General features: G+C 61.1%; 53 protein-coding genes and 3 pseudogenes (1 of these 56 cut by a window edge). 32 read left to right on the top strand and 24 right to left on the bottom strand.

What is annotated here, in order from left to right; all coding sequences use genetic code 11:
- The 8 genes in view from J5M72_RS07270 to J5M72_RS07235 are tightly spaced (at most 57 nt apart) and all read left to right on the top strand, a layout consistent with a single transcriptional unit that may run on beyond the window.
- Positions 1-2,505, top strand: partial view of a phage tail protein gene (locus J5M72_RS07270; protein ID WP_207864878.1) — the 3' portion only. It extends 1,059 nt beyond the left edge of the window; 2,505 of the gene's 3,564 nt are visible here — the last part of the coding sequence; its start codon lies off the left edge, out of view; its stop codon occupies positions 2,503-2,505.
- A 15-nt stretch (positions 2,506-2,520) separates the two neighbouring features.
- Positions 2,521-2,832, top strand: a complete 312-nt coding sequence (locus J5M72_RS07265) for a hypothetical protein (protein WP_207865125.1) — start codon at positions 2,521-2,523, stop codon at positions 2,830-2,832.
- Positions 2,832-3,512, top strand: coding sequence for a hypothetical protein (locus tag J5M72_RS07260; RefSeq protein WP_207864876.1), 681 nt, complete (start codon positions 2,832-2,834; stop codon positions 3,510-3,512). The genes J5M72_RS07265 and J5M72_RS07260 overlap by 1 nt, the downstream gene beginning before the upstream one ends.
- A 23-nt stretch (positions 3,513-3,535) precedes the next feature.
- Entirely contained in the window at positions 3,536-4,537 is a 1,002-nt protein-coding gene (locus J5M72_RS07255; RefSeq protein WP_207864874.1) for a phage tail protein, read from the top strand.
- A 13-nt stretch (positions 4,538-4,550) separates the two neighbouring features.
- Positions 4,551-4,841, top strand: coding sequence for a hypothetical protein (locus tag J5M72_RS07250; protein ID WP_207864872.1), 291 nt, complete (start codon positions 4,551-4,553; stop codon positions 4,839-4,841).
- The gene (locus J5M72_RS07245) at positions 4,838-5,080 is read left to right on the top strand and encodes a hypothetical protein (RefSeq protein WP_207864869.1); all 243 of its coding nucleotides are present in this window, start codon (positions 4,838-4,840) and stop codon (positions 5,078-5,080) included. The genes J5M72_RS07250 and J5M72_RS07245 overlap by 4 nt, the downstream gene beginning before the upstream one ends.
- Before the next feature lie 57 nt (positions 5,081-5,137).
- Entirely contained in the window at positions 5,138-5,563 is a 426-nt protein-coding gene (locus J5M72_RS07240; RefSeq protein ID WP_207864867.1) for a cell wall hydrolase, read from the top strand.
- Positions 5,563-6,084, top strand: coding sequence for a lysis system i-spanin subunit Rz (locus J5M72_RS07235; RefSeq protein ID WP_207864865.1), 522 nt, complete (start codon positions 5,563-5,565; stop codon positions 6,082-6,084). The genes J5M72_RS07240 and J5M72_RS07235 overlap by 1 nt, the downstream gene beginning before the upstream one ends.
- On the opposite strand, the gene J5M72_RS07230 is transcribed toward J5M72_RS07235, so the two are convergent.
- The 6 genes from J5M72_RS07230 to J5M72_RS07205 all read right to left on the bottom strand — a co-directional run bounded on the left by J5M72_RS07230 (position 6,056) and on the right by J5M72_RS07205 (position 11,722).
- The gene (locus tag J5M72_RS07230) at positions 6,056-6,412 is read right to left on the bottom strand and encodes a hypothetical protein (RefSeq protein WP_207864863.1); all 357 of its coding nucleotides are present in this window, start codon (positions 6,410-6,412) and stop codon (positions 6,056-6,058) included. The genes J5M72_RS07235 and J5M72_RS07230 overlap by 29 nt on opposite strands.
- 491 nt (positions 6,413-6,903) lie before the next feature.
- On the bottom strand, positions 6,904-7,605 hold the full coding sequence (locus J5M72_RS07225) for a VIT family protein (protein ID WP_084317898.1): 702 nt from the start codon (positions 7,603-7,605) through the stop codon (positions 6,904-6,906).
- 69 nt (positions 7,606-7,674) lie between these two features.
- Positions 7,675-8,646 (bottom strand): FAD:protein FMN transferase, encoded by a 972-nt coding sequence (locus tag J5M72_RS07220; RefSeq protein WP_347709516.1) that lies wholly within the window; start codon positions 8,644-8,646, stop codon positions 7,675-7,677.
- Complete coding sequence (locus J5M72_RS07215) at positions 8,630-10,810, bottom strand: PepSY domain-containing protein (protein WP_207864861.1); 2,181 nt, start codon at positions 10,808-10,810, stop codon at positions 8,630-8,632. The genes J5M72_RS07220 and J5M72_RS07215 overlap by 17 nt, the downstream gene beginning before the upstream one ends.
- A 25-nt stretch (positions 10,811-10,835) precedes the next feature.
- Positions 10,836-11,306, bottom strand: coding sequence for a DUF2271 domain-containing protein (locus J5M72_RS07210; protein WP_169429685.1), 471 nt, complete (start codon positions 11,304-11,306; stop codon positions 10,836-10,838).
- A 92-nt stretch (positions 11,307-11,398) separates the two neighbouring features.
- Positions 11,399-11,722 (bottom strand): PepSY domain-containing protein, encoded by a 324-nt coding sequence (locus J5M72_RS07205; protein WP_207864859.1) that lies wholly within the window; start codon positions 11,720-11,722, stop codon positions 11,399-11,401.
- A 132-nt stretch (positions 11,723-11,854) separates the two neighbouring features.
- Between J5M72_RS07205 and J5M72_RS07200 the strand changes: the two genes are divergently transcribed.
- On the top strand, positions 11,855-12,514 hold the full coding sequence (locus tag J5M72_RS07200; protein ID WP_207864857.1) for a response regulator transcription factor: 660 nt from the start codon (positions 11,855-11,857) through the stop codon (positions 12,512-12,514).
- Positions 12,511-13,839 (top strand): HAMP domain-containing sensor histidine kinase, encoded by a 1,329-nt coding sequence (locus J5M72_RS07195; RefSeq protein ID WP_207864855.1) that lies wholly within the window; start codon positions 12,511-12,513, stop codon positions 13,837-13,839. Before J5M72_RS07200 ends, J5M72_RS07195 begins: the two co-directional genes overlap by 4 nt.
- A gap of 125 nt (positions 13,840-13,964) precedes the next feature.
- On the opposite strand, the gene J5M72_RS07190 is transcribed toward J5M72_RS07195, so the two are convergent.
- The 7 genes and pseudogenes from J5M72_RS07190 to J5M72_RS07170 all read right to left on the bottom strand — a co-directional run bounded on the left by J5M72_RS07190 (position 13,965) and on the right by J5M72_RS07170 (position 18,582).
- Entirely contained in the window at positions 13,965-15,044 is a 1,080-nt protein-coding gene (locus J5M72_RS07190; RefSeq protein ID WP_207864853.1) for an ArsO family NAD(P)H-dependent flavin-containing monooxygenase, read from the bottom strand.
- A gap of 125 nt (positions 15,045-15,169) precedes the next feature.
- A pseudogene (locus J5M72_RS28910) lies at positions 15,170-15,297 on the bottom strand (YgaP-like transmembrane domain); the annotation flags it as partial.
- 14 nt (positions 15,298-15,311) lie between these two features.
- The gene (locus J5M72_RS07185) at positions 15,312-15,731 is read right to left on the bottom strand and encodes a DUF6691 family protein (RefSeq protein WP_207864851.1); all 420 of its coding nucleotides are present in this window, start codon (positions 15,729-15,731) and stop codon (positions 15,312-15,314) included.
- Between the two features lie 2 nt (positions 15,732-15,733).
- Positions 15,734-16,168 carry a YeeE/YedE family protein gene (locus tag J5M72_RS07180; protein ID WP_207864849.1) on the bottom strand — a complete coding sequence of 145 codons (435 nt, stop codon included), beginning with the start codon at positions 16,166-16,168 and terminating at the stop codon, positions 15,734-15,736.
- A pseudogene (locus J5M72_RS28905) lies at positions 16,165-16,269 on the bottom strand (transcriptional regulator); the annotation flags it as partial. The pseudogene J5M72_RS28905 and the gene J5M72_RS07180, both read right to left, overlap by 4 nt.
- Before the next feature lie 150 nt (positions 16,270-16,419).
- Positions 16,420-17,541 carry a Gfo/Idh/MocA family oxidoreductase gene (locus tag J5M72_RS07175; protein WP_207864847.1) on the bottom strand — a complete coding sequence of 374 codons (1,122 nt, stop codon included), beginning with the start codon at positions 17,539-17,541 and terminating at the stop codon, positions 16,420-16,422.
- 120 nt (positions 17,542-17,661) lie between these two features.
- Positions 17,662-18,582 carry a MurR/RpiR family transcriptional regulator gene (locus J5M72_RS07170; RefSeq protein WP_102621554.1) on the bottom strand — a complete coding sequence of 307 codons (921 nt, stop codon included), beginning with the start codon at positions 18,580-18,582 and terminating at the stop codon, positions 17,662-17,664.
- A gap of 310 nt (positions 18,583-18,892) precedes the next feature.
- Here J5M72_RS07170 and iolC point away from each other — a divergent pair, with 310 nt between their 5' ends.
- The 11 genes from iolC to J5M72_RS07115 all read left to right on the top strand — a co-directional run bounded on the left by iolC (position 18,893) and on the right by J5M72_RS07115 (position 32,910).
- Positions 18,893-20,830 (top strand): 5-dehydro-2-deoxygluconokinase, encoded by a 1,938-nt coding sequence (gene iolC, locus J5M72_RS07165; RefSeq protein WP_207864845.1) that lies wholly within the window; start codon positions 18,893-18,895, stop codon positions 20,828-20,830.
- Positions 20,831-20,873: 43 nt separating this feature from the next.
- Positions 20,874-21,767, top strand: coding sequence for a myo-inosose-2 dehydratase (iolE, locus tag J5M72_RS07160; RefSeq protein WP_007956043.1), 894 nt, complete (start codon positions 20,874-20,876; stop codon positions 21,765-21,767).
- Positions 21,764-22,573 (top strand): 5-deoxy-glucuronate isomerase, encoded by an 810-nt coding sequence (gene iolB / locus J5M72_RS07155; RefSeq protein WP_169429694.1) that lies wholly within the window; start codon positions 21,764-21,766, stop codon positions 22,571-22,573. The genes iolE and iolB overlap by 4 nt, the downstream gene beginning before the upstream one ends.
- A gap of 30 nt (positions 22,574-22,603) precedes the next feature.
- Complete coding sequence (locus tag J5M72_RS07150) at positions 22,604-24,106, top strand: CoA-acylating methylmalonate-semialdehyde dehydrogenase (RefSeq protein WP_207864843.1); 1,503 nt, start codon at positions 22,604-22,606, stop codon at positions 24,104-24,106.
- A 25-nt stretch (positions 24,107-24,131) separates the two neighbouring features.
- Positions 24,132-24,953: a TIM barrel protein gene (locus J5M72_RS07145; protein ID WP_207864841.1), complete on the top strand. Its 822-nt coding sequence runs from the start codon at positions 24,132-24,134 to the stop codon at positions 24,951-24,953.
- A gap of 45 nt (positions 24,954-24,998) precedes the next feature.
- Positions 24,999-26,930, top strand: a complete 1,932-nt coding sequence (gene iolD, locus J5M72_RS07140) for a 3D-(3,5/4)-trihydroxycyclohexane-1,2-dione acylhydrolase (decyclizing) (RefSeq protein ID WP_207864840.1) — start codon at positions 24,999-25,001, stop codon at positions 26,928-26,930.
- Between the two features lie 35 nt (positions 26,931-26,965).
- Entirely contained in the window at positions 26,966-27,991 is a 1,026-nt protein-coding gene (locus J5M72_RS07135) for a Gfo/Idh/MocA family oxidoreductase (protein WP_207864838.1), read from the top strand.
- A gap of 66 nt (positions 27,992-28,057) precedes the next feature.
- Positions 28,058-29,110, top strand: a complete 1,053-nt coding sequence (locus J5M72_RS07130) for a Gfo/Idh/MocA family oxidoreductase (protein ID WP_207864836.1) — start codon at positions 28,058-28,060, stop codon at positions 29,108-29,110.
- Positions 29,111-29,267: 157 nt separating this feature from the next.
- The gene (locus J5M72_RS07125; RefSeq protein ID WP_207864834.1) at positions 29,268-30,194 is read left to right on the top strand and encodes a sugar ABC transporter substrate-binding protein; all 927 of its coding nucleotides are present in this window, start codon (positions 29,268-29,270) and stop codon (positions 30,192-30,194) included.
- A gap of 70 nt (positions 30,195-30,264) precedes the next feature.
- Complete coding sequence (locus tag J5M72_RS07120) at positions 30,265-31,830, top strand: sugar ABC transporter ATP-binding protein (RefSeq protein WP_207864832.1); 1,566 nt, start codon at positions 30,265-30,267, stop codon at positions 31,828-31,830.
- Positions 31,831-31,887: 57 nt separating this feature from the next.
- Complete coding sequence (locus tag J5M72_RS07115) at positions 31,888-32,910, top strand: ABC transporter permease (RefSeq protein ID WP_007956055.1); 1,023 nt, start codon at positions 31,888-31,890, stop codon at positions 32,908-32,910.
- Positions 32,911-33,019: 109 nt separating this feature from the next.
- On the opposite strand, the gene J5M72_RS07110 is transcribed toward J5M72_RS07115, so the two are convergent.
- Positions 33,020-33,277, bottom strand: a complete 258-nt coding sequence (locus J5M72_RS07110; RefSeq protein ID WP_207864830.1) for a hypothetical protein — start codon at positions 33,275-33,277, stop codon at positions 33,020-33,022.
- Positions 33,278-33,502: 225 nt separating this feature from the next.
- Between J5M72_RS07110 and J5M72_RS07105 the strand changes: the two genes are divergently transcribed.
- A complete protein-coding gene (locus tag J5M72_RS07105; protein WP_169429703.1) occupies positions 33,503-33,832 on the top strand; it encodes a hypothetical protein in 330 nt (109 codons plus the stop codon).
- 56 nt (positions 33,833-33,888) lie between these two features.
- Here the strand turns inward: J5M72_RS07105 and J5M72_RS07100 are convergent, their stop codons facing one another.
- The 4 genes from J5M72_RS07100 to J5M72_RS07085 all read right to left on the bottom strand — a co-directional run bounded on the left by J5M72_RS07100 (position 33,889) and on the right by J5M72_RS07085 (position 37,801).
- Complete coding sequence (locus tag J5M72_RS07100; RefSeq protein WP_169429704.1) at positions 33,889-34,302, bottom strand: VOC family protein; 414 nt, start codon at positions 34,300-34,302, stop codon at positions 33,889-33,891.
- A 159-nt stretch (positions 34,303-34,461) separates the two neighbouring features.
- Entirely contained in the window at positions 34,462-35,406 is a 945-nt protein-coding gene (locus tag J5M72_RS07095) for an alpha/beta fold hydrolase (RefSeq protein WP_169429705.1), read from the bottom strand.
- Positions 35,407-35,518: 112 nt separating this feature from the next.
- Positions 35,519-36,517, bottom strand: a complete 999-nt coding sequence (locus J5M72_RS07090; RefSeq protein WP_207864828.1) for an NAD(P)H-quinone oxidoreductase — start codon at positions 36,515-36,517, stop codon at positions 35,519-35,521.
- A gap of 63 nt (positions 36,518-36,580) precedes the next feature.
- Entirely contained in the window at positions 36,581-37,801 is a 1,221-nt protein-coding gene (locus J5M72_RS07085; protein WP_207864826.1) for a YbfB/YjiJ family MFS transporter, read from the bottom strand.
- Between the two features lie 112 nt (positions 37,802-37,913).
- On the opposite strand from J5M72_RS07085, the gene J5M72_RS07080 reads away from it, so the two are divergent.
- On the top strand, positions 37,914-38,789 hold the full coding sequence (locus J5M72_RS07080; RefSeq protein WP_207864824.1) for a LysR family transcriptional regulator: 876 nt from the start codon (positions 37,914-37,916) through the stop codon (positions 38,787-38,789).
- Positions 38,790-38,856: 67 nt separating this feature from the next.
- On the opposite strand, the gene J5M72_RS07075 is transcribed toward J5M72_RS07080, so the two are convergent.
- On the bottom strand, positions 38,857-39,579 hold the full coding sequence (locus J5M72_RS07075; RefSeq protein WP_169429709.1) for a pirin family protein: 723 nt from the start codon (positions 39,577-39,579) through the stop codon (positions 38,857-38,859).
- Between the two features lie 213 nt (positions 39,580-39,792).
- Between J5M72_RS07075 and J5M72_RS07070 the strand changes: the two genes are divergently transcribed.
- The gene (locus J5M72_RS07070; RefSeq protein WP_169429710.1) at positions 39,793-40,743 is read left to right on the top strand and encodes a GlxA family transcriptional regulator; all 951 of its coding nucleotides are present in this window, start codon (positions 39,793-39,795) and stop codon (positions 40,741-40,743) included.
- A 90-nt stretch (positions 40,744-40,833) separates the two neighbouring features.
- Positions 40,834-42,306 (top strand): winged helix-turn-helix domain-containing protein, encoded by a 1,473-nt coding sequence (locus J5M72_RS07065; protein ID WP_169429711.1) that lies wholly within the window; start codon positions 40,834-40,836, stop codon positions 42,304-42,306.
- On the opposite strand, the gene J5M72_RS07060 is transcribed toward J5M72_RS07065, so the two are convergent.
- On the bottom strand, positions 42,268-45,054 hold the full coding sequence (locus J5M72_RS07060; protein ID WP_207864822.1) for a winged helix-turn-helix domain-containing protein: 2,787 nt from the start codon (positions 45,052-45,054) through the stop codon (positions 42,268-42,270). The genes J5M72_RS07065 and J5M72_RS07060 overlap by 39 nt on opposite strands.
- 333 nt (positions 45,055-45,387) lie before the next feature.
- On the opposite strand from J5M72_RS07060, the gene J5M72_RS07055 reads away from it, so the two are divergent.
- Positions 45,388-45,957 carry a flavodoxin family protein gene (locus tag J5M72_RS07055; protein WP_169429713.1) on the top strand — a complete coding sequence of 190 codons (570 nt, stop codon included), beginning with the start codon at positions 45,388-45,390 and terminating at the stop codon, positions 45,955-45,957.
- Between the two features lie 7 nt (positions 45,958-45,964).
- On the opposite strand, the gene J5M72_RS07050 is transcribed toward J5M72_RS07055, so the two are convergent.
- A complete protein-coding gene (locus J5M72_RS07050; RefSeq protein WP_169429714.1) occupies positions 45,965-46,366 on the bottom strand; it encodes an AraC family transcriptional regulator in 402 nt (133 codons plus the stop codon).
- Between the two features lie 210 nt (positions 46,367-46,576).
- Between J5M72_RS07050 and J5M72_RS07045 the strand changes: the two genes are divergently transcribed.
- From J5M72_RS07045 to ycaC, 5 genes are all read left to right on the top strand, one after another.
- Positions 46,577-47,497, top strand: a complete 921-nt coding sequence (locus tag J5M72_RS07045; RefSeq protein ID WP_169429715.1) for a LysR family transcriptional regulator — start codon at positions 46,577-46,579, stop codon at positions 47,495-47,497.
- 183 nt (positions 47,498-47,680) lie between these two features.
- A complete protein-coding gene (locus J5M72_RS07040) occupies positions 47,681-48,097 on the top strand; it encodes a DoxX family protein (protein WP_207864820.1) in 417 nt (138 codons plus the stop codon).
- On the top strand, positions 48,090-48,716 hold the full coding sequence (locus tag J5M72_RS07035; RefSeq protein WP_207864818.1) for an antibiotic biosynthesis monooxygenase: 627 nt from the start codon (positions 48,090-48,092) through the stop codon (positions 48,714-48,716). The genes J5M72_RS07040 and J5M72_RS07035 overlap by 8 nt, the downstream gene beginning before the upstream one ends.
- A gap of 45 nt (positions 48,717-48,761) precedes the next feature.
- On the top strand, positions 48,762-50,600 hold the full coding sequence (locus J5M72_RS07030; protein WP_169429718.1) for an amidohydrolase: 1,839 nt from the start codon (positions 48,762-48,764) through the stop codon (positions 50,598-50,600).
- Positions 50,601-50,669: 69 nt separating this feature from the next.
- Entirely contained in the window at positions 50,670-51,296 is a 627-nt protein-coding gene (gene ycaC / locus J5M72_RS07025; RefSeq protein WP_011333417.1) for an isochorismate family cysteine hydrolase YcaC, read from the top strand.
- 271 nt (positions 51,297-51,567) lie between these two features.
- Here ycaC and J5M72_RS07020 read toward each other — a convergent pair whose 3' ends face one another.
- Both J5M72_RS07020 and J5M72_RS07015 read right to left on the bottom strand, forming a co-directional pair.
- Positions 51,568-52,995, bottom strand: a complete 1,428-nt coding sequence (locus J5M72_RS07020) for a mechanosensitive ion channel family protein (RefSeq protein WP_169429719.1) — start codon at positions 52,993-52,995, stop codon at positions 51,568-51,570.
- Positions 52,996-53,058: 63 nt separating this feature from the next.
- Positions 53,059-54,075: an alpha/beta hydrolase gene (locus tag J5M72_RS07015; RefSeq protein ID WP_207864816.1), complete on the bottom strand. Its 1,017-nt coding sequence runs from the start codon at positions 54,073-54,075 to the stop codon at positions 53,059-53,061.
- A 162-nt stretch (positions 54,076-54,237) separates the two neighbouring features.
- Here J5M72_RS07015 and J5M72_RS07010 point away from each other — a divergent pair, with 162 nt between their 5' ends.
- On the top strand, positions 54,238-55,137 hold the full coding sequence (locus J5M72_RS07010; RefSeq protein WP_207864814.1) for a LysR family transcriptional regulator: 900 nt from the start codon (positions 54,238-54,240) through the stop codon (positions 55,135-55,137).
- Positions 55,138-55,264: 127 nt separating this feature from the next.
- Here the strand turns inward: J5M72_RS07010 and J5M72_RS07005 are convergent.
- Positions 55,265-55,582 (bottom strand): annotated as a pseudogene (locus tag J5M72_RS07005) (hypothetical protein); the annotation flags it as partial.

The raw sequence follows: 55,582 nt of genomic DNA, 5'->3' as shown, positions 1-55,582 counted from the left end.
TCGGCGATTTACCGAGGCATGACCTACTGGGCTCAGGGCCAGCTGGTGATGCAGGCCGACATGCCGCGCGCGCAGGACTTCGACTATGTGTTCACCCGGGCCAACGTGATCGACGGCAAATTCTCGTACGGCAGTGCCTCGGCGAAGACCAGGTACACCCGCGCCCTGGTCAGCTACGACAATCCGGCCAACAACTACGACACCGATGTCATTCCGTTCGCCGACTTGGATCTGCAGCGCCGGTACGGCGACCGGCCGACCGAGCTCAGCGCCATTGGCTGCACCCGTGCATCCGAGGCCCAGCGCCGTGGCAAGTGGGCGATACTCAGCAACAACCAGGACCGCACCGTGTCGTTCAAGACTGGCATGGAGGGCGTTATCCCGCTGCCGGGCCACATCATCCCGGTGGCGGATTCGCTGCTGGCGGGGCGGGAGGTCGGCGGGCGGATCTCATCGGCGGCCGGCCGTGTGGTGACGCTCGACCGTGACACCCAGGCCAAGGCCGGTGACCGGTTGATCATCAACCTGCCGGGTGGCCGCGCCGAAGGTCGTACCGTGCAGAGCGTCAACGGCCGCGCCGTTACGGTGACTGTCGCCTACAGCGAACCACCGGTCGCGCAGCTGCAATGGGCGCTCGACGCGGATGATCTGGCGATCCCGCTATACCGGGTGCTGCGCACCAAGCGCACGACCGAGGGCGACTTCGAGATCAGTGCCCTGCAGTTCGAACCAAGCAAGTTCGCGCACATCGACACCGGTGCGCGCCTGGAAGAGCGGCCGATCAGCGTGATTCCGATCACGGTGGTTCCGGCGCCGTCCAGCGTGACCGTCGCGTCGACGTCCTCGATTGTTCAGGGGCTGGCCGTGGCCACCATGACCATCAGCTGGCCCGCCGTGGATGGCGCAGTCGGCTATGACGTGGAATGGCGCAAGGACAGCGGCAACTGGATCAAGGTACAGCGCACCGGGATGACCAACGTTGATGTGGTCGGCATTTATGCCGGCGCCTATGTGGCCCGGGTGCGAGCGGTGAGCGCCTTCGACATCACGTCGCCGTGGCGTGCGTCGATCCTGACCAACCTGAAAGGGAAGGAAGGGTTGCCGCCAGCGCTCAGCTACCTGACAGCTACGCCGCTGTTGTTTGGCATCTATCTGAAATGGGGTTTCCCTGCTGGCGCCGAGGACAGCCAGCGGACGGAGATCTGGTACGGTCCGACGACCAGCCTGGAAGCTGCAACCAAGCTGACCGACCTGGCCTACCCGCAGAGCGATTTCTCAATGCTCGGGCTTGCGGCGGGCGTGACGTTCTACTTCTGGGGACGGATCGTCGACAAGATCGGCAACATCGGTCCGTGGTACCCGATCGGCTTGGGCGTGCAGGGGCAATCCAGTTCGAACGCCGCTGACATTCTCAAAATGATCGCCGGCCAAATCACCGAGACGGAGCTCGGCGAGGATCTGCTGAAAGAAATCGAAAAGATCCCCGGCTTGCAGGCGCAGATCGATGCGCTGGATGGGCTGGAAGGGTATGACCCGGACACCACTTACGTGGAGTACGACCTGGTAGTGCAAGGCAAAAGGATCTACCAGGCCACCGGCCCGGTACCGAAAGATACGCCGCCGCCGAATCCTGCCTACTGGCTCGATGTCGGACAGACCGTGGAAACGGCGAATGGCCTTGCTCAGCAGGTCGCAACGAACACCGCCGAGATCACTGAGCTCGACGGCGTGGTGACGGCACAGGCGACAGCGTTCCAGGCGCTGCGCGCTTCGTATCGGGGCGACGATGGCAGAGGCGATCTTGCGGATGCGGTGGAGGGATTCACCAGCGTGGCCGCGATGGCTACCGAAACCAAGGTTAGAGCCTCGGAAAACGAAGCAACAGCCGGCCGTCTTACCACCTTTGACGCAAAAATTTCCGCAAACGAAGCGAACATCACCGAGCTGGAGCAGGTGGTGGCGACTAACGCTTCAGCAACGGCGACCAAGATCGACCAACTCAACGTCGCGGTTGGCCAGAACTCGGCAGCTATTCAGCAGACGTCCTCGGCCTACGCGGACACGGCTGGCAAGCTGACGACGATGTGGTCGGTGAAGATGCAGGTTACGGCAGGGGGGCAGTACGTCGCTGCTGGTATTGGGCTGGGCATTGAGAACACCGGAGCCGGGTTGCAGAGCCAGTTCCTGGTTGCTGCTGACCGGTTCGCGATCGTCAACACCATCGCGGGCGGAGCCATCTCCGTGCCGTTTGCGGTGCAGGGCGGGCAGGTGTTCATGAACTCGGCGTTTATTGCTGACGGAACGATCACCAATGCCAAGATCGGCAGTTACATCAGCTCGACCAACTACATCGCCGGCCAACAAGGCTGGATTCTCAACAAGGACGGCACACTCGAAATCAACGGCATCGTGCCAGGTCAGGGGCGGCTAGTGATCAACTCGCTGAACGTCTCGGTCTACGACGCCAACAACGTGTTGCGTGTCCGGCTTGGCTATTTGGGGTGATAAATGGCACATGGAATGCGGATCTGGGGCGCTGATGGTGCGCTCCAGATCGATGAGAATTCATTCACCATTCGGGTGGTGCTTTCTACGCTGGTGACGTTTGCGACTGGTGCGCCAAAGGGGAATCAGGATTTTTCAGTGCCTGATGTTGGACCTAGTAATGGAGTGGCAATCGTCGTTCCTATCGGGCCGTACACTCAGTTTCAGACGCAATTCGAAACCGAACTCGTCAACAATGTTGCGCGGGTCTACAACCACACACGCGGATATGCTTCGAGCGGAACCGGCTACGGAACGATGCGCCTCATCGTCATGAGGTTTAACTGATGAGTTATGGACTTCAGTTCACAAATAACAACAACACCGTCGTACTTGATTCCGAGTACGCCCGATTAATGGTGATTTCTAGCGGTAGGTTCGCTCCGACCGAGGAGGGTGGGCTCGGTTCTACCACCTACTTTGCGCGGCCGGTTACTTCGCAGGAACCTCCATTGGTGTTTGTTCGTCCGGATACAGTGGGGGCGATAGCCGGCCTCTGCCAAATGAGGTTGATTGGATCAGCTGGTAATTGGACTGGTTTTTATGTTCGCGCTTACAACGCACTGACAGCGCAGCCCAACGGACGCTATTTCGTTTCAGCATTCGGCGCGCAGTATGTGGCTCAATATGGCCTTCGAATCTGGGATGGCGCGAACAATCTGTTGTTTGATTCAGGCACGACAAACGCAAATTTCACTCGATCGTTCCAGAACTGGACGTTTGTGAAGTACGAGACGGGTGATCAAGGATTAGTTACCAACTACTACACCGTCCCATTCAATTTTCCGGAAAACGAGTACATGTTGATCAACTCGTTCGGCATGCCGATGAACTCTGGCAGCGGTATCCCCCGGCAGCTCGCCTGTCTGTGGGATTTTCCTCATAACACGCTGTACGCCATCACCGCGGCGACATCTAACCCTATCGCTTTCTATCTTCCTGCTGTTTTCGCAAAGCAAGCCGTTTAATAACACTCAAATAGGATGTAACTATGCCCTGGCACAGATTGGGTACGGTGTCTGTTACGCAAAATTCAAGCACCGTGACCGGCGTAAATACGTCGTTCGCGGCCAACACCCGTATCGGTGACGCATTCATCGGCCCTGACGGTCGCCAGTACGAACTGGCCAACGTCGCGAGCGACACGGTGATCTCGATCATCCCACCGTATCTGGGGCCAACGGCATCTGGAGCGAGCTATGCGGTCGCACCAATTCAGGGTTACCAGAAGGGTCTGGCTGACCAGGTCCGGGACTGGGTGAGCAACTACGGCCCGAAGATGTCCGCGCTCGGTACGACCGGGAACTACGACATTCTCCCATTTAGCAAGGGCGGTACCGGCGTCGCTGTGAATAACGCCAACGAGCTTCTGGCCGCATTGGGTGCCATGCCGTCTGCTGGCGGGTCATACGCGCCGGTCTTCAACTCACTACGAGTGATCACAGGTGCTGTACCTTCTGCCGGCGGTGGGTTCTTCGGTTGGAATGAAGCCGGCAACGGCAGCGGCATGTCCGGTGCGGTGTCATTCACCTGCAACCAGGGCGGCGGCACAGGTGGATTCAGTTGGCGCACCGTGAACCAGGCCAACACCGCCGGTGGCCCCTTCATGACCTTGTCGTATGCTGGCGTGTTGAACGTACCTGTGGGACTTCAACTGGCGGGTCGGAATGTTGTCGAAAGCGGTTCTAACGCCAACGGAACCTGGGTTCGCTTCGCCGATGGTACGCAGTTTTGCTGGTTCACCACTGGGTCGATCGGCGCAAGCACCGTTCAAGGTAACTGCTGGATCAGCACGCCTGCCACCTGGACCTATCCGGCAGCATTTGTCACCGGTTCAGAGCCTGTGGTTACAGGTGTGACGAACTCGGGCAACGGCGTTATTTCACTCAATGGGGCCCCGACAACTACAAGCGTCTCATGGTCGCGCGTGGCCTTTTACAACGACGCCACCGCCCGCGCCTCGCGCATGATGGCCGTTGGCCGATGGTTCTGACTGGAGGACATCAATGATTATCAAGCTTTCGCCCATCCGCATGGAGGGCACCATGACGCTATCCAAGGCCGGTGACGCTCTCACCATCGATGGGGAAACGTTCGACTTCACCGCGCTGCCAGAAGGGGCGGTGCTGCCCGCCGAAGCCGTCGGTTCTCCGCGTGTTGTCCAGCCGGTTGAGCGTGTCGGTGGGCAGTTGATTATCACGCTGGCGCTGCCAATCGCAGTCGATGCCGGTGAAGCCGCGTGCTTCCCGGCTGATATTGCCAACCCGCCGGATGGCGAAGTGAGTTTGCCGCGATGAATATCGATTTCAGCAAGATGGTCACCGCCGAGCAGCGAAAGGCTGAGCAGTTCGAGGCTGATCTCGAAGCGGCCCGCGCACAACGCCGCGCAGCCTATCAGGCCGAGTCCGATCCACTGCGACTGGAAATCGCCTATGACGCTCTGAGCCAGGGCCTTGAGCCAGACTTCTCGCCATGGGTTGAATCGGTCGCCGCAATCAAGGCGAGGTATCCGCTGCCCGAGGCTATTCCGGCCTGATGCACCAAAGAACAACCAGCCGCCCGTGAGGCGGTTTTTTTTCGCCTGGAGAAAATGATGACTGTGACCGAACAAGACCGAGACATTCTCGCCCGGACGATCTGGGGCGAGGCGCGCGGCGAGACATCCGCCGGCAAGGTGGCCGTGGCCTGGAGCATCCGCAATCGCGTACTGGATGGGAAGCCCAAGTCCTGGTGGGGGGAGGGCTATGCCGGGGTCTGCCAGAAACCCTACCAGTTCAGCTGCTGGAACAAAGGTGACCCGAACTATCCTTTCGTCAGTGGCGCCCGGGAGATCCCGTTCCGGGAACTGGCACAGTGCCGGATTGCTGCTGACCAGGTAATCGACGGCAAGGTGCCGGATCCTACCGGTGGTGCCACGCACTACTACGCGCTCAGCATGAAGACGGCGCCAGGCTGGGCGGCGAAAGCCAAGCAGACTCTGCAACTGGGCGGCCACGTCTTTTTCAAGGATGTGCCGTGATGGCGGTGCCGTGGAGGTTGGTGGGCGCCGTGACGCTGGCGCTCATCGCCTGGGCCGGCGCCTGGCAGGTTCAGGACTGGCGCTACGGGAAGCAGTTGGCCGAGCAGGATCGTCTGCACACCGACACCCTCAATCAGTTGACCATGGCGGCGGCCACCGCGCAGCAGGCCGAGCAGGACAAGCGGCTGGCGCTCGAACAGCGGCTGGCGGCCAGTGACAAAACCCACTCCGAGAAAATGACCAATGCTCAAAAAGCCCAGGCTCTGCTGCGCGATCGCCTTGCCACTTCTGATCTGCGGCTGTCAGTCCTCATCGATGCGGGTTCAACCGGTGGCTGTTCAGTGCCTGCCACCGCCGGCGCCGGCGGCGTGGTTCATGGCCCCGTACGAGCCGAACTTGACCCGGCGCATGCTCAACGAATTGTCGCCATCACCGATGAAGGCGACCGGGGATTGATCGCGCTGCAGGCATGCCAGGCATACGCGAAGGCGGTCAGCACTCGCGCTCCTGCGCCTCCCTGAGTAGGCGCTGGTTTTCCTGGAACAGGTAAACGTTCTGATGCTTGATGTCATTCAGGACGCGAAGATCGCTCGTAAGTACGGTTGTTTGAGCCTGAAGGCGATGCACGTCAGCTTGGGTCGACAGTAGCTGTTTTCGGAGCGCGTCGCGCTCTTTGCCGGTTTCTGTATTGATCTCGACCAGCTTGAATATCCGTTCCCGCTCTTCGCGAAGCTGTCGGTTCAGTTCCTCGAATTCATTTTCGTAGAGCCTGAGCTGTTGCCGGCAGGTTTCGAGTGGCGTCGGGCAGCCGAGCCAGTCATCGGTGTTTTCGATATCGAAGTTATCCACGCTCACGCCTTGCTTTGTACTGTTTGGATATACAGTAATTGAGGTGTGCCGAGCGGGCGAGGGTGAGGCGACGAGCTGTAGGATTTTGGATTGGTGTTCGGTCGGCAGGACGCCGGAGGTTGGTGCGCAAAACCTCCTCTGGAGGCCGCGTGTTTCCGTTTGCATAAGCACAAAAAAGTGGATACTTTGCAACCGGCTGAACAGGTTATATTTCTTTTAAATCAATAGGTTATGATTCTTCAGTCCCCAGCATGGGGTGCTAGGGGTCGAGTGTTCGAATCACTCCGTCCCGACCATATAATTCAAAGGGTCGCGAGATTTTATCTCGCGACCCTTTTTTATTTTTGTTCTTTTTACCCTCACAAAACGGCTGGCTCTGGGTGGAATCTTAGGTCGCGCGTTGTTTCTGGAAAGGCTGTACAAGGGGGGGCTGATCGGCAAGAACCAACAACCTCCGCCTCCCCCTTTGCATTTCGAGAGCGTACGCCTTACTAAACCACCGCTCCGAAAAGCGATCCCACCATTGCCGTAATGCCCATAGCCAGCGCACCCCAGAATGTCACCCGCCAGGCCCCGGTGATGACCTTGGCTCCGCCGGCCTTGGCGGCGATGGCGCCTAGTGTCCCGAGAAACACCAAGGACATGCCTGATATCCAGGGCACCACGCTGTGCTCCGGCGCGACAAACGTCACCGCCAGCGGCAAGGCGGCGCCCACCACGAAACTGGCGGCGGAGGCCAAAGCTGCCTGCAAGGGTTTGGCGGTGAGGGTGGCGCTGATGCCCAACTCGTCCCGGGCGTGGGAGCCCAATGCGTCATGGGCCATCAATTGATCGGCCACTTGATGGGCCAGTTCGGGTGATACGCCGCGATGCATGTAGATGTTGGCGAGCTCGATGTGCTCGGCTTTCGGGTCGCTCGACAGTTCTGCCCGTTCGCGGGACAGATCGGCCCGCTCGGTATCGGCCTGGGAATGTACGGAGATGTACTCGCCAGCGGCCATGGACATGGCTCCGGCCATCAGGCCCGCCATTCCGGTGACCAGCAATGTGGCGTGGCTGGCATTGGCGGCCGCGACGCCCATCAACAGGCTGGCGGTAGAGACAATCCCGTCGTTGGCGCCCAGGACGGCGGCGCGCAGCCAGCCGATACGATCGCTTCGGTGTGCCTCGGTGTGCCTGTGCATGAACTTCATTGTAGAACGGGGCTCCCTGTCATTAGGCGGTTCACGTCGGACGGGTTCCGAGCGGGCCGGCAATCGGTGTCAGCGGGTTTCAATTTGCGCCTGCAACTGGCCGCCGACAATGGATATTTCTTTGAATTGTTCACCCTCGCGCAGCACGAACAACGCGTCCATCCCGCGTTCCTGAGCCAGACGTGGGCCCTCGGTTTCGCCCAGGACCATCAACGCCGTGGCCCAGGCATCGGCGAGCATGCACGAGGCCGCCACCACGGTGACGGCGGCGAGCGGGTTGCACAGCGGCGCGCCGGTGGCCGGGTTCATGGTATGAGCATAGGACTGACCGCCCACGTCTACCCAATGTCGATAGTCCCCGGAGGTCGCGATAGCGGCATCGCCAAGTTCCATCACGCCCATGACTTCACGCACGCCCCGGTTGGGCTTTTCCAGGGCCACGACCCAGCATTGGCCGTCAGGTTTGACGCCCCGGGCGCGCATTTCGCCATCGATGCCGACCAGGTAGCGGGTGATGCCCAAACCCTCCAGGCAGCGGGCCAGTTCATCCACGCCAAAACCTTTGGCGATGCCACTCAAGTCAAGGTTCAGCGGTAGGCGCTTGCGTGCCTGATTGTGTTGCGGGTCAACCACTAATGCGGCGCTGGCCAACAGCCGGGCGCGCAGCGGCATCGTGCCGATCGTCTGCTCTGTGACTGTCTGTTCCCCGGGGCCGAACCCCCAGGCGTTCACCAGGTCACCGACAGCGATGTCGAAGGCGCCGCCCGATTGCTGACTGACGCGCAGCGCAGCCGACAGCACCGTGGCCAGTTCCTTGGGCACGGACACCCATTCCTGCTCGGGGGCAGCGTTGAGGCGGTTGATGTCCGAGTCGGGTTTCCAGGTGGACATTTGCTGGTCCACTCGGGCCACGGCGCGCGCCAGGCGACGGCCAACGTCGTCGGCATCGATCCCGGCCCCGGCATAAAACAGGGCGGTGTAACGAGTGCCCATGGTTTCGCCGTTCAGGCTATAGCGCTGCAACTCAGTAGACGTCTTCACGGTAGCGTCCTTGTGCCTTGAGGGTCAGCACACTTAGGTTGAGGGGCGCCAACACTTCATCGAGGGCCTGTATCACGCCTTTGGCCATTTCGCGGCTGCCACACACCAGCACTTGGGCACCTTTTTCAATCAGTCGGCGCAAGGTCAAGGCATCGCCGATCAGCCGGTCTTGAACGTAGCAGCGGTCCTGAACCTGAGAGAAGGCCGCGCGCAGTGCCGTGAGGCGACGGTCTGACAAGTATTGGTTGAGCTCCGGCTCATAGAGAAAGTCCGAGGTCGGGTTGCGCCCGCCCCAATACAAGTGCATCGGGTGCCTGGCCTTATTGTTTCGGATAAAACCGGCCAGAGGACCGATGCCGGTACCGGCGCCGATCAGGATCACCGGGTGCGCGCCCGACGCCGGACGAAATTGCGGGTTGGGCTGGATAAAGGCTTCGATCTGCGCGCCGATGTTCAGGCCATGAAGGAATTGCGAGCACATGCCACCGTTGTGTTTACGCACACAGATCTCCAGCACGCCGTCCCGGGAGCCGCTGGCCAGCGAGTAGAAACGCGGGATCGGGCTGCCGGGGGGCACAACCCCGACCAGGTCACCGGCCAGAAAACCCGGCAGCTCGCCGCAGGCTTTGAAGCGCAGGATGTGGGTCGGCGCATTCACCTGTTCGCCATAGGCAATCCGCTCTGTCAGCTGCAATTGATGGGTACGCGGCTGCTGCGGGGTGTGAACCAGCACCAGATCCTGCCCCAACACTTCGCCCAACGCATGACCCCAGCGGGCAAACTCCTGAGAGGACTGGCGGTTGACGGTTTCCAACCCCAGCAATGGCGAGCCACCGGCCTGCAGCATCGCGTCCTGCACCTGATGGGCGTACTGACAGAACTGTGCAAACTGACGGTCGCCCAGGCCCAGCACCGCAAAAGGCAGACCGGGCTTGAGGCCGGTTTTGGCCAGCCGCGCCAGGAACTGCGAAGCCGAGGCCGGCGCATCGCCGTCACCGTGGGTCGCGGTGAGGATGAACACCCGTTGGGCTTTGCGGTAATCACCCACCCAATCATTCATCGCCGCGCTGTGCACCTGATGACCACTCTGGTGCAAGGCGTCGTGCAAGGTTTTGGCAAAGCCCCAGGTGCTGTTATTTTCACTGCCCACCAGAATTACGCTGTCGGCGGAGTGGGCAGGGCTGTTGTGGCGGATATTCGGGCCAGCCTTGCGGCGGCGCCACCACAACAGGATGCCGGTCACGCTCATCAACGGCACGCAGAGGGCGCAGAGTCCAAGCGGCAGGCCCAGCCACCAGAGGCCTTCGCCGGTGTGCAACTGATAGATCCATTCGTAGAGGTTGTGCATCGAGTCATGGGCTTGATAGGACAACAAGGCGCCGCTGGCCTGGTCCACGTAGCCGTCGCCCTGGGCCGTGCGCAGGGAAAACACATCGTGCGGGTTGCCAGGGCTCGGGTAAACCAGCTCGCGCAGGTCGTTGAGGTCGGTGGCCTGCAAGGCTTGCAGTGTCGCCACCGGCAAGGTCGGACCGGTACTGACGTGGGCGGGGAAGGCGGGTTCACTCTGACTGCCGTCGGCGATAAAACCGAACGTGGTGGCGGACATGTAGAGCCCGCTCAATGTCGACAGCAGCAGCCCGAGCAACGCCAGTCGCCCAACTTCAGCATGCCAGCGCTGGCTGAAGGTGCCCCGCAGTGGCCGCAGCAAGTTGCGCCAGCCACCCAGGCGCCGGGCCAGCAATAGCGCGCCGGACACCGACAACATCAGCATGAACAGCGCGCCGACACCCGACGCTCCGTGGCCTGGCGTGCCAAGGAACATCGAGCGGTGCAGCTCTTTCACCCAACGCGTAAACGCGGAGGGTGCATAAGGCGCCAGGCCTTCGCCGGTCAGTGGATCGACCGTTTCAGCCCCGGCCTGACCGTTCTTGTTGTAGTAGACGATGACCGTCCCGGACGCCGTGCGCTGGATCTGCTCCACGCCCGGGAAGTGATTGGCCACACGTCCGGCCAGTTGGCCGACGTTGAGTTGCCCGGCGGCGGTGGCGGTGTTGTGCAAGCGTTCCAGCGCCGGGTCGACCGACAGGATCGCACCGCTTATGGCCAACAGCATGACCAACAGGGCCGCGATCAGGCCGGGCAGGGAATGGGACTGGCGAAGCATGTTCAGCCTCCAGAAAGGGCAGGTGCTACAGATCGTAAGTAAAGGACTCGACATAGGTGCTGCCGGTCGCCGGCTGGCCCGCGCCCTTGGACGTGAGCGGCGCGCTGACATCGGCGCGAGCGTCGCGTTTGTCCTCGACGGCACTGTCGATGCGGATCTGATACCCGGCATCAATCAGGGTGTCTGCCAGTTCGACGCTGACTTTTAGCGTGCGCCCACTGCCGACACTGGCGCCGCTGACCCCGTCAAACTCGCTCGGGTTCATCCCGCTGCCACGGGCCCAGTCGCTCAGGTGCTTGTAGTACTTGGCTTTCTTGCCGGCCACCCAAAGGGTTTTCTGATATTGGCCGTTGGCGTCGGTGACATAGATCGCCAGGTAGGCATCATTGCCGCTGTAGTCCTTGAGCTGTGTGGTCAAGGTCACTTCACGAGCCTGAGCCAGACCCGGCAGGGCAATGGCGCCGGCAAGGCAGGTGGTTGCGATGATCTTTTTCATGAGGGTGTCCTTTTGATCGTTAGGTCGAGAGCCTGGACCTGCTTGCTGACAGCAACCTGAAGCGCAGGGAAAACTCATCGACAGGTGAGGCGTCATTCGGTGAGCGGGCTGCCGAGGTAATCCCTGGCATCGCCGTCGTCGCGGAAATGGATCTCGAGTGTGCGCAAACGCAGCGAGGCCGGTGAGTAGCTGGCTTCGATGGCGTTGCCTTTTCGATCCAGCCCCTTGAGCTCGTAACAACCGTCGTCGATCTTGATGCGTTGCACGCTCCAGCCGTATTGCCGCTCGACCTGCTGACGCAAGGTTTCGCGCGGTTGCCAGTCGCTCACCGGGTCGCTGCAATCGTCATCGGCCAGGGCGTAACCACTGAGCAGCAGGCTCAACAGCGTGGCATTGGCAATAGAACCTGTTTTCATGATCTGTCTCCTGCCGAGGTCGGTGTCTGTGGCATACCCTAAGGTGCATTCCTGACAACCAGCTGAATCTTCAGATTCACGTCAGGTAAGGCGATTAAGGTGCTGCATGACAACCATCACAGGAGGTGCCAGATGCGGGTTCTATTGGTCGAGGACGCTCCAGGCCTGGGGGAAGCGGTGCGCGAGCAGATTGCCGATGACGGCCACGCCGTCGATTGGGTGCAGCGCCTGGACCACGCGCGCAACAGCGCACGCACCACGCCTTACGACCTGATCCTGCTGGACCTGATGCTCCCGGACGGTCGCGGGCTGGATTTTTTGCGTCAGCAACGTTCGGCAGGGGACGAGACCCCGGTGATTATCCTGACCGCCCAGGATCAGATTTCCGATCGTATCGCTGGCCTCAACGCGGGCGCCGACGACTACCTGGTCAAACCGTTCGACCTGTTCGAGCTGTCGGCCCGTGTGGCGGCGGTGGCCCGGCGCTGTAGCGGCAACCCCAATCCACAGATCAGACTCGGCGACTTGCAGGTCGACATGAGTGCCCGCACGGTGTTGCGGGCCGGTGCGACGGTGGACCTGACCGCGCGGGAGTGGGCGCTGTTCGAAGCGTTTGTGCAGCGCCCCAGCGCGCTGCTGTCCAAGTCGCAGCTAGAAGAGCGGTTGTATGCCTTCGGCGCCGAAATCGAGAGCAACACCATCGAGGTCTACATCAGTCGGCTGCGTAAAAAACTCGGGCGCGATCTGATTGAAACCGTGCGGGGCATGGGCTACCGGTTGATGTCCGCATGAAGCCGTCGTCAAACCTTCAAAAACGCCTCGGCCTGGGGCTGACGTTGGGCACGACCTTACTGTGGCTGGCGGCGACCGTTGGCGCCTGGCTGGTGGTGCAGCATGAATTGAACGAGGCGTTCGACAGTGCACTGGAAGAGACTGCGCAGCGCATTCTGCCTCTAGCCGTGCTGGAAATCAGCAACCGGGAAAACCCCAGTGAGGCACAACATATCGCCACCCTGAAAATGCACAAGGAATACCTGACGTACCTGGTGCGCGATGCCAAGGGCGAGATCCTGATGCAGTCCCACGACGCCAACCCGAAGATCTTCAACCAACAACCGGCCGAAGGCTTTTCAACCACAAAAAAATACCGTCTGTACGGCGCCAGTGCGCTACGTGAAACAGTGTTTATCGAGATTGCCGAACCTCTGGAACACCGCCGTGAAGCGGCACGTGAAGCGTTGCTTGCCCTGTTGTTGCCATTATTGGCGCTGATTCCCATCAGTCTGTTGGGGACGTGGTTGTTTGTGCGCATCAGCTTGCGCAGTGTATTGGCCTATCGTCGTGCCGTGGAGACTCGTGGGGTGGGTGATCTGTCGCCGATCAGCGGAGCGCGATTGCCGGCGGAAATCGCACCACTGGCGGAGGCGGTCAATCATCTGCTGGAGCGCTTGCGCAAGGCTTTGGAGAGCGAACGCAGCTTTACTGCCAACAGCGCCCATGAACTGCGTACGCCACTGGCGGCAACCCTGGCGCAAATCCAGCGACTCCACCAAGAGGCGCCCGAGGGCCCGTTGCGAGTACGTGCGGCGAAAATCGAAAACGCGTTACGCGAGCTGGCGCGGCTTTCGGAAAAACTCATGCAACTGGCCAAGGCCGAAGGCGGTGGCCTGTTGTCCGAAACGCCTCAGGACCTCATTCCGTTGCTCGCCCATGTGGTTGATGAGTGGAACAACCGCAGTGGGCACCGGATCAGGTTGCAGCTGCCAAACCAGACCTGCGTGTACTCGACCATTGATCCGGACGCCTTTGGCATCCTGTTGCGCAACCTGATCGAAAATGCGCTGAAGTACGGGGCAGCGGATCAACCGATCGATGTCAGTCTCACCGAACAGGCACAGCTACGGGTGGTCAATAGCGGCCCGGCGGTGCCGCAGTCGGTATTGCAGCACCTGACAGAGCGCTTTGTGCGCGGTCACAGTGAAATCAGTGGTTCAGGGCTGGGGTTGGCGATTACTAAAACCATCGTGCAGGGGGTCAACGCGAGAATGAAATTGTTTTCCCCTGCAACAGGTCGACAGGAGGGGTTCGAAGTGTGCGTCTGGTTACCGCTTGCCTAGTTCCAATCAGGTCGTCAGGCGCCACTTGGCTTTTTCTCAGCGTCGAGAATAACGAGCGAAAGTTGAGTTCGGCGCGTCCACAGGCTCATTTCATTCATGTCCTCTACTCCTGGGATGCAGGCGCACTAGTGCACGGACGGATCGCCAAGACAGGCCGCGATCTCATTCACTGTGCTGCGTGCTGTGCGTGTTACACCGATCAGCGTGGCGGAAGCCGAACCTGTCCACTCGCCATAGCCCACCAGCCATAGTCTTGGTTCCTGGATCGAGTGAGTGCCGTCGACCTTAACGCGACCTTCAGTGTCGATCACCCCCAACGTATCCAGATGCTGAAGTGCGGGCCTGAACCCGGTACACCAAATGACCGCGTCCACTGCAGATTCAGATCCATCGGCCCACATCACGCCATCGCGAGTGAAACGTTCAAATGGGCGTACAGACTTGAGAGCATCACGCTCACGGGCTTCTACAACGGGTGGCACCATGACGATGTCTCCCAACCCGCCGACCGGCTGGTCAATGACACGCCCCTCTTGCTGGGCCTTCAAGCGCTGAGTGGCGCGCTCGAACAGCACCCGTCCATCCACATCGTCAGGCAAAAAGACCGGTTCAGTAACGGTTACCCAAGTGGTCTCGGCGACCTTGGATATTTCTGCCAGAATCTGCGCTCCTGAATTGCCACCACCCACCACCAAAACCTTCTTGCCAGCAAACGCTTGTGCATCGACATAGTTCGCGGAATGCAATTGCCGACCGGCGAATAATTCGGCATCAGGGTAGTGGGGGATATACGGATTGCTCCAGGTGCCGGTAGCGCTGATTACAACCTTGGCATCCCAATACTTGCCGTCAGAACGTACTCGTAAGCCAGACTCTAAGCGTTCCACGGAAACGACCCGAACCGGGCGTTCCACCGGAAATTGGTAGCGCTGCTCATATTGGTTGAGATAGTCGATTACATGATTTCGTGTGGGATAGCCTTCTTGCGCGGGCGGCATCATCCAGCCGGGTATTGAACTCCAGGTGGCCGGAGAGAATAAGCGCAGCGAGTTCCAGCCATGCCGCCAGGCACCACCGGGCTCTTCCTCTGCGTCGAGGATGACGAACGAAAGTTGAGTTCGGCGCAGGAAATACGCTACCGCCAAGGCTGACTGACCTCCACCGATAATCACTACATCTCGTTGGTTGCTGGGCGAAGGAGTCATGGTGGAAACCTAAAGTCGATGCCGGTGGCCAGTATAGCGACCCACGTTTGAATCCAACTGATCTGGCTCATAGTTTGAGGATGCAAAGAACACGCGTGGATCGTTCAGGAAATGGAGTGCTCACTACCAGTGGCCAGCGGCACTAAACTGATCCAACCCCCGCGCCGATCACACCGGACAGACTGAGGCCAATGAGAAGCAGGCCAGCGACAATGCGCAGGCGACGGTCAATGGTTCGAATGTCCGCTTTCATGGCGGATCTCCCGATCAATGGCTGCGCCGGCGCTCCAGTGCAGTAAACAACAACATGCCGGCCAGCATGGCCAACATGAACACGATCACTTGCCAATGCCCTGTCAGTAGAATGGCCACTGCGGGGCCAGGACAGATGCCCGCTATTCCCCAGCCGATGCCGAACAACAGGCTCCCGCCAATCAAGCGCGGGTCCAACTCACGTTTGATCGGTAGCTGCATTGGCCTTCCCAACAGCGAACTGGATTGTCGGCGGGCCCAGGTAAGCGGGCCAATGGCCACGCCAATGGCCCCGACCATGACCAACCCCAGGGAAGGGTCCCAGGCACCGGTTAAATCCAGGAAAGCGAGTACTTTGCTCGGGTTGGCCATGCCTGCCAGAAGCAGGCCCAGGCCGAAAAGCAGGCCAGCAATGAACGCAGTCAGTTTGGTCATGTTCAACCCCCCAGCAGATGACGCAAGACAAACACCGTGACGAAACCGCTGAACATGAAGCACACAGTGGCGACCATCGATCGCGGCGAAAGGCGCGATATGCCGCAGACCCCATGGCCACTGGTACAACCTGATCCGTATCGGGTGCCGATGCCGACCAATACACCGGCGACGATCAGTCCGCCCCCGCCACTTTTGAACTCAATCTGCGGCAGCGCGGCGAACAAACCCCATAGAAGCGGCGCGATGAGCAGGCCCAGGAGAAAAAGTGCTTTCTCACTCACGCCCTCGCTCCCACGCTGTAAAAGACTGCCGATCAAGCCGCTGATCCCGGCGATGCGCCCGTTGGCGACGACGAATAGACTGGTCGCCAGGCCAATCAATGCGCCACCGGCAAGGGATGACCAGGGAGTGAAGTTGAGCCAGTCGACATTCACGAGCTTTCTCCTACGCAAAAGTGTTGATACAGGGTTTGGATGACTGCCAATGCTGCGGGACTGCTGATGCAATAGACCACCTGCTTTGCGTCACGGCGAGTGCTTGGGTACATGGCAACCTCCAAGATAGCGATTTAAGTATCGCTTCTTGGCGTCCGTTGTCACGGGACAGGTCCACCAGTTTCCCTCCTCGTCAAAGTCCGACACTCAAGCCGATCACCTGGATCGGCTTTTTTTGTGCCCCCACAAAACTAGCCAGTGATTTCACTGACAGACACCCAGCGCCGCTCCTCAGCCGCGATCCGAATCGCCGTCGCCAGTCGTTCCACTTCAAACGCCTCCGCGAAATCAGTCCCGGTTTGTCCATTCCCGGCCAGAGCCATGATCAGCTCATGCACTTCCAGCGTCTTCAGCTCGTTGTAGCCCAGCTGATGCCCAGGCGCCGGGCTGAATGCGGCGTAGCCGGGCAAGTCCGGTCCGGCCAGTAAACGCTGGAAGCCGCCTTGGCCGGCGCGACACAGGCGTAGCTCGTTCAGGCGCTCCTGATCGAACGCCAGGGTGCCTAGGGTGCCGCTGACTTCGAAGCTCAGATGATTCTTGTAGCCATGCTTGAGCCAGCTGCTGCTGAAGGTGCCGCGCGCGCCGCTGGCAAAGCGCAGCAACGCATGGGCCTGATCGTCGACCGCAATGCGGCGTTGTTCCTGGCTGCCGGTTGTGGTTGGGCGTTGGCGATGGACGGTGTGGGAGTCGGCGCACACCGCTTCGACATCGCCCAGCAGGTAGCGCGCCATGGCGAGCAGGTGGCTGCCCAGATCCGCCAGTGCCCCACCGGCATGTTCGGGTTCGCAACGCCACGACCAGGGCGAAGCTGGATCGGCCATGAAATCTTCGCTGAATTCACCTTGAAAACTGATGATCTCGCCGAGTTCGCCACTCAGGATCAGCTCGCGTGCCAGGCCAATAATCGGGTTGTGTTGATAGTTGTAGCCGACCCGGGTGACGACGCCGGCATGCTTCGCTGCCACGTGCATCGCATGAGCTTGCTCAAGATTCACCGCCAGCGGCTTTTCGCAGTACACCGGCTTGCCAGCGGCAAGGGCGGCCATGGCCATCGGATAGTGCAGGTGATTGGGTGTGGTGATGGCGATCAGGTTGACCTTGGGGTCGTCGATCAATCGTAGCCAATCGCCATGGGCCTGCTCGAAGCCCCAGGCGGTGGCGCAGGCTTTTGCGCGTGCGGGATCGGCGTCAGCCAAGGCTGCCAGGCGAAGGGTGAAGGGCAGTTCGAATGCCCCGCTGACATTGCGAAAGGCCAGGGCGTGGGCGCGCCCCATGAAGCCCGTGCCGATCAGGCCGATTCCGAGTTCACGCATGACAGGATCCTTTGAGTTCTTGTTTTCAGAGGTCCTGTTTATAGAATAAATATTCCCTATACTCAAATAATGGAATAAATATTTTAAGTCGGCGTGTCAGCTGGGATGACGGAGCTCCGGTCAGTCCTCGAATCCGACCTGCTCGTGAATCTCGTCCACCTTCAACTCCAGTCGATAGGCCACCGCGATAAACAGCGCCTGGCACAGGCACAAAGTCGCACTCAAGGAGCGGAACGCGAACGAACTGCCTTCATTGACCAGCAGCAAAGTGTTGGCGCGCTTGGCCAATGGCGAGAGATTGCTGTCAGTGATGATCAAGGTTTTCGCCTGATGGTGCTGGGCGATGCGCAGGCAGTGCTGGGTTTCCTTGCCGTACGGCGTGAAGCTGATGGCGATCACCAGGTCATTGGCACGCACGCTGCGCATTTGCTCGCGGTAGCTGCCGCCGAGGCCCGAGACCAGGTGGATGCGCTTGTTGGTGTGTTGCAGGTTGTAGACCAGATAGTCGGCCACGGCGAACGAGCGGCGCACGCCGACCACGTAGATATTGTCGGCATTGACCACCAGGTCCACAGCCTTTTCGAAGGCCTGGTCATCGAGCTCCTGCCCCAGGCGTTCGATGCCCGAGAGGGTGGCGTCGATGCACTCGCGGGCAAGGTCGCCGCCGCTGGCTTTCTGCGACTTGTTGGCGATCATGCTGCGAATGCGTTGCTGGTAGTTCTGCACCGGCGTGGCTTTGTGGGTATACGCCTCGCGGAACAGCGCCTGCATTTCGCTGAAACCGCTGAAACCGAAACGCTGGGAGAACCGCACGATGGCCGACGGATGCACTTCGCATTCGCGGGCGATGTCGCTGATGCGGTCGACCATGATCCGGTCGCTTTGCTGGCTCATGTAACTGGCGATGCGTTTGAGCTGGCGCGGCAGGCTTTCGTATTCACGGGTAATGAGCTGCAGCAGACGCTCGGCATTGATCGGGGGGCTGGCAAGATCGCTCTCGGGCGTGCTCTCGGCGGTAGCCGGCTGATCGGTGCGGGACATAAATAATCCTTCTGGCTTGTTCTTATAGGGACGGTTGTACGTCTCATCCCCTGACAATAGGTTGGCTGTGCGCAGTCTACAGGCTCGGCCCGGACAAAATCTTGAGCTTGCGCCAGCAGGATGCCTGCTGAAACGATGCACTGTGTCTGGAGCGCCTGCACTGAAGTTTATTGGAAAAAATATTCCACGTGAAAAATAATTGGAATATTTATTGATTGTTCGATCCGGCTCGTTTTAGTCTGCATCCACCAAGAGTGCCCGGCGCGGTCACCGCGTCGGGCACAGGCTGATAAAAATAATAGGAGCCAGCATGGGCCAGACTCGTTTTGCCAGTGGACGTCAATTGGATCTGATTTGCCTCGGGCGCCTCGGCGTCGACCTCTATGCGCAGCAAGTCGGGGCACGGCTGGAGGATGTGAGCAGCTTCGCCAAATACCTTGGAGGCTCCTCCGCCAACATCGCGTTCGGCACCGCCCGGTTGGGGCTCAGATCGGCGATGCTGAGCCGCACCGGCGACGATCACATGGGGCGTTTCCTGATCGAATCCCTGGCCCGTGAAGGTTGCGATGTCAGCGGCATCAAGGTCGATCCGGAGCGACTGACCGCCATGGTGCTGCTCGGTCTCAAAGATCGGGAAACCTTTCCCCTGGTCTTCTACCGTGAGAATTGCGCCGACATGGCGCTGCGGGCCGAAGACATCAGCGAAGCCTTTATCGCCTCCAGCAAAGCCTTGCTGATCACCGGCACCCATTTCTCCACCGACGGCGTCTACAAGGCGAGCACCCAGGCGCTGGACTACGCCGAAAAGCACAACGTCAAACGGGTGCTGGACATCGACTACCGCCCGGTCCTGTGGGGGCTCGCCGGCAAGGCGGACGGCGAAACCCGGTTCGTTGCCGATCAGAATGTCACTCAGCATGTGCAGAGCATCCTCCCGCGCTTCGACCTTGTGGTCGGGACCGAAGAAGAGTTTCTGATGGCCGGCGGTTCCGAGGATTTGCTCACCGCCCTGCGCAATGTCCGGCGATTGAGCGCAGCGACCCTGGTGGTCAAGCTCGGCCCGCAAGGTTGCACGGTGATTCACGGAGAGATTCCGGCGCGTCTTGAAGACGGCGCGATTTATCCCGGGGTGCGGGTCGAAGTGCTGAACGTACTGGGCGCCGGCGATGCGTTCATGTCGGGTTTCCTCAGCGGTTGGCTGGAAGAGGCCAGCGACGAGCGTTGCTGCCAGTTGGCCAATGCCTGCGGGGGTCTGGTGGTATCGCGCCATGCCTGCGCACCGGCGATGCCAACCCGTGCCGAGCTCGATTACCTGTTCAGCAGCCCGGTGCCGATTACCCGGCCGGATCAGGACGCCATCCTGCAACGTCTGCATCAGGTCAGTGTGCCGCGCAAACAGTGGAAGCAACTGTTCATCTTTGCCTTCGACCATCGCGGGCAATTGGTTGAACTGGCCCAGAAGGGCGGGCGCGACCTCGGCGCCATCGGCGAACTCAAGCAACTGTTCATCAAGGCCGTAGAGCGTGTCGAAAACGATCTGCGCGAGCAGGGCATCGAAGCCGATGTCGGGCTGCTGGCGGATCAGCGTTTCGGCCAGGACTCGTTGAACGCCGCCACCGGTCGAGGCTGGTGGGTGGCGCGGCCGGTCGAGGTGCAGGGCTCGCGGCCGCTGGCTTTCGAGCACGGGCGCTCGATCGGCAGCAACCTGATCGTCTGGCCGCAAGAGCAAATCATCAAATGCCTGGTGCAATTTCACCCGGACGACGAACCGATGCTGCGCCTGGAGCAGGAGGCGCAGATCAAGGCGCTGTATCAGGCGTCACAAGTCAGCGGTCATGAACTGCTGCTGGAAATCATCCCGCCCAAGGATCACCCCTCACCTCATCCCGATGTGTTGTATCGCGCGCTCAAACGCCTCTACAACCTGGGCATCTACCCGGCGTGGTGGAAGATAGAAGCGCAAAGCGCCGAGGAATGGCGACAGCTCGACGAACTGATCCAGGCGCGCGATCCCTATTGCCGAGGCGTAGTGCTGCTGGGCCTGAATGCCCCTGCATCAGCGTTGGCCGAAGGCTTTCAACAGGCCAGTCATAGCCAGACCTGCCGTGGGTTCGCCGTGGGCCGGACGATTTTCCAGGCGCCGAGCCGCGCCTGGCTGGCCGGGGAAATCGACGACGAAACGCTGATCCGCCAGGTACAGGGCACCTTCGTCGAGCTGATCGATGCCTGGCGCACGGCCCGGGCCTGAGCCGCGGTTGAACATTCTAGAAATAACAATAAAAGGTGCAGCCATGCCCGCTATCCGAATTGGCATCAACCCGATTTCCTGGAGCAACGACGACCTGCCGTCCCTCGGCGGTGAAACACCGCTGAGCACCGCCCTCAGCGAAGGCAAGGCCATCGGTTATGAAGGCTTCGAACTCAACGGCAAGTTTCCCAAGGACGCCAAAGGCGTTGGCGACGTGCTGCGCCCGTATGACCTGGCGCTGGTGTCCGGCTGGTATTCCAGTCGCCTCGCACGTCGTTCGGTGGCCGAGGAAATCGACGCGATTGCCAGCCATGTCGAGCTGCTGGCGAAGAACGGCGCGAACGTGCTGGTTTACGGTGAGGTGGCCGACTCGATTCAGGGCCAGCGAATTCCCTTGGTCGAGCGCCCGCGTTTTCACACCGAACAGGCGTGGCAACAATACGCCGACAAGCTGACCGAACTGGCGCGCTTCACCCTGTCACAAGGCGTGCGTCTGGCGTATCACCACCATATGGGCGCCTACGTCGAATCCCCGTCGGACATCGATACCCTGATGGCGCTGACCGGCAATGAAGTCGGGCTGCTGTTCGATTCGGGCCATTGCTACATGGGCGGCGGTGAACCCTTGCAGGTGCTGCGCAAGCACCTGTCGCGCATCTGCCACGTGCACTTCAAGGATGTGCGCAAACCGGTGGTGCAACTGGCGCGTAACAACCTGTGGAGCTTCCCCGACTGCATCATCAACGGCACCTTCACCGTGCCGGGGGATGGTGACATCGACTTCGCCGAACTGCTGGACGTGCTGCTGGCGGCCGATTACCACGGCTGGCTGGTGGTCGAGGCCGAGCAGGATCCGGCAGTGGCGCCGAGTTATGTCTACGCAAAAAAAGGCTTCGACACCTTGCGCGCGTTGCTCGACGAGAGGACTGCACGATGAGCCTGCTGGTCAAAAGCAATGCCCGTGGCCGGACCATGGTCGAGCTGGCTGAAGGTGAACTGCAATACGTCGGTTTTGCCGCCTATCGGTTGAGCCTGGGTGAAACCTTGCCTGTTGCCGCAGGCGACAAGGAGCTGTGCCTGGTGCTGCTCAGCGGCCGGATCGGCATCCACGGCGAAGCACCGGGGCAGGGCGCCTTCAACTGGGACAACCTCGGTGATCGCCAGTCGGTGTTCGAAGATAAATCCCCGTTCGCCGCGTACCTGCCACCCGGCAGTCAGGCGCAGGTGGTGGCATTGAGTGATGCGCAAGTGGCGGTTTGTGCCGCTCCCGGCTCGACCACTACGGACCTCGGGCCGCGCCTGATCAGGCCTGAAGCCATGAAGCGCAGCGTGCGCGGCAAGGGCGCCAACACCCGCTATGTCTGCGACATTCTGCCGGACAGCGAACCGGCCCATTCGCTGCTGGTGGTGGAAGTGCGCACGCCGTCGGGGCACTCCTCGAGCTACCCGCCGCACAAGCACGACACCGACGACCTGCCGCACCAGAGCTTTCTCGAAGAAACCTACTACCACCAGATCAACCCGCCCCAGGGCTTCGTGTTCCAGCGGGTCTACACCGACGACCGCAGCATCGATCAGGCCATGGCCGTGGAAAACAGCGACCTCGTCGTCGTGCCCAAGGGCTATCACCCGGTCAGCGTGCCGTATGGCTACGAGTCTTATTACCTGAACGTGATGGCCGGGCCGAAACGCGTCTGGCAGTTCCATAACGACCCGCAGCACAGCTGGCTGCTGGATCTCTGAATTCCAACTTTCGCACGGAGAACAAGAACAATGAGCGACGCCCCGGTCATAGGCCACTACATCGACGGTCAGGTGCAGGACAGCGGTAGCGAACGATTCAGCGATGTCTTCAATCCGGCCACCGGCGGCGTTCAGGCGCGGGTCGGGCTGGCCAGCCAGAAGACCGTGGACGCTGCCGTCGCTTCGGCGCTGAAGGCCTTTCCGGCCTGGTCCGAGCAATCGTCCCTGCGCCGTTCGCGGGTGATGTTCAAGTTCAAGGAATTGCTCGATCGTCACCACGACGAACTGGCCGAAATCATCAGCCGGGAACACGGCAAGGTGTTTTCCGACGCCAAGGGCGAAGTCACCCGAGGCATTGAAATCGTCGAGTACGCCTGCGGTGCACCGAACCTGTTGAAGACCGAGTTCAGCGACAACATCGGCGGCGGTATCGACAACTGGAACCTGCGTCAGCCGCTCGGCGTCTGCGCCGGGGTCACGCCGTTCAACTTCCCGGTGATGGTGCCGCTGTGGATGATTCCGCTGGCGCTGGTCACCGGCAACTGCTTCATCCTCAAACCGTCCGAGCGCGACCCGTCCGCCAGTTTGCTGATGGCTCGCCTGTTGACAGAAGCCGGTTTGCCGGACGGAGTGTTCAACGTGGTCCAGGGCGACAAAACAGCGGTCGACGCATTGCTGCAGCACCCGGACATCGAGGCGATTTCGTTTGTCGGTTCGACGCCGATTGCCGAGTACATCCACCAACAGGCCACCGCGCGCGGCAAGCGGGTGCAGGCGCTGGGCGGCGCGAAGAATCACATGATCGTCATGCCCGACGCGGATCTGGATCAGGCGGCGGATGCCTTGATCGGCGCCGCTTACGGATCGGCCGGTGAGCGCTGCATGGCGATTTCGATTGCGGTCGCGGTGGGCGAAGTCGGCGATCAACTGATCGCCAAACTGCTGCCGCGCATCGATCAATTGAAAGTCGGCAATGGTCTGCAAGGCGACAACGACATGGGCCCGCTGGTCACCGCCGAACACAAGGCCAGGGTGGAAGGCTTTATCGATCAGGGCGTGGCCCAGGGCGCGCAGCTGATTGTCGACGGCCGTCACTTCAAGGTGCCGGGGGCCGAGGCGGGCTTTTTCGTCGGCGCGACGCTGTTCGATCACGTCACCACCGATATGAGCATCTATCAGCAGGAAATCTTCGGCCCGGTGCTGGGCATCGTTCGCGTGCCGGATTTCGCCAGTGCCGTGGCGCTGATCAACGCCCACGAATTCGGCAATGGCGTGTCCTGCTTCACCAGCGATGGCGGGATTGCCCGCGCCTTCGCCCGCAGCATCAAGGTCGGGATGGTCGGCATCAACGTGCCGATTCCGGTGCCCATGGCCTGGCATTCGTTCGGTGGCTGGAAGCGCTCGCTGTTCGGCGATCACCATGCCTACGGAGAAGAAGGCATTCGTTTTTACAGCCGTTACAAAAGCGTGATGCAGCGCTGGCCCGACAGCATTGCCAAGGGGCCGGAATTCAGCATGCCGACGGCCAAATAATTCCTCTGCGCGGAGAACAACAAGAATGAGTACTCCCCTGCGTTTTGCCCTCAACCGAATGGTCGCTCCACGTTTGTCCCTGCTGGCGTTCATCGAGTTGGCGGTGACCCTCAAGGCCGACGCCATCGAGATCCGCAACGACCTCAAAGGCGTCGAGATCGAGGACGGCACCGCACCCGAACACGTGCGTGAGTTGTGCTCGGCCCATGGCATCAGCGTGCTGTCGATCAACGCGTTATATCCGTTTGATGTGTGGAATGACGAGCGCCGCGCGCAGTCCTTGAAGCTGGCTGCCTATGCCCGCGATTGTGGTGCGCGGGGGCTGGTGATGTGCCCGTTGAACGACCGCGCCGATCCGCGCAGCGTCGCCGAACGTGCGTCGGGCCTGCGCACCGCGTTGAGTGAGCTGGCGCCGATCCTGCGCGATCACGGCCTGCTGGGTTTCATCGAGCCGCTGGGTTTCAAAGCCTGCTCGCTGCGTCGCAAACGCACGGCGGTGGAGGCGATCAAGGCGGTCGGCGGGCTGGACGTGTTCCGTCTGGTGCATGACACCTTTCATCACCATCTGGCAGGTGAGCAAGAGTTTTTCCCTGAGCTGACCGGGCTGGTGCACATCTCCGGTGTCGAGGAGACCGAGGCGCCGCTGGCGACCCTTGGCGATGGTCACCGGGTGCTGGTGGGCGCGGACGACATTCTCGGCAACGCGGCACAAATCAACAGCCTGCTCGCTGGCGGCTACAGCGGCTACCTGTCGTTTGAGCCGTTTGCCGACAGCGTCCATGGCCTGGCGGATATTCGGACGGCGATCGGCGCGAGCATGGACCACCTGAGCCAATCCCTGAGTTGACAGTGCCCCTCGCAGGGATCGGATCTGAATTTGAAAGGTGCGGTTATGACCACAACAAGACTGACCATGGCCCAGGCCCTGGTGAAATTCCTCGATAACCAGTACATCGAGATCGATGGCGTTCAGAGCAAGTTCGTCGCCGGGATCTTTACCATTTTCGGCCACGGCAATGTGCTGGGTCTGGGGCAGGCGCTGGAGCAGGACAGCGGTGACCTGATCGTCCATCAGGGCCGCAACGAACAAGGCATGGCCCATGCGGCGATCGGTTTCGCCAAGCAGCATCTGCGACGCAAGATCTACGCCTGCACCTCGTCCGTGGGGCCGGGCGCGGCGAACATGCTGACCGCTGCCGCCACCGCGACCGCCAACCGGATTCCCTTGCTGTTGTTGCCGGGGGACGTCTACGCCTGCCGTCAACCGGATCCGGTGTTGCAACAGATCGAGCAGTTCCACGACCTGAGCATCAGTACCAACGATGCGTTCAAGGCCGTGAGCAAATACTGGGATCGCATCAACCGCCCCGAGCAATTGATGACTGCGGCGATCCACGCCATGCGCGTGCTCACGGATCCCGCCGAAACCGGCGCCGTGACCCTGGCCCTGCCGCAGGACGTGCAGGCCGAAGCCTACGACTATCCCGATTACTTCCTGCAAAAACGCGTGCACCGGATCGAGCGTCGTCCGGCCACTGAAGCGATGCTCGGCGATGCCTTGGCGTTGTTCAAAGGCAAACGCAAACCGCTGATCATCTGTGGTGGCGGCGTCAAATACTCGGGTGCCAACGCGGCGTTGCAGGCGTTTGCCGAGCGCTTCGATATTCCCTTCGCCGAAACCCAGGCCGGCAAAAGCGCGGTGGTGTCCAGCCATCCGCTGAACGTCGGTGGCATTGGCGAAACCGGTTGCCTGGCGGCGAACCTGCTGGCGAAAGAGGCGGATCTGATCATTGGGGTTGGCACCCGCTACAGCGATTTCACCACCGCGTCGAAATCCTTGTTCCAGCACCCTGACGTGCAATTTCTCAACCTCAATATCAGCCCCTGCGATGCCCTGAAACTCGACGGCGTGCAACTGTTGGCGGACGCCCGAACAGGTTTGTCGGCGCTGGCCGGAGCGTTGGGGGACTACCGTTCCGGCTGGGGCGAACAGCCCCGTCAGGCCCGGGCGCAACTGGACGAGGAAGTGGATCGCCTTTATCAGATCGACTACCAGGCTCGGGACTTCGTCCCGGAAATCAACGACCATCTCGATCCGGCGGTGTTGCGCGAATTCATCGAGCTGACCGGTTCCTGCCTGACCCAGAGCCGTGTGCTCGGCGTGCTCAATGAAACCCTTGCCGATGACGCGGTCATCGTCGCCGCTGCCGGCAGCCTGCCCGGTGACTTGCAGCGCAGCTGGCGTAGCAAGGGGGTGAACACTTATCACGTCGAATACGGATATTCGTGCATGGGCTATGAGGTGAACGCCGCGCTGGGCGTGAAGCTTGCCGAGCCCGAGCACGAGGTTTATGCGCTGGTGGGCGACGGCTCTTACATGATGCTGCACTCGGAGCTTGCCACCTCGATCCAGGAGCGGCGCAAGATCAACGTGGTGCTGTTCGACAACATGACCTTCGGTTGCATCAACAATCTGCAGATGGGCAACGGCATGGACAGCTTTGCCACCGAGTTCCGTTTCCGCAACCCGCAGAGCGGCAAGCTCGATGGTGCTTTCGTGCCGGTGGATTTCGCCATGAGCGCGGCGGCCTACGGCTGCAAGACCTACAAGGTGAACACCGTTGAAGAGCTGCAGGCGGCGCTGGCCGATGCGCGCTTGCAGACGGTCTCGACCCTGATCGACATCAAGGTTCTGCCCAAGACCATGATTCACGGTTACCTGTCGTGGTGGCGGGTCGGCGTGGCGCAAGTCTCCACCAGCGCCCGCACCGATGCGGTGGCCAAAACCCTGAACGAACGACTGGCCAAGGCCCGTCAGTACTGATTGCTCTGAATCGAACAACTACAAGGAATCCTTTTATGTCATTGCTTTCCCAAGCGTTGCGGCTAGGCGTCATCGGCACCGGGGCTATCGGTCAGGATCACATCCGTCGTTGCAGCCAGACCTTGCTCAACAGTCAGGTCGTCGCGGTTACCGACATCAATTTGCAGCAGGCGGCCACGGTCGTGGCTGACCTGAGTCTGACCGCCGAGGTCTATCCCGACGGCCACGCGCTGATCCAGGCGCCGGACGTCGAGGCGATCCTCGTCACCTCCTGGGGCCCTAGCCACGAAGAGTTTGTGCTGGCCGCGATTGCGGCGGGCAAACCGGTGTTCTGCGAGAAACCGTTGGCGGTGACCGCCGAAGGCTGCCGCAAGATCGTCGAGGCCGAAGTGGCCCACGGCAAACGGCTGGTGCAGGTCGGTTTCATGCGTCCGTACGATGAAGGTTATCGCGCGCTGAAGTCGGTGATCGACAGTGGCCAGATCGGCGAGCCTTTGATGCTGCATTGCGCGCACCGCAACCCGAGCGTGGGCGAAAACTACAAGACCGACATGGCAATCACCGACACGTTGATCCATGAACTGGACGTGCTGCGCTGGTTGCTTGACGACGATTACGTCTCGGTGCAGGTGGTGTTCCCGCGCAAGAGCAGCAAAGCCCTTGCGCATTTGAAAGATCCGCAAATCGTGCTGCTGGAAACCGCAAAGGGCACACGGATCGACGTGGAGGTTTTCGTCAATTGCCAGTACGGCTATGACATCCAGTGCGAAGTGGTGGGGGAGACCGGCATCGCCAAATTGCCGGAGCCGTCTCAGGTGCAATTGCGCAGCGGGGCCAAGCTGTCCAACGCGATTCTGATGGACTGGAAGGATCGCTTTATCGCGGCCTATGACGTCGAGTTGCAGGCGTTCATCGATGGCGTGCGGGCAGGGCAGGTCGGTGGGCCGTCGGCGTGGGACGGCTTCGCCGCCGCTGTTGCCGCCGATGCGTGCATCGAAGCGCAGAACAGCGGGGCGATCGTCAACGTCGCACTGCCTGATCGCCCGAGGTTCTACGGCTAACCCTGCTCCCACAACCACGGCGATTTCCCGTAACGCGGTGACATAACAATAAGAAGGAGCTCAGACATGCGCATCGGACTTGTCGGTTACGGCCACGGCAGCCGGTTTTTTCATGCTCCGCTGATCAGCAGCCTGCCGGCGGCGACGTTTGTCGGCGTGGTCACTCGTTCAGCGGAGCGCCGACAGTTGCTGGCGGCGGAGCATCCGGGTGTGCCGGCCTTCGACAGCATCGGCCACTTGGTGGAAGCCGGGATCGATGTGCTGGTGGTATCGACGCCCCTCAAGGGACGGCCGGCACTGGTGCTCGACGGCATCGAACACGGCGTGGCGGTAGTCAGCGACAAGCCGTTCGCCGCCGACTGGCAGCAGGCGCAAACCCTGATCACCATGGCTGAGCGCCAGAATGTTCCGCTCAGCGTCTATCAGAACCGGCGCTGGGACTCAGACTTTCTAACCGTGCGCAAACTCATCGAATCCGGCGCGCTGGGCCAGGTCAGCCGGTTCGAGTCGCGGATCGAGCGTTACTCGCCGTCATCGGTTCACAACGGCAGCGGCGGTGGTTTCCTGCGCGATCTGGGCAGTCATCTGGTCGATCAGGCGTTGTTGCTGTTCGGCCCGGTGACACGGGTCTACGCCGAACTGGACTACCTGGAAAAAGACCAGACTTTCGATCACGGCTTCTTCATGTCCCTGACCCACGTTAACGGCGTGACCTCGCACCTGGGCGGCAGTTGCCTGCAGAACAGCCCCGGCCCGCGCTTTCGGGTGAGCGGTACGCTGGGTTGTTACAGCGTCGAGGGGCTGGACGGGCAGGAGGCCCAGGCGTTGGCCGGGCTTTCGCCGAAGACTGAAGGCGAGCGCTGGGGCGTCGAGGAGCACCGACGTTGGGGCTGGTTCGAACACGGAGAAGAGCGCGAACGGGTTCCGTCCGAGCGCGGTTGCTGGAGTCAGTTCTATTTGCAGCTACAAATCGCGTTGCAAAACGGTGGCCCACTGCCCGTGGATGCCCGCGATGCACTGGCGACAACCCGTGTGCTAGACGCTGCGCGACTGAGTTCCAAACGTCATCAGGTAGTGGAGCTGAGCGAGTTCGCAAGCCATGGAATAAAATCACAATAAAATTCTAAAACAGGTTGATATAGAAAATAATTTCCAATAGAGTCGATTTCAGATTCTCTGTCTCGCCATACGTTCCAACGCCTCGACTGCTTGTCCGCTTACTGAAATCGTCACGCCTCATCCATAAAACCAACAAGAATGTGGAGAAAGACTTTTCATGAAGACCAAGACCCGTTTTGCCTCACTGGCCTTGTCCCTGATGTTTGCCAGCGGCGCTGTGCTGGCCGATATGAAGATCGGCGTCAGCATGTCCCAGTTCGATGACACCTGGCTGACCTACCTGCGTGAATCCATGGACAAGAAAGCCAAGTCCTATCCCGACGGCGTCAAGCTGCAGTTCGAAGACGCCCGCAGCGACGTGGTCAAGCAACTGAGCCAGGTCGAAAGCTTCATCAGCCAGAAGGTCGACGCCATCGTGGTCAATCCGGTGGATACCGCCGCCACCAAGAAGATTACTGAAGCGGCAGTGAAGGCCGGCATTCCGCTGGTCTATGTCAACCGCCGCCCCGATGACCTGAACCTGCCTAAAGGCGTCGTGACCGTCGCCTCCAACGACCTGGAGGCCGGCGAGATGCAGATGCAGTACCTGGCCGACAAGATGGGCGGCAAGGGCAACATCGTGATCTTGCTGGGTGACCTCGCGAACAACTCCACCACCAACCGCACCAAGGGCGTCAAAGAGGTGCTGGCCAAATACCCGGACATCAAGGTCGAGCAGGAGCAGAGCGGCGTCTGGCTGCGGGACAAGGGCATGACCCTGGTCAACGACTGGCTGACACAGGGCCGCAAATTCGACGCGGTCGTCTCCAACAACGACGAAATGGCCATCGGTGCCGCGATGGCGCTGCAACAGGCCGGCGTCGCCAAAGGCAGCGTGCTGATTGCGGGTGTCGACGGCACGCCGGACGGCTTGAACGCCGTGAAGAAGGGCTCGCTGGCCGCTTCCGTGTTCCAGGACGCCAAGGGCCAGGCCGACGGCTCCATTGATACCGCGGTGAGAATGGCGAAGAACGAGCCGGTCGAGCCGGCCGTCTGGGTACCGTTCCGCCTGATCACACCGCAAAACGTTGACCAGTTCAAATAGTCCGTCCGTTCAATAACAACAATAAGCCCGCAAGGTGGCGATCGCGACCTTGCCGATGGAGTACCTGATCATGTTCGCTTCAGCGACTGCTTCGAGCACCCCTTTGACGGGGAGCCCGCCCACTGCAATACCTGTCGAAGAGCCGTACCTGCTGGAGATCCTCAACGTCAGCAAGGGTTTCCCCGGTGTGGTGGCGTTGTCCGATGTGCAACTGCGGGTACGCCCCGGTTCCGTGCTGGCGCTCATGGGCGAGAATGGCGCGGGCAAATCCACCCTGATGAAAATCATCGCCGGCATCTATCAGCCAGACGCCGGCGAACTGCGCCTGCGGGGCAAACCGGTGGTGTTCGAAACGCCACTGGCGGCGCTTCAGGCCGGGATAGCAATGATTCATCAGGAACTCAACCTGATGCCGCACATGAGCATCGCCGAAAACATCTGGATCGGCCGCGAGCAGCTCAACGGCTTTCACATGATCGACCATCGGGAAATGCACCGCTGCACGGCGAAACTGCTGGAGCGCCTGCGGATCAACCTTGATCCCGAAGAGCTGGTCGGCAATCTGAGTATCGCCGAGCGGCAGATGGTCGAGATCGCCAAAGCCGTGTCCTACGACTCCGACATCCTGATCATGGACGAACCGACGTCGGCCATCACCGACAAGGAAGTCGGCCACCTGTTCTCGATCATTGCCGACCTGAAACGTCAGGGCAAAGGCATCATCTACATCACCCACAAAATGAACGAAGTGTTCGCGATCGCCGATGAAGTGGCGGTGTTCCGTGACGGTGCCTACATCGGGCTGCAGCGAGCCGATTCCATGGACAGCGACAGCCTGATTTCGATGATGGTCGGTCGTGAATTGAGCCAGTTGTTTCCGGTGCGTGAAAAGCCGATTGGCGATCTGTTGCTGTCGGTGCGCGACCTCAAGCTCGACGGTATTTTCAAGGGTGTTTCCTTCGACCTGCATGCCGGGGAAATCCTGGGCATCGCCGGCTTGATGGGCTCCGGCCGGACCAACGTGGCTGAGGCGATCTTCGGCATTACGCCCAGCGACGGTGGCGAGATCCGTCTCGATGGCGAGGTGGTGCGCATCCGCGATCCGCACATGGCGATCGAGAAGGGCTTCGCACTGTTGACCGAGGATCGCAAGCTCAGTGGTCTGTTCCCGTGCCTCTCGGTGCTGGAGAACATGGAAATGGCCGTCCTGCCGCACTACGCCGGCCACGGTTTCATCCAGCAAAAAGCCTTGCGCGCCTTGTGCGAAGACATGTGCAAGAAGCTGCGGGTGAAAACACCGTCGCTGGAGCAGTGCATCGACACCTTGTCGGGTGGCAATCAGCAAAAAGCCTTGCTGGCGCGCTGGTTGATGACCAACCCGCGAATCCTGATTCTCGACGAGCCGACCCGCGGCATCGACGTCGGCGCCAAGGCCGAGATTTACCGGCTCATCGCCTACCTCGCCAGCGAAGGCATGGCGGTGATCATGATTTCTTCGGAGCTGCCGGAAGTGCTCGGCATGAGCGACCGGGTGATGGTCATGCACGAGGGCGACCTGATGGGCACCCTCGACCGCAGCGAGGCGACTCAGGAGCGGGTGATGCAACTGGCTTCGGGCCTGTCCTCGGTTCATTAACGGATACCGCTGGTGGCCGAGGCCGCCATCGATGATGCGATAGAAAGGTGAGTGGTTATGAACGCGATACTGGAAAACAAACCGGCCACGGCACCGGTCAAGAGTCGCCGGCGCTTTCCGACGGAGTTGAGCATTTTCCTGGTGCTGATCGGCATTGGCCTGGTGTTCGAACTGTTCGGCTGGATCGTGCGCGACCAGAGCTTTCTGATGAACTCCCAGCGGCTGGTGTTGATGATCCTGCAAGTGTCGATCATCGGCCTGCTGGCGATTGGCGTGACCCAGGTGATCATCACCACCGGTATCGACCTGTCGTCGGGTTCGGTACTCGCGTTGTCGGCGATGATCGCGGCCAGTCTGGCGCAGACTTCGGATTTCGCTCGGGCAGTGTTTCCGTCACTGACCGATTTGCCGGTCTGGATTCCCGTGATTGCCGGGCTTGGTGTCGGGTTGCTGGCGGGGGCGATCAACGGCAGCATCATCGCCATCACCGGGATTCCACCGTTCATTGCCACACTGGGGATGATGGTTTCAGCCCGTGGTCTGGCGCGTTATTACACCGAAGGCCAGCCGGTGAGCATGCTCTCGGATTCCTACACGGCCATCGGCCACGGCGCGATGCCGGTGATCATTTTTCTGGTGGTGGCGGTGATCTTCCACATCGCGCTGCGCTACACCAAATACGGCAAATACACCTACGCCATCGGCGGCAACATGCAGGCGGCACGCACGTCCGGTATCAACGTCAAACGCCATCTGGTCATCGTCTACAGCATCGCCGGGTTGCTGGCGGGGCTGGCTGGGGTGGTGGCTTCGGCCCGCGCCGCTACCGGTCAGGCCGGGATGGGCATGTCTTATGAGCTGGATGCGATTGCCGCCGCGGTCATCGGTGGTACCAGTCTGGCGGGTGGGGTGGGGCGCATCACTGGCACGGTGATTGGCGCTCTGATTCTAGGGGTGATGGCCAGCGGGTTCACGTTTGTCGGGGTCGATGCCTACATTCAGGACATCATCAAGGGGCTGATCATCGTGGTTGCCGTGGTGATCGACCAATACCGCAACAAGCGCAAGCTCAAACGCTGAAGTTCATCGTCCTGGCTTGGTAACGCGGGATGAACGTCACACAGTAAAGCCGATCGGAAAGATCGGCTTTTTTGTTCCTGCGAAAAGACTGCTGAGGCGGCCAAGCCGTTCAGGGTTTCTTTTCTTGCATCCCATCCTTTGAGCCGCTGGACGTTTGCGCATCCTTATCTGTTTCGTGGGTCTCTGCACCGGAGTTTGACCCCGAGGCTTCTTCACCCTTTTTGTCGGCCCTGTCTTCCTTGGATTCGGTGCCTCCCTGGTTGACTCCGGGAATACCGGTAGGCGGGACGCTGCTTCCCGCCATCGCAAGCGGTGCAGTGGCGGATAAAAGACTTCCAAGCATGAGGGCTGCAATGGTTCTGTTCATCGTCGGGGCTTGCGCGTCAGGTGGATTGACGTTGGAAAATCAGAAGCGAAACAAAGTGCCGGGCGGCTGACGGGCGGGAGAGCTGGGAGACGGGTGGCTGTGTAGTCGAGCATCTTTGTAGAGAGCCTTCGGCCGAACATGGCTGCAACAGGCGGCAAATTGCTGGCCCCCGAATGTTTGAAGTCCCGGCAAACTCGCCTTTTTTCAAAAGGTTAGGTGGGCTATATGCGGACGATTGTCATCACCGTAGCAACGCTTTCCCTCGCTCTGTTCGCGGTGCAGGCCCAGGCCAGGGAACTGAGCAAGAGCCATCGTTTTGCGTGCACTTGGGGCTCGGACATCGCTGCCGGCGCGCAACAGTCGAAGTTGTCAGGGATTTCCCTGTACGGCGCCCGCAAGCGCTTGCAGGTACGTAAATTTCAGCAGCCGTGGATGCGCATGACCGCGATGGGCATCACGGAGCAAACCTATAACAGTACCTCGCGTCTCAAGCCCGCAGCCGTCAAGCAGACCTATTACGAACAATGCGTGAGACATGAACTGGCTCAGCGATAAAAGTGAAGCCCAACCTCAAGAGGTTGGGCTTTTTATTGTCTTGCGCAAATGCAGCGCTATTTGTCGCTTTCGCAATTGACCATCCATGACACGCCAAAACGATCCACCAGCATGCCGAAGCGTGCGGCCCAGAAGGTGGATTCCAGCGGCATGTCGACACGACCGTCCCTGGCCAGGGCGTTAAACACCCGTTCGGCCTCGGCGATGCTGTCGACATTCAGGGAGATCGAGCAGCCGCTCATGCCTGGGGTCGGGCGGTCGGGTGTGGTGTCCGAAGCCATGAGCATCTGATCGCCGACTTTCAGGCAGGTGTGGATGATCAGGTTGTGGTGCTCTTTGGGGACATGTTCGGCGGCTGGGGTTTCGCCGAAGGTCATCATCGCTTCGAGCTTGCCTTGCAGGCATTGCTCGTAAAACGTGAAGGCTGCGCGGCAGTCGCCGTTGAATATCAGGTACGGGTTGATTTTCATGGTGGTGCTCCCGAATAGGCAGTGGAACGCTGCGCGGCCGGGTGTGCCGAAGCAGCGTCATGGATTGACTCCATCCAGCAAAGCGTTAGAACGCCGGATTGCCAGCCGATGCTGCAAGAATTTCCTTTCGGGGTGACCGATGGTCTGTGGGGAGGGATGTCAGGAGTCTCGCGGGTTTTTCTGTACCGTAGCGCCCGCCACCCGGGCGGCAGGTCGGGTTTGCATCAGCGCATCGATCGCCTTGCGATAGTTCTGTCCGCCCAGCGCCATGCTGTTGTTGTGCGTTGCGCCGGGCACCAGCAGCAGGCGTTTCGGTTGCCGGGCGGCGGCGAACAGTTGCTCGCTGAAGCGCGACGGCACGAATGCGTCGGCCAGACCGTGCACCACCAGCAGCGGCATGTGGATCTCGGCGATCTTGTCGATGGAGTCGAACTTCTGCGACAACAGCCAGCGCACGGGAAGAGAGGTGTTGGCCACCGCAGCCGCCACATCCGCCAATGAGGTGAACGTGGATTCGATGACCAGTCCGCGCACCGGCAGAGGGGTGTGATTTCTGGCAGCATCGCGGCCGAGTTCGGCAGCCAGGTCGATGGCGACCGCACCTCCCAGAGAATGTCCGTAAATCAGGCGTTTGTTCGGGTCGGGCTGCAACAGCTGGAAGCGTTCCCAGGCCACCCGCGCATCCTCGTACACCGTGCTTTCCGACGGCAGGTCGCCATGGCTCTGGCCGAAGCCGCGATAGTCGATGGCCAGCACCGAATAACCTGCCGCACGCAGTTGCTCGATACGGAACAGTTGCCCGGTGAGGTTCCAGCGTACGCCATGCAGATAAAGGATGGCCGGAGCATCGGCGCGCTCTGCCGGCCACCACCAGGCGTGAATGTTCTGCCCGGCCTTGAAGCTTTTCGGTTGCAGGTCGAGTTCCTGCACGCTGCCGGGCAGTCCGTGATACCAGCCGGCGGTGCCCGGTTCGATGCGAAACAGCAGCTTGCGCTCGGTGTGTTCCAGCACGGCACAACTCGCCGGCACGCCGATGATCAGGGCGGCCATGCAGGCGAACGCCAGACGGCGGCGTCGAAGTCGGGTCATGAAGGCAAGGAACATTAAACGTTTCACCACGGCGCGGACAAAGAACGCTTTTTACCAGATGCCTTGACCTGCGCGTGACATTTTCGACCACCGCACGCCTGCAACGATTACAAAATGCTGCAGCGACTCAGTCGATCTTCAGCACGATCTTGCCGATGTGATCGCCCGCTTCCATGTGTGCATGGGCCTTGGCTGCGTCGGCGAGCGGGTAAACCTTGTCGATGATCGGCAGGCAGCGTCCGGCGGCCAGCACCGGCCAGACGTGTTCGCGCAATTGATCGGCGATGGCGGCTTTTTCCGCTGAGGTACGGGCGCGCAGGAGCGAACCGGTGACCACCGCACGCTTGCCGAGGATGGCCAGCAGATCGATGTCGTTGGCCCGCGCGCCGCCGAGGAAGCCGATCATTACCAACCGCCCATCCATCCCCAAGGCGCTGATGTTCCCGTTGAGGTACGAGCCGCCCATGATGTCGAGGATCACATTGACGCCCTGGCCGGCAGTTTGCTCGGCGATGACAGTCGCGAAATCCTGTTCCCGGTAGTTGATCGCTTCACCGCCCAGATTGCGGATCGCTGTGCATTTGTCGGCGCTGCCGGCGGTGGCGAAGGCTTCGATGCCAAACTCGCGGCACAGCATCAACGCGGTGGTGCCGATGCCGCTGGTGCCGCCGTGGATCAAGGCGCGCTGGCCACGGCTGGCGCCGCCGAGACCGAACAGGTTGGCCCACACGGTGAAAAAGGTTTCCGGAATGGCCGCTGCCTGGATCCAGTCCAGCCCATCGGGGATTGGCAAGACCTGGCCCGCCGGAATTGCGCAATACTCGGCGTAACCGCCGCCATTGGTCAGCGCGCACACCCGGTCACCCACCGCGAACGTGCTGACGCCATTGCCGACCGCCACGACTTCACCCGCCACTTCAAGGCCCGGGATCGGGTTCATGCCAGGCCTCATCGGGTACTTGCCGGCGCGTTGCAGGGCGTCCGGGCGATTGACGCCGGCGGCGTGCACGCGGATCAGTACTTCGCCTTCTGCGACGACCGGCAGCGGGACGCGTCGGGATTGCAGAACCTCGGGCCCGCCCGGTTCGGTGATTTCCATTCGGGTCATATCAGTGGGCAACGTCATGTTCGATTCCTCTTGAAAAAGTGATCAGTAGATGGGAACGCAGTCAGGGCGCAATGATTCCCGTCATTCGGTGCAGCAGCGTTGCTCGACGGAGGAGGGCAGCAGTTTCAGGGCGTGCTCAAGTATCAGCGCGATCACGATGGCACCGCCGGCAATCACGAAGAGCAGCACATGTTGTCCGCCCGTGGCGTTAAACAGCGCCGAATAGGCGAAGCCCGCCAGCGCCTGAAACGTGGCGAACGACACCGTGGCCCGGCTCCACGCCACCTGTTGGCGATGGTGATCCGGTACCAGCTCATGCACTCGGGCCAATGCCAGCGGCACGATGCCCGGCGGGAATGAACCAAGGACCACCGCCAGCAGTGCCAACGCCAGGAACGAATGCGAAATGGCCAGCAAGCCAAGGGTGATCGCCTGCACCACCAGCACCAGACGAATGCCGGTCCGCGCGCCGAGATGATCGGCGAGAAAGCCGTAACTCACCGGGCCGACGATGGCGCCCAGACCGTACATGACCCACATCAGCGCGCCGACATGCGACCCGGCGCCCAGACCCCGGGCGACATAATCCACCAGAAAGACCATGGCCGGCACCAGCCCGGCGGCCATGAACGCGTACTGGGCAAACAGCAGATAAACCGCAGGCGGTGTCGGCTCGAGCGGATCCACCTGAGCCGTTGCGTTGGTTGCATGGGGCTGCTCCGAGGGCCAGCCGAACCAGCTCAAAGCCGTCAGTGCCAACGACAGCGCGCCCAATCCCAGCCACGTCGCTTGCAGGCCCAGGCTCAACAGCAGCGGAACGATCGTGCCCGAGCCGGCGATGCCCAGACCGATGCCGAGGAAAATCGCCCCGCTGGCCAGGCCTTTGCGCTCGGCCGGTACATGGGGCAATACAGTCGCAGCCACCAGCACCATGATCGCGCCACCCGCGATTCCCGACAGCAGGCGCCAGCCGAAATACCAGCTCACCGACACCGGGTACGCACAGGCGAAAAACGCCACGGTCACCGCCAGCATCATCAGGCGCAGAGCGTTTCTCTGAGTGAGCCGGCGTGCCAGCGGGCGGCCGAGGAGGGCGCCGATCAGGTAACCGACCAGGTTGGCCGCGCCGAGATAGACCACATCATGGGCGGAAAACCACTGCGCCTGAATCAGCGAGGGGATCAGCGGCGTGTAGGCGAAACGCGCCAGGCCGATGCTGACCAGGCTGGCGCAGAGTCCGGCGAAAATCGCCAGCCAGACTCTCGCGTCCGGACGCTCGGGCGAAGCAATTGAAGTGGGCATGACGGCAATCCTGTGGAAAGGTTTATGGCGCCCAGCATATCGGCTATCGTTGCTGCGTTAATGCAGCGAGTTTGCGTGATAGTGATGCGTTTATGCATCAATGGAGAACGGTATGAACTGGGATGATGCACGGGTGTTTCTTGCGGTCTGCCGCGAGTCGACATTGCGCGGTGCCGCCCGTGTATTGGGCGTGGATCAGGCAACGGTCGGGCGCCGCATCACGGCACTGGAAAAGTCGCTGGCCGCGACCTTGTTCCTGCGCACCTCCGAGGGCTATGCGCTGACGGCAGTCGGTGAAGCGGCGCTCAAATCGGTGGAAAAAATGGAGCATTCGGCACTGGAGCTGGAACGGCGTATCCAGGGCCTGGACGATCGTCTGATCGGCAGCGTGCGGGTCAGCACCACCGATTCGCTGGCCATCGATTTCCTGATCCCGGCCATCGCGCAGTTGCACGAACAGCATCCGGACGTGCGCGTGCAACTGGACGCCTCTACGCAGATCCTCAGCCTGGCCAAACGTGAAGCGGACATCGCCGTGCGCAATACCCGTCCGGACAACCCGGACCTGATCGCCCGGCGCATCGCGCGTTGGCCGGTGGGTTTGTTCGCCTCGAAGGCCTATGTCGACAGCCATGGCGTGCCGGCGCCGGGCAGTGCGTTCGAGGGCCATGACCTGGTGGTGTACCAGCCGTATCTGCAGGGCAACAAAGACCTGACCCTGGTGAGCGAGCCCGTGACTCGCGGGCGGATCGTCGCCGGTCTGAGCTCCAGCCTATTGGTCCGACGCTCGATTGCCGCCGGTTTGGGGGTAGGAGAAATCCCGCTCTACATGGGCGAGCGTGATGGTCTGGTCAGGCTGTGGCCGGAGCGCACGCGTCCGTTGCCTTATGAGGTGTGGCTGGTGACCCATGCGGATTTACGCCACACCGCGCGGGTCAGGGCGGTGATCGAGCACATTGTCGAAGCGTTTGTGCCGGAAAACGAGTAGTCGTTCTGTCAATGAAAAAGCGGCCTTCACTGAAGGCCGCTTTTTTGTGAGCGTTGAAACCGGTGCCTCATGGCATTTCAGGCAACTCCTGAGGCCGCAGGTCAAACACCAGCACTTCGGCATCCTGACCATTGCTCAGGGTCAGTGCCTGTTCTTCACGAACCCGTACGCCATCGCCTTCCTTCAACTGCACGCCGTTCAGTTCAACGCTGCCGCGAGCTACGTGCACATAGGCGTAACGGTTGGCAGGCAGCTTGAGGGTGGCACTTTCCTCGCCATCGAACAGCCCGGCATACACTCGTGCATCCTGGCGCACTTTCAGCGAGCCGTGACTGCCTTCGGGCGAGATGATCAGTTGCAGGCGACCGCGTTTTTTCTGTTCGTTGAAGTGCTCTTGCTGGTAGCGCGGTTTGGCGCCGCTGACGTCCGGCACGATCCAGATCTGCAGGAAGTGCACAGGCTTGGTCGCCGAGTGGTTGAACTCACTGTGGGCCACGCCACTGCCGGCACTCATCAGTTGCACGTCGCCGGGGCGGATCACCGAACCGGTGCCGAGAGTATCCTTGTGTTCCAGGGCGCCTTCGAGCACGTAGGAGAAAATCTCCATGTCGCGGTGCGGGTGCTGGCCGAAGCCTTTGCCGGCGGCGACGCGGTCATCGTTGATCACCAGCAGGTCGGAGAAACCCTGTTCACGCGGGTTGCGATAACTGGCGAAGGAAAAGGTGTGGAATGACTTCAACCAGCCATGATTGGCCAGACCACGGTCGGAAGCTTTGCGAAGGGTCAGCATGATCAGATCTCCTTTCAGGACGTTGATTCGTCCAAGTGAGGAGAAGGTTACTGGTTACGCTGGTGTGCAATAAGTAGGTGAAAATTGAAATACTGTCCCCTTGGGGTTGACAGTAATGTGCGTCAGTTCACGCATTCTTTTTCAACGTTTGCGCTGTACTTGGCCATAATGCGGCAACTTATAACTGTTCATTGATTTCAGTGATGTCTGCTCATGAAAACCGTGGCAATGGTGTTGTTTCCCGAGTTTCTACTGCTCGATATGGCCGGGCCGCTGGAAGTGTTCTCGGTTGCCAACCGATACCTTAAGCCGGACGACCATTATCAACTGACGCTTCTGGGGACTGAACGTGGGCCGCTGCGTGCCTCCAATGGTGTGCGGGTGCATACCGACGGGCATATCGACGAAGCCGGCGATCGCTATGACTTGCTGTTGGTGCCAGGCGGACCCGGTGCCTACAACAAAAAATGTCCGCCGCTGCTGGACTGGCTCAAAGGTGCGGTCAGTCGTGCCGGGCGCTACGGTTCGATTTGCACGGGTGCCTTCGTGCTTGGCTACGCCGGGCTGCTGGATGGGTATCGCGTGACCACCCACTGGAACTACACCGAGCGCTTGATCAAGGGCTTTCCCAAGGCAGATGTCGCGACCGACCAGATCTTTGTCGAAGACCGCAACCTGATCACCTCGGGTGGCGTGACAGCCGGGATCGATCTGGCACTGGCGGTGGTGGCCCGCGATCACGGCAAAAAACTCGCTCAGGATGTGGCCAAAGTGCTGCTGGTGGTGATGAAGCGCCAGGGCGGACAGGCGCAATTCAGTCCGCTGATGGCAGCGGTTGCGCCACAGGAAACCCCCGTCACCCGTGTACAGAACTACGTTCTGGAGCATCTTGAGGAAACCTTCACCGTTGAGCGCATGGCCGGTGTGGCGAACATGAGTGCACGCCATTTCGCCCGCCTGTTTGCACGCGAAGTCAACATGACGCCCATGGAGTTCCTGCAAAGTGCACGTATCGACTGCGCGCGCAATCTGCTGGAGACCAGCGATCTGCCGCTGAAGACAGTGGCCTACAAAAGCGGTTTCGGCAGCGTGCGGCACATGCGTTTTCTGTTCGGCGAAAAGCTCGGATTGACCCCGGCTCAATATCGCGAGCAGTTCAGCTAGAGCTGTTCTGTCCGTTACGGGCATCCGGATGTCCGTGCTGGGCCCCGCATGGTGGTTGTGCCGTCATCGATGCCTGCGAAGATAACGGACATGAACAGTCTTTACGAATTGAGCTCGGCGTCGGTCCTGCGTTTCGGCCCGTACGCATTCCATTTGCGGCAACGGTTGATCCTCGAGGGGGATCGGCAACTGCGCATGGGCGGTCGTGCGCTGGACATTCTGCAAGTGCTGGTCGAGCGTGCCGGTCAGGTGGTCGGCAAGGAGCAGTTGATCGCCCTGGTGTGGCCGACGTCGGTGGTCGAGGAAATCAATCTGCGGGTGCACATCGCGGCGTTGCGTCGGGCGCTTGGCGACGGCGAGAACGGTCAGCGCTATATCATCAATGTGCCACAACGCGGGTACAGCTTCGTCGCGCCGGTACAGAGCGACGCTGTTGCGCAAGTGGTGTTCGAAAGTCTGCAAGTGCCTCAGCACAATCTGCCTGCACGGTTGATGCCGGTCACAGGTCGCGATTCGCTGGTCGGCAGTCTGGTTCGGCAACTGCCCTTGTCCCGGCTCATGACAGTGACGGGAGCTGCCGGCGTCGGCAAAAGCACGGTAGCACTGCGTGCAGCGGAGCTGCTGCTGCAACATTTTCGTGACGGCGTGTGGCAGGTGGATCTGTCGCTGATCGACGAAGACACCCCGCTCCTCGATCACCTGCTGCAAACCCTCGACATCGATTTCCCCACACTGGCGGGGCGCCACGCGTTGCTGGTGCTGGACAATTGCGAACACCTGCTTGAAGCCTGTCGCAGCCTGCTGGAAACACTGCTCGACGCAGCGCCCCGTCTGTCGATCCTTGCCACCAGCCGCGAACCGTTGCGTCTCGGTCTGGAAGTTCTTCAGCCACTGCCGCCCCTGACCCTTCCCAAAGCCTCGGCGCTCAACAGTGTCGATGAAGTCATGGGCTATTCGGCGGTGCAACTGTTTGTCAGTCGGGCCCGTGCGCGTCAGCACGGCTTCTGTCTGCGTGAGCAGGATCTGGAAACGGTGCGCGATATTTGTCGGCGACTCGATGGTCTGCCCCTGGCGATCGAACTGGCAGCAGCGCAGATCGATGCGCTGGCATTGGTCGGGTTGCAGTCTCAACTGGACCACGGTCTGCAGGTCTTGAGTCACGGTCGGCGGACGGCCGTGCCACGCCACCAGTCGATGAAGGCCGCACTGGACTGGAGTTATCAGCGCTTGAGCGAACAGGAACAGCGCGTGCTGCAACGGTTGTCGGTGTTCAGGATGGCGTTCACTCTGGATGCCGCAATCGGTGTGATCAGTTGCGCGCAATTGCCACCCTCGACACTGGTGGCAGTCGTTGAGCAATTGGCGGCCATGTCATTACTGACGATGGATCGATCCAGTGGGACATTGCGCTATCGAATGCTCAACACCACGCGTCGCTATGCCCGCGAACAGCTGGAGCAGGGCGGCGAGCTGAATGAAGTCGAGCGTCGGCATGCGCGTTATCTGTGCCGCACGCGCCTGAGCTCAAGCGGCCGACTGACCGCGCAGTTCGTCGAGCAGTAAGCGCACCTTGCGCAAGTCCGGGGTGGCATAACCTTCGGTGAAGCGCTGGTAGACCGGCGTCAGCAAATCGAGTGCCTCACGATAACGCGACTGACGCTGCCACACCTGCGCCAGCGACGTTGCGCTGCGCAGTTCCCAGGCGAGGGCACCTTGGGTCCGGGCAATCTCGAGCGATTGCTGCAAGGCGCTTTCGACCGTGTGGTGACAGGGCGACTCAGCGGCCAGCAATCGCTCGGCCCGGGCCCGCAGAATCTCCGCGGTACTCCAGCCGGCCGCGCCGCTTTGTGCTCGTTCCAGCAGTGCATCGTCAACGAAAACCGGGTCCAGCGTGACCATTATTTCCCTGACCAGACCGCTGTCGGCGGGCGGGATGGCGGGGGATTTGTCGGCGTCGATCACCTGCGCGTAGTGCCGCGCCCACGTGTAGAACAGCAGCACCGAATGCTTCTGCGCTTGTTCGAGCAACAGTTGCAGCAGCGCCCGGGCGTTCTGTGTATCTCCGTTGTAATGGGCGATCAGGCACGAGGCGAGTGCCAGGGTGTAGCAGATCGAGGTGCCGTGGTTGATCTGCATCGCGATGTCCAGCGCCTGCCGCGCCGTACGCCACGCCTGTTCGGGAAAACCTTGCAGCCACAGCACCCGGGCGAGGACGGTCAGTGAGGCGACGCTCTGATCGTATTGCACGCCGAAACCGTGGGTGAAGCGGTTGAGGTGGCCGCTTTGAGCCATGCGCTGGATCACCTGCTCGGCGTGGATCCGAGCCTGGTGCTGATCGCCGGCGTAGTGCAGGGCGAGCACCCGCAAACGGTGGGTGCTCAAGGACAATTGCGCGTCGCCGTGCAGGCCGAGGGTTTCAAATTGCTCGCTCTGCTCCAGCGCCATGCGGTAATGGCCGCAACTGAGATTGACCGCCATGTGCCCTGACACGGCACGCAACTGGCCGGCCATGTCGTCGTGCTTCTGTGCCAGCAGACGGGCGCTGACGAACGCTTCGATAGTCTCCGGCGTGCCGCCCCAGGTGTGGTAGCAGGCGCTGCCGAGGGCCAGTTTCAAGGCGATTTCCAGGCGCGGACAGGGTTCTTCCGATGACGCGAGCAACGCGAGTGCCCGACGCACATGAACGCCGTACTCCTTGAGCAAGGACAGCTCCTGCCACAACGGCGCCGAAGTGGCCGTCAGGCGCACGCCAAGATGACGCGAGCCTTCATCGTTCAGTGTCCACTCAAGCGCTGCCCGCAGATCTTCCAATCCTCGGGCGTAGCGCTCGATCCACACCCCGGTCGGCGTGTTTTCCCATTCGGCCTGGGCCTGATGCATCAGTGCCAGGCAGCGTTCGGCATGACGCTCACGGGATTCGCCGAGTTCGGCAGCCTGCTCGAGTTTCTCCAGGGCATAGCGGCGAGTGGTGTCGAGCAGGCGATAGAACACTTCTTCATCGCCGACCTCGACATTGAGCAGCGATTTGGCGACCAATTGCGTGATCGAGGCGAACACTTCGCCAGGCTCGATATGCTGGCCCACGATCACCGCGGCGGCAGACTCCAGCGTGAAGGCGCCACGAAATACACCCAGGCGACGCAGACCGGTCTGCTCGCAGGCGTTGAGCAGGTTAAAGCTCCAGTCCAGCGTGGCGCGCAAGGTTTCATGGCGTCCGAGACTGGTCTGATTGCCTGCCGGCAGACGCCCCTGCAACTGGCTCAGCAAGCCGCCCAGGCCGAGGTTTGCGACTTGCGCGGCAGCCAATTCCAGCGCCAGCGGGATGCCATCCAGCCGGCGACAGATTTCGATGATCACGGGCAGGTCGGCATTGTCCGGCTCAAAGTGCTCGTGGGCGGCCATCGTCCGCTCGACGAACAGTTGCAGTGCGGAGAATTCCATTGCCTGATCTCGGTCGAGCACCGCAATCGGTGGCGGGCAGTCGAGGGATTCCAGGCGCTGCACATACTCGCCCTCGGCGCGCAGGCTTTCGCGGCTGGTGGCCAGGATATGCACCTGCGGCGCGCCACGCAGGAGACTCTCGCCAAGCAGCGCCACGGCGTCGATCAGGTGCTCGCAGTTGTCGATCACCAACAGCATCTGCCGTTCGCGCAGGCTGTTGATCAGGCAGGCCATCGGTTCATTGTCGTGCAATGAAAGATCCAGCAGGGCGGCGAGGTGAGAGCAGATCGAGCCCGGATCGTTGAGTGGCGCCAGATCCAGCAGACGAATCCCGTCGCGATAACGACCGATCAGTTGCTCGGCGACGCGCAAGGCCACGGTGGTCTTGCCGATGCCGCCGGGGCCGACCAGGGTGATGCAGCGCTTTTTCGGCAATTGCGCCATCAGGTTGTCGACCACGGTCTGGCGGCCGATCATCCGTGTGCGCCGCAATGGCAGGTTATGTCGGCCGATAGGGGCGGCGGCGGGGCGCTGTTCGATGGACTGCAACAGGATCGGCGCGACGAAACTGTAACCGCGCTGCGCCACCGTGACGATGTAGCGCTGCCCGGCCTGACCGTCGCCGAGCGCCTTGCGCAAGGCTGCCATGTGCACGCGCAAGTTGATGTCTTCCACCACGCTGTCCGGCCAGACTTCGGCGATCAATTGCTGCTTGCTCACCACCTCGCCGGCGTTGGCCAGCAAGATCAGCAGAATGTCCATGGCACGGCGTCCCAGGCGCAAAGGCTGGTCGCCCTCGAGCACCAGGCGCTGGTCAGTGTGGATCCGATAGGGGCCGAAACCGATGGCCTGATTCGGGGAAAGACTCAACCGCTCACTCCTTCATTGTTCTTGTGATCCTGCCCCGGCGTAGGTGAAAAAACCGTGACGGGCAGGGCGGATGGCGACTTGAAGGTCATGCAAGCCGTCTGGTCCGCCGTTTCCGAGCATATTCCTCAGGATTGGGTGTCAGCGCAATGCGCACAAAGGTTTGCTGCTGGAGCATCTATCGGTATGCGGCGTCATCACTACCGTATTTAAAGGCTCGAACCTGCGCCTGCCTGCCCGACAGAGGAGGAAAATTAACAACGATTAACTCGTCCACGCCTGCTCCAGAGCCAAAACTCCAAGGCAATGGAGTGCATACGTCTAGAGGACGCTGCGATGAGCAAGGTAGTAGTGGTCTATCACAGTGGCTACGGGCACACCCGCGTCATGGCCCAGGCTGTGGCCGAAGGTGTGCAGCGCCACTTGGGCAGTACCTGCCTGCTGTTGGCGGTGGAGGATGTGGAGGCCCATTGGGACGAATTGCACCGTGCCGATGCGATCATTTTCGGCGCGCCGACTTATATGGGCAGTGCGTCGGCGGCGTTCAAGCAATTCATGGAAGCCACGGCGTCGTTCTATCTGGTTCGGCCGTGGCGCGACAAACTCGCCGCAGGATTCACCAACTCCGGCAGTCTGTGCGGCGACAAACTCAATACCCTGCTGCAAATGGCGGTGTTCGCGGCCCAGCATTCGATGATCTGGGTCGGGCTCGATCTGCTGCCGGCCCGTGCTGGCGCCAGTGGCTTCGACGGCCAGTTGAATCGCCTTGGCAGCTCCCTTGGGGCCATGTCCCAATCGTCTGTCGAGAAACCGCCCGAGCACGCCCCTCCGCTGGAGGACCGCCTGACCGCTGTGCATCTGGGGGAGCGGGTGGCGCGACTGGCTCAGCGCATGGCCCGGGGATGAAAGCGGCTCAACGTTTTTTCATGACCTGACAGCGCCAGGCAAACGGGTTGATCCCTTCACTGCGAGTGAAAATATGACAGAAGTGCGACTGATCGCAGAAGCCGCACTCCAGGCTGATCTGCGTCAGGCTGTGATCGGTGTGCTGGATCAACAGTTTGGCCCGGGCGATCCGCTGGGTGCGGATCCAGTCCTGTGGCGAGAGCCCGGTGCTGCATTTGAACGCCCGGGAAAAATGACTGCGTGACAACGCACAGGCACTGGCCAGCTCAGTGACCTCCAGGGGTTCGCCCAATCGTTCCAGGATCAATTGTTTCACCAGTCGTTCCCGTTGCGGGCTGAGGCCCCCGGTGCCGATTTTGCGGGATTCGCTGGCAGGGACGCGGGCGACGGTTTGCTGAGAAGGAGCCATGGCCAAGTACCTATCGGGGGCGGGAGTACACGGTCGGTGCGTTCCCACAGGTCAATGAAACAACGCTGTGCAGAGGGTTTCATTGTTTGGCGCAGGGCAAAGACTGACGAGTTAAACGTTGTTAATTCCGCGGCCGGACCTGATTTCGAATGGCCGCCGATCTAGTAAAGTGCGTAGCACTTGCGCCTGGCCAAAAAGGAAAACACGCCCATGAACCGAAACGATCTGCGCCGCGTCGACATGAACCTGCTGGTGATCTTCGAAGCACTGATGTTCGAAAAGAACCTGACCCGCGTCGCCGAAAAACTGTTCATGGGCCAACCGGCAGTGAGCGCGGCGCTGGGACGCCTGCGCGATCTGTTCGACGACCCATTGCTGTTGCGCAACGGTCGCGGCATGGAACCGACGGCACGGGCGCTGGCGATTCTTCAGGAGCTGCAACCGGCGATGGACGTGATTTCCGGCGCGGTCAGCCGGGCCAAGGAATTCGATCCGGCCACCAGTTGCGACGTCTTCCGCATCGGCCTGTCGGATGACGCCGAGTTCGGTCTGTTTCCGCCATTGCTGCGCCAGTTGCAGGAAGAGGCGCCGGGAATTGTGGTCGTGGTGCGTCGCGCCAACTATCTGCTGATGCCTACGTTGCTGGCGTCCGGGGAAATCTCGGTGGGCGTGAGCTACACCACCGATCTGCCGGCCAACGCCAAGCGCAAGAAACTGCGCGACATTCCCTGCAAGGTTCTGCGCGGCGATGACCGCCCGGGGCCGCTGACCCTCGATGAATACTGCGAGCGACCCCACGCGATGGTGTCGTTCTCGGGTGATCTGAGCGGCAACATCGACGTGGACCTGGCCAAGGTCGGCCGCAGCCGCCGCGTGGTGCTCGGCGTGCCACAGTTCAGCGGTTTGCGCGCCTTGCTCGCTGGCACCGAGATGATCGCCACCGTGCCGGATTACGCGGCATGTGCGTTGGTCGAAGGATGTTCGTTGCGGGCTGAGGATCCTCCGTTCCCCATCGATGCGGCGCAACTGTCGATGGCCTGGAGCGGGGTGCATGACAACGATCCGGCGGAGAAATGGCTGCGGTCGCGGATCAGTCAGTTCATGTCGGTGTCGCTGGATATTCCGGTGTAACAAGACCTGAAACACAATTCGTTTGTCGCCTTGTAACCCTGTGGGAGCGAGCTTGCTCGCTCCCACAATGATTTTGTGTCGTTCTTGCGTTCTGTGTGTTTTCGCAAAGAGAGCACACCCATCCAATTTCCCCCCGATCAATCGTTGCACCATGGCCTGCAATGATTGATCAAGGGTGGGCCCATGAACGCTATACAACGCAATGACCAGGCGCAAAACCTCGGCCTGCTGTTCCTGCGGGTCACCGGCGGCTTGTTTCTGCTGTTCGTCCATGGCTTGCCCAAGCTGCTGGACTTCACTGCGCAACTGCAACAGATCGAGGACCCGTTCCACCTCGGTGCCCACCTCACGCTGATCCTGGCGATCTTCGCCGAAGTCCTCTGCCCACTGCTGATCGTCGCCGGGGTGCTGGCGCGTCTGGCGTGCTTGCCTATTCTGTTTGTGCTGCTGGTGGCGTTGCTGATCGTGCATCCGCAATGGAGTGTGGCCGAAGGGCAGTTCGGCTGGTTGCTGTTGATCCTCTTCACCACTGTTCTGATCGCCGGCCCCGGACGGCTGGCGCTCAATGTTCGTTTGCCCGGAGTGCTCCGTTATGCCTGATGCCCAGAACCCGAAAAAACCGGGACCCGAAGAAACCGTGACGCTGATCGTCAAGCACCGGGTCAAGGCCGGTTTCGAACAGCCGTACGAAGCGTGGCTGCGCAATATCGTCAGCGTGGCGGGGCGCGAAGAAGGGCATCTGGGCGTGGATGTTATGCGCAGCCAGCAGGGCGGGCTCGCGCTGTTCACCTGCGTGCTGCGTTACTGCTCGACCGACGCGATGCAGCGCTGGCTCGACTCGCCGCAACGTCAGAAGCTGATCGATGAAGCCGCGCCCATGCTCGCCGACGGCGACCAGATCGAAGTCAATGCGGCCAATGAGTTCTGGTTCACGCCGCTGGCCGAAGCCGGCTCGCCGCCACCACGCTGGAAGCAGGCCGTGGTGACGCTGCTGGTGATCCTGCCGCACACCTTGCTGGTGCCGCTGATCTGGGGGCCGCTGCTGCAACTCAATGCGTTCCTGTCCAACTACGTGGTCGCCACGTTCCTGATCACCCTCACCATCGTGGTGTCGGTGGTCTACGTGTGCATGCCGGCCGCCACCCGATTATTCGCGCCATGGCTGACCGCCAGTCAGCCCCATGAACACCTGGAATCCAACGCCAACCCGCCGCGCTGAAGCGGTGGGTCCGGGCTTCGTTTCACTTATCTCGAAGGAACTGCGATGAACGCCGATCTGATTCTGTTCAATGGCCAATTTCATACGGTAGACCGCGAAAAACCTCTCGCCAGTGCGGTGGCGATCAAGGACGGACGCTTTGTCGTTGTCGGTAACGATACGCAGGCCATGGCCCTGCGCGGCGCCGGTACGCAAGTGGTCGATCTCAAGGGTCGCTGTGTGATTCCCGGGCTCAACGACTCGCACTTGCACCTGATCCGTGGCGGCCTGAACTACAACCTCGAACTGCGTTGGGAAGGCGTGCCGTCGCTGGCCGATGCGCTGCGCATGCTCAAGGATCAGGCCGACCGCACGCCGACCCCGCAATGGGTGCGCGTGGTCGGTGGCTGGAACGAATTCCAGTTCGCCGAAAAACGCATGCCGACCCTTGAAGAAATCAACCAGGCGGCGCCGGACACCCCGGTGTTCATTCTGCACCTGTATGACCGTGCGCTGCTCAACCGCGCCGCGTTGCGCGTCGCCGGCTACACCCGCGACACGCCGAACCCGCCGGGTGGCGAGATCGTGCGCGATGCCAACGGCAACCCGACCGGCATGCTGGTGGCGCGGCCGAACGCGATGATTCTGTACTCGACGCTGGCCAAGGGGCCCAAGCTGCCGCTGGAATATCAGGTCAACTCGACTCGTCAGTTCATGCGCGAGCTCAATCGCCTCGGTCTGACCAGCGCCATCGATGCCGGCGGCGGTTTCCAGAACTACCCGGACGATTATCAGGTGATCGAACAACTGGCCAAAGACGACCAGTTGACCGTGCGCATCGCCTACAACCTGTTCACCCAGAAGCCGAAGGAAGAGCTGACCGATTTCCAGAACTGGACCGGCAGCGTCAAGTTGCATCAGGGCGATGACTTCCTGCGCCACAACGGCGCTGGCGAGATGCTGGTGTTCTCGGCGGCGGACTTCGAAGACTTCCTCGAACCGCGCCCGGACCTGCCGCAGACCATGGAACAGGAGCTGGAGCCGGTGGTACGCCATCTGGTCGAACAGCGCTGGCCGTTCCGTCTGCACGCCACCTACAACGAATCCATCAGCCGCATGCTCGATGTGTTCGAGAAGGTCAACCGCGACATTCCGTTCAACGGCTTGCCGTGGTTCTTCGACCACGCCGAAACCATCACTCCGCAGAACATCGAACGGGTGAGGGCGCTGGGCGGTGGTATCGCGATTCAGGATCGCATGGCGTTCCAGGGCGAATACTTCGTTGATCGCTATGGCAAACAGGCTGCCGAAGCCACACCACCGATCAAACGCATGCTCGCCGAAGGCGTGCCGGTCGGCGCGGGCACCGATGCCACTCGTGTTTCCAGCTACAACCCGTGGACTTCGCTGTACTGGATGGTCAGCGGTCGCACCGTTGGCGGTCTGGCACTGTACGAAGAAGGTTTGCCACGCACTACCGCGCTGGAACTGTTCACCCACGGCAGCGCCTGGTTCTCGTCCGAGCAGGGCAAGAAAGGCCAGATCAAGGTCGGGCAACTGGCGGATCTGGCAGCGCTGAGCGCGGATTTCTTCCACGTCGAAGAAGAAGCGATCAAGTGGATCGAGTCGGTGCTGACCGTGGTCGGCGGCAAGATCGTGTACGCCGCTGGCGACTTCGAAGACCTCGGCCCACGTTCGCTGCCGGTGCTGCCGGACTGGTCGCCGGTGGTGAAGGTGCCGGGCCACTGGCGCCCGAATTCGCCATTGCAGGCGCAGGTGCATCAATGCAGCGGCCCGTGCGCGGTGCATACCCACAGCCATGAAAAAGCGCGGATGTCGAATGCGCCGGTCAGCGATTTCGCCGGTTTCTGGGGCGCGTTCGGTTGCTCCTGCTTCGCTTTCTGATCCTTTTGAAAAAGCGCCGTTCTGCGTGAGCGGCGCTCCCCGCAACAACCATCCATCGAGGAGTTTCACATGAGCAACGTTCCTTACAAACGCTTGAACAAAGACGACGCCGTGGTTCTGCTGGTTGATCACCAGACCGGCCTGATCTCGCTGGTGCAGGATTTCTCGCCGAACGAGTTCAAGAACAACGTGCTGGCACTGGGTGACATCGCCAAGTTCTTCAACCTGCCGACCATCCTCACCACCAGTTTCGACAGCGGCCCGAACGGCCCGATCGTGCCTGAACTGAAAGAGCAATTCCCGGACGCACCGTTCATTGCCCGTCCTGGCCAGATCAACGCCTGGGACAACGAAGACTTCGTCAAGGCCATCAAGGCCACCGGCCGCAAGCAACTGATCATCGCCGGTGTGGTGACTGACGTGTGCGTGGCGTTCCCGACCCTGTCGGCCATCGCTGAAGGCTTCGAAGTGTTCGTGGTCACCGACGCTTCCGGCACCTTCAACACCACCGTGCAGCAGGCTGCCTGGGCGCGCATGTCGGCCGCCGGCGCGCACCTGCTGAACTGGTTCGCTGTCGCCTGCGAGCTGCAGGGCGACTGGCGCAACGACATGGAAGGCCTGGCGAACCTGCTGTCCCAGCGTCTGCCTAACTACCGCAACCTGATCAACAGCTACACCAAGTTCACTGCCAAGTAATCGGTAGAAGAAAAAAATGCCCGCTGAAGAGCGGGCATTTTTTTGCGGTGTTGATAGGGGGGTATTTCAATTTGAGAACCAGCCCTCTCCCGGAGGGAGAGGGGGCCGATTGAGGTGTTTGGGAGAAATACATCGACCTGGAAGTTTTGAGTCGAACTCAGGACCCGAACAGCATGGAGATCCGCCCCCTTTCCCCCTCGCCCCCCTGGGGGAGAGGGCTGGGGTGAGGGGGTAGATCTTGAAGGTGGCAACGATTCTGAACCCGCAAACATTATCGCTTCTGCAACCACCCCAAAAACCCGCCCTTGCGAACCGGCACAGGCTTGGCCATCAACGCCAGCCGACTGTTCTGCTGCCGCACCGCCTGCAATTTGTTCAACGCCTGGCCCACTTCACTGCGCTGCTCCATGCACTGGCGAGTCAGGTTCTTGTCGAGGCGATAAATGATCGAGGACGTCAGTGCGGTAAACGTCGCCTGCGAAGGCGTATCCGCGAGGATGCTTTGCTCGCCCATGACCTCGCTTGGCCCCATGCGCCCAGCCTCGGTGAAACCGTTGCCATCCGGCACGCTGGCGCTGACCACGCCGGTGGCGATCACGAACAGGCTGTCCGGCACTTCCTCAAGATCAAGCACCACCTGCCCGGCGCTGTACTGCTGCGCGACCATCGATTCGGCGAGGCGATCGCGTTCTTCATGGCTGAGCGAGCGGAAGATTTTCACTTCATCGAGCAAGGCACGGGCGCGGGTCGAAGGTTCGATCACGCCATCGGGGTGGCGCGAAATGCCGGCCGCTTCGAGATGACGGTGGGCGAGGTCGAACAGTTGATTGCGCACCTCACCTTTCTTGCCCAGTTCAGCGATAAAACCGCTGGCCACGTATTCCGACATTTCTTCGCCGGCCTCTTTCAGTACTGCTTTCGGCGCCGGCGTCAGCAGCAGGCTGCTGCTGCCTTGCAGCGTGCGGTCGAGGGCGTCCAGCACGCGGCGCGGACGGATGTGGTTCGGCACCTTGATGCTGATCGACACGCCATGCAGGTTGTTCGGGCGGCTGAGGTTGACGATTTTGGCCTTGGCCGCCACCGAGTTCGGCACTACGGCCAGGGTTCCGGCGCCGGTCAGCAGATGTGTGGCGCGCCAGTCGATGTCGAGCACCTTGCCTTCGACGCCGTCGATCACCACAAAATCGTCCACCTGATACGGCTTGGTGGTGTTGAGCACGATGCCCGAGAACACGTCGCTCAAGGTGCTTTGCAGCGCCAGACCGACCACGATGGCGAACACCCCGGAGGTGGCGAGCAGGCCTTTCACCGGCAGCTCCAGCACATAACCGGCCGCTGCGACGATGGCCGCCAGAAACACCAACGCACCGATCACGTCCTGCAACAGCCGGCCGCTGTGGCCGATGCGGCGCATCAGGATCAGGCCGATCACTTCGGTCAGCGCCCGCGCGGCGTACAGCCACCAGAAAATCCCCAGGGCCGTTGCGCCAAGCTGGGCAACCGGGTCATCGGCAAACAACGGCGCCTGCAACGGGCTGACGCCGGCATTGATGATCAGCGCGCTGAAGGCCAGAAACAGCACCAGCCGCACACCGACCCGTTGCGCACGATGCTTGAACGGCGCGAGGTGCCAGAGCAGGGCGTCGAGCACCAGCAGCAGGGCGCTCCAGGACAACAGGTGGGCAGAAAAAAGGCTCATGGGATGAACTCCGGCGGGCACCAAAGAAAACGCCACACCCGAAGGTGTGGCGAGTGGCTGGACTCAGTTCAGATGGGTCTTCAGTTCTGCCGCGGCCTGACGCACGGCGGCCTTCACTTCAGGTATGCCGTTCAGCGGGTTGAGCAGGCCGAAGTCGTGAATCATCCCGTTGTAGCGCACCGAGGTCACCGGCACACCCGCCGCGTCGAGATGACGGGCGTAGCCTTCGCCTTCGTCACGCAGCACGTCGAACTCGGCGGTCTGCACCAGCGCGGCGGGCAGGCCCTTGAGCTGTTCGGCGCTGGCGTTGAGCGGCGAGGCGTGGATCTGCGCGCGCTCGGCCGGGTTGGTGGTGTAGTTGTCCCAGAACCACTGCATCATGCCCTTGGTCAGGAAGTGGCCCTCGGCGAATTGCTGGTACGAGCCGTTATCGAACCCGGCGTTGGTCACCGGCCACATCAGCAACTGGAAGCGCAGGGCCGGGGTTTTCTGTTCCTTGGCCATCAACGCCACGACCGCCGCCATGTTGCCGCCGACGCTGTTACCGGCCACCGCCAGACGCTTGCCGTCGACACCGATCTCCTTGCCGTGCTCCGCCACCCACTTCGTCGCGGCGTAAGCCTGATTGATCGCCGTCGGGTACTGTGCTTCCGGCGACGGCGTGTAATCGACATACACCGCGACCGCGCCAGAACCCACCACCAGATCACGAATCAAGCGTTGGTGCGTCGGGTAGTCGCCCAGTACCCAGCCGCCACCGTGAAAGAACATGAACACCGGCAGATCGCCTTTGACCTTGGCCGGACGCACCACTTTCAGGTTGATCGTCTGGCCGTCGACCTTGATCGCCTTGTCGCTGACTTCAACACCGGACAGGTCAACCTTCACCGAAGCCTGGGCGCCGGTCAGCACCGCACGGGCGTCTTTCGGGCTCAGTTGCTCCAGCGGTTTGCCGCCGCCGGCGGCGAGGGCATCGAGGAAGGCCTGGGTGGTGTGTTCGACCCCAGTGCCTTCGGCGGCGAAGGCGTTGCCGATGGACAGGGCGAGGAGGGAAGCGGTGAGGGTTTTCTTGATGTTCATGTGCAATTCCTTTTTAAGTCGTTTGAGTTTTTGTATGCCTTGGGATCGGGCTGCTGTGGCGCTGGGCTTCAGGCCTCAGCAACACCGTGAGCACAGATTAATGAGGTGCCGGAAAGTGAAAAAGCGGCTATAAAGCGTTTAACTGTCAACCAGAGAGTGACAATGAACCCGTTCGAAGACATGCGTATTTTTTGCCAGGTCATGGACTCCGGCAGCTTCACGGCGGCGGCCGATCAGTTGGGCCTGTCCAAGCAGTTCGTCAGCCGTCGGTTGATGCAGCTGGAAGAGCGCCTCGGCGTGCGATTGCTCAACCGTTCGACCCGGCGCCTGGACGTGACGCCGCTGGGCCAGAGCTATTACGAATCGGCGCTGCGTTTGCTCGGTGAAGTGGAATCGGTGGAGCAGGGCATCGCCGGGCAGACCGCCGAGCCGCGGGGGGCGATTCGCGTGAGTGCGCCGCTGTCGTTTGCGCTGGCGCATCTGGGCTGTTTGCTGCCGCCGTTTCTGCAGCGTTATCGCGAGGTCACGGTAGAGGTGGACCTGAGCGACCGGCCGGTGGATCTGCTGGGCGAGGGCTACGACCTGGCGCTGCGCATCGGCGTGCTGGAAGATTCGACCCTGATTGCCCGTCGCATTGCCGCCATCGAGCGGGTGTATTGCGCCAGTCCTGGGTATCTGGCCGAGCGTGGCACACCGCTCAAACCGGAAGACTTGCTCAGCCACGACTGCCTGCCATACGGCCACGGACGTTCGGTGCAATGGCGGTTCAACGCGGGGCTGGGCAAGCCGCAACTGGTGAATGTCACCGGGCGGATGCGGGTCAACAATGGTGAGTTGCTCAGGGATGCGGCGGTGGCGGGGATGGGAATTACTTATCTGCCAACGTTCATTGTCGGCGCGGCATTGAAGGATGGACGGCTGGTGCCGGTGCTGGATGATTTGCGTCCGGAGCCGCTGATTCTGTCGGCGGTGTATCCGCAGCATCGTCAGGCATCACGGCCGGTGCAGGCGTTGATCGAGTTTTTGCGTGAGCGGCTGGATAAAGCACAAGCGATTCTGTAGTCGCTGAAAAACATTGTGGGAGCTAGCCTGCTAGCGATTGCGGTGGGGCAGTCAATCAAGAAGGTGACTGGCATATCGCAATCGCTAGCAGGCTAGCTCCCACAGGGGGAACGTATTTCAGGCTGAATCAGTTGGCGCGCTTGTCATCGCCAGGCTCGCCGCCAACATGCACCCCGCGATCATCACCGGGTTCGCCCGCCGCATGCAGGCCATGGTCGTCACCGATTTCACCGGCACGATGAACTCCGTGGTCATCGCCGATTTCACCGGCCCGATGAACACCATGATCGTCGCCCGCTTCGGCGTGGGTGCCGTTGCGTCCTGAAGAAGCGCTGTCACCGGAATGGCCCGAGCCATGGTCGCTACCGCTGTGGCCGCTGTTTCCACCGCCGCCACTGCCACTGTTGCCACCACTGCCGCCGCCACCGTGGCTACCGCCATTGCC

It is taken from the genome of Pseudomonas sp. 58(2021) (assembly GCF_017491585.1).
Classification (GTDB): Bacteria; Pseudomonadota; Gammaproteobacteria; order Pseudomonadales; family Pseudomonadaceae; genus Aquipseudomonas; species Aquipseudomonas fluorescens_BT.
Note: the sequence above shows the minus strand (reverse complement) of the source record. Positions and strands in the feature narration are given on the sequence as shown.

What these genes read in the sequence shown, in the direction of transcription:
- J5M72_RS07195 (WP_207864855.1), top strand. Translation starts at nt 12,511, where the DNA reads ATGAAGCCGTCGTCAAACCTTCAAAAACGCCTCGGCCTGGGGCTGACG.
- J5M72_RS07125 (WP_207864834.1), top strand. Translation starts at nt 29,268, where the DNA reads ATGAAGACCAAGACCCGTTTTGCCTCACTGGCCTTGTCCCTGATGTTT.
- J5M72_RS07185 (WP_207864851.1), bottom strand. Translation starts at nt 15,731, where the DNA reads ATGACCAAACTGACTGCGTTCATTGCTGGCCTGCTTTTCGGCCTGGGC.
- J5M72_RS07030 (WP_169429718.1), top strand. Translation starts at nt 48,762, where the DNA reads ATGAACGCCGATCTGATTCTGTTCAATGGCCAATTTCATACGGTAGAC.
- J5M72_RS07245 (WP_207864869.1), top strand. Translation starts at nt 4,838, where the DNA reads ATGAATATCGATTTCAGCAAGATGGTCACCGCCGAGCAGCGAAAGGCT.
- J5M72_RS07015 (WP_207864816.1), bottom strand. Translation starts at nt 54,075, where the DNA reads ATGAACATCAAGAAAACCCTCACCGCTTCCCTCCTCGCCCTGTCCATC.
- iolD (WP_207864840.1), top strand. Translation starts at nt 24,999, where the DNA reads ATGACCACAACAAGACTGACCATGGCCCAGGCCCTGGTGAAATTCCTC.
- J5M72_RS07175 (WP_207864847.1), bottom strand. Translation starts at nt 17,541, where the DNA reads ATGCGTGAACTCGGAATCGGCCTGATCGGCACGGGCTTCATGGGGCGC.
- J5M72_RS07055 (WP_169429713.1), top strand. Translation starts at nt 45,388, where the DNA reads ATGAGCAAGGTAGTAGTGGTCTATCACAGTGGCTACGGGCACACCCGC.
- J5M72_RS07170 (WP_102621554.1), bottom strand. Translation starts at nt 18,582, where the DNA reads ATGTCCCGCACCGATCAGCCGGCTACCGCCGAGAGCACGCCCGAGAGC.
- J5M72_RS07100 (WP_169429704.1), bottom strand. Translation starts at nt 34,302, where the DNA reads ATGAAAATCAACCCGTACCTGATATTCAACGGCGACTGCCGCGCAGCC.
- J5M72_RS07150 (WP_207864843.1), top strand. Translation starts at nt 22,604, where the DNA reads ATGAGCGACGCCCCGGTCATAGGCCACTACATCGACGGTCAGGTGCAG.
- J5M72_RS07020 (WP_169429719.1), bottom strand. Translation starts at nt 52,995, where the DNA reads ATGAGCCTTTTTTCTGCCCACCTGTTGTCCTGGAGCGCCCTGCTGCTG.
- iolE (WP_007956043.1), top strand. Translation starts at nt 20,874, where the DNA reads ATGCCCGCTATCCGAATTGGCATCAACCCGATTTCCTGGAGCAACGAC.
- J5M72_RS07240 (WP_207864867.1), top strand. Translation starts at nt 5,138, where the DNA reads ATGACTGTGACCGAACAAGACCGAGACATTCTCGCCCGGACGATCTGG.
- J5M72_RS07130 (WP_207864836.1), top strand. Translation starts at nt 28,058, where the DNA reads ATGCGCATCGGACTTGTCGGTTACGGCCACGGCAGCCGGTTTTTTCAT.
- iolC (WP_207864845.1), top strand. Translation starts at nt 18,893, where the DNA reads ATGGGCCAGACTCGTTTTGCCAGTGGACGTCAATTGGATCTGATTTGC.
- J5M72_RS07260 (WP_207864876.1), top strand. Translation starts at nt 2,832, where the DNA reads ATGAGTTATGGACTTCAGTTCACAAATAACAACAACACCGTCGTACTT.
- J5M72_RS07115 (WP_007956055.1), top strand. Translation starts at nt 31,888, where the DNA reads ATGAACGCGATACTGGAAAACAAACCGGCCACGGCACCGGTCAAGAGT.
- J5M72_RS07090 (WP_207864828.1), bottom strand. Translation starts at nt 36,517, where the DNA reads ATGACGTTGCCCACTGATATGACCCGAATGGAAATCACCGAACCGGGC.
- J5M72_RS07095 (WP_169429705.1), bottom strand. Translation starts at nt 35,406, where the DNA reads ATGTTCCTTGCCTTCATGACCCGACTTCGACGCCGCCGTCTGGCGTTC.
- J5M72_RS07210 (WP_169429685.1), bottom strand. Translation starts at nt 11,306, where the DNA reads ATGAAAAAGATCATCGCAACCACCTGCCTTGCCGGCGCCATTGCCCTG.
- J5M72_RS07135 (WP_207864838.1), top strand. Translation starts at nt 26,966, where the DNA reads ATGTCATTGCTTTCCCAAGCGTTGCGGCTAGGCGTCATCGGCACCGGG.
- J5M72_RS07035 (WP_207864818.1), top strand. Translation starts at nt 48,090, where the DNA reads ATGCCTGATGCCCAGAACCCGAAAAAACCGGGACCCGAAGAAACCGTG.
- J5M72_RS07205 (WP_207864859.1), bottom strand. Translation starts at nt 11,722, where the DNA reads ATGAAAACAGGTTCTATTGCCAATGCCACGCTGTTGAGCCTGCTGCTC.
- J5M72_RS07215 (WP_207864861.1), bottom strand. Translation starts at nt 10,810, where the DNA reads ATGCTTCGCCAGTCCCATTCCCTGCCCGGCCTGATCGCGGCCCTGTTG.
- J5M72_RS07040 (WP_207864820.1), top strand. Translation starts at nt 47,681, where the DNA reads ATGAACGCTATACAACGCAATGACCAGGCGCAAAACCTCGGCCTGCTG.
- J5M72_RS07065 (WP_169429711.1), top strand. Translation starts at nt 40,834, where the DNA reads ATGAACAGTCTTTACGAATTGAGCTCGGCGTCGGTCCTGCGTTTCGGC.
- J5M72_RS07225 (WP_084317898.1), bottom strand. Translation starts at nt 7,605, where the DNA reads ATGAAGTTCATGCACAGGCACACCGAGGCACACCGAAGCGATCGTATC.
- J5M72_RS07235 (WP_207864865.1), top strand. Translation starts at nt 5,563, where the DNA reads ATGGCGGTGCCGTGGAGGTTGGTGGGCGCCGTGACGCTGGCGCTCATC.
- J5M72_RS07255 (WP_207864874.1), top strand. Translation starts at nt 3,536, where the DNA reads ATGCCCTGGCACAGATTGGGTACGGTGTCTGTTACGCAAAATTCAAGC.
- J5M72_RS07085 (WP_207864826.1), bottom strand. Translation starts at nt 37,801, where the DNA reads ATGCCCACTTCAATTGCTTCGCCCGAGCGTCCGGACGCGAGAGTCTGG.
- J5M72_RS07105 (WP_169429703.1), top strand. Translation starts at nt 33,503, where the DNA reads ATGCGGACGATTGTCATCACCGTAGCAACGCTTTCCCTCGCTCTGTTC.
- J5M72_RS07070 (WP_169429710.1), top strand. Translation starts at nt 39,793, where the DNA reads ATGAAAACCGTGGCAATGGTGTTGTTTCCCGAGTTTCTACTGCTCGAT.
- ycaC (WP_011333417.1), top strand. Translation starts at nt 50,670, where the DNA reads ATGAGCAACGTTCCTTACAAACGCTTGAACAAAGACGACGCCGTGGTT.
- J5M72_RS07250 (WP_207864872.1), top strand. Translation starts at nt 4,551, where the DNA reads ATGATTATCAAGCTTTCGCCCATCCGCATGGAGGGCACCATGACGCTA.
- J5M72_RS07045 (WP_169429715.1), top strand. Translation starts at nt 46,577, where the DNA reads ATGAACCGAAACGATCTGCGCCGCGTCGACATGAACCTGCTGGTGATC.
- J5M72_RS07200 (WP_207864857.1), top strand. Translation starts at nt 11,855, where the DNA reads ATGCGGGTTCTATTGGTCGAGGACGCTCCAGGCCTGGGGGAAGCGGTG.
- J5M72_RS07110 (WP_207864830.1), bottom strand. Translation starts at nt 33,277, where the DNA reads ATGAACAGAACCATTGCAGCCCTCATGCTTGGAAGTCTTTTATCCGCC.
- J5M72_RS07265 (WP_207865125.1), top strand. Translation starts at nt 2,521, where the DNA reads ATGCGGATCTGGGGCGCTGATGGTGCGCTCCAGATCGATGAGAATTCA.
- J5M72_RS07010 (WP_207864814.1), top strand. Translation starts at nt 54,238, where the DNA reads ATGAACCCGTTCGAAGACATGCGTATTTTTTGCCAGGTCATGGACTCC.
- J5M72_RS07145 (WP_207864841.1), top strand. Translation starts at nt 24,132, where the DNA reads ATGAGTACTCCCCTGCGTTTTGCCCTCAACCGAATGGTCGCTCCACGT.
- J5M72_RS07190 (WP_207864853.1), bottom strand. Translation starts at nt 15,044, where the DNA reads ATGACTCCTTCGCCCAGCAACCAACGAGATGTAGTGATTATCGGTGGA.
- J5M72_RS07075 (WP_169429709.1), bottom strand. Translation starts at nt 39,579, where the DNA reads ATGCTGACCCTTCGCAAAGCTTCCGACCGTGGTCTGGCCAATCATGGC.
- J5M72_RS07080 (WP_207864824.1), top strand. Translation starts at nt 37,914, where the DNA reads ATGAACTGGGATGATGCACGGGTGTTTCTTGCGGTCTGCCGCGAGTCG.
- J5M72_RS07050 (WP_169429714.1), bottom strand. Translation starts at nt 46,366, where the DNA reads ATGGCTCCTTCTCAGCAAACCGTCGCCCGCGTCCCTGCCAGCGAATCC.
- J5M72_RS07120 (WP_207864832.1), top strand. Translation starts at nt 30,265, where the DNA reads ATGTTCGCTTCAGCGACTGCTTCGAGCACCCCTTTGACGGGGAGCCCG.
- iolB (WP_169429694.1), top strand. Translation starts at nt 21,764, where the DNA reads ATGAGCCTGCTGGTCAAAAGCAATGCCCGTGGCCGGACCATGGTCGAG.